The organism is Clostridium sp. MSJ-8 (assembly GCF_018918325.1).
Taxonomy (GTDB): Bacteria; Bacillota; Clostridia; order Clostridiales; family Clostridiaceae; genus Clostridium.
Genome location: NZ_JAHLQH010000040.1, coordinates 1 through 57,671 on the forward strand (window position 1 = coordinate 1; position 57,671 = coordinate 57,671).

Here is a 57,671-nt window from a genome sequence, read left to right on the forward strand (position 1 = left end):
AAATAACTCACAGACTTCTCTTGACTCAAAAGATGATAAAAATAATAAAAAAAATCCTAAAAACTGTGGATAACTTTACCGAAGCTGAACAATCACGTTTAAAATTAATATATAAGATTTAATAAATGTAAAAATGTGGTTACTAAATAAGTGAAATAGCAAGGTGTGCATGTCAACATCAAAATGAAATAAAATTCCAACATGGAAATGAATAAAAATTCTAATATTAATTTCTACTATTTATTGCTATTTTCTTGTTGAATTAATTCATATACATCTTTAGTTCTATATGATGGACCAACAATTTTGATTATATGAGAGTGATGTAATAGTCTGTCTAAAATAGCATTCGCTAACGTCATATCAGAAAATACATCGCCCCATTTACTAAATGGTTGATTAGTAGTAATTATAGTAGAATTATGTTCATATCGTTTAGTTATAAGTTGAAAGAATAGATTAGCACCCAACTTATCTATTGGTAAATATCCAATTTCATCTATGATTAGAAGTTTATATTTATTATAATGTTTTAACCTGGCTTCTAACCTATTTTCATTATAAGCTTTTCTAAGATTCTGTATTAAATCATGACAACTTATAAAATATGTTAAATAGCGTTTGCTAGCTGCTTCAACTCCGATAGCGGTAGCCAAGTGAGTCTTTCCTACACCAGGTGTTCCATAAAATAATATATTCTCTTTATTTTCAATAAATCTTAATGTACAAAGATCTTTAATCTCAGCTTTATTTACTGAAGGTTGAAAATCAAAATTAAAATCTTCTACCTTTTTTACAAAAGGGAATCCAGCTACAGTAATTTGGATTTTTGAAGCCATTTCATTTTTATATTCAATTTCTTTATCTGTTAAATGTATAAGAGCATCTAGAACTGAAATATTATCTTTCACCACAGTATCTAAATAAGCTGGTATGTAAGAATACATTTTTTCTAATTTTAGGGTTTCTAAATTATTTAATAACTTTGCATACATTGTCTAATCACTCTCCTAATAATATATCCATCATTGATATGTTTTCCTCTATAAACAAGTCTATATTCTCATCCGATAGATGGCTACAAGCATCTGATTTAAGGATTTCATGGAAATGACTTTTTTTATAATTATATCTTTTATCGCTAATTGAATGACAAACAATAAAATCTTTATTATAATAAATATTGATATTGCCGTCTGTTGTTTCGGTAATGTTTAACTTATAACCAATATATTTGGTTGGTACAGAGTATTTTTTACCTTTATAATTGACCATAGATTCTTTTGAAACTTTATATTCTTTTTCGCAGGAGATATATGAAAGCAATGAATCCAATGGGGGTATAGGTTTAAAATACTCTCTTTCTTTATCTAGTCTACTAACAGGTGATTCATTTATTGCTTGTGAAATTTCATTATTTATATTATGCATAAAATTATTCACAATAACTTCTAATTCATCATAATTTTCGAATTCGCCGTTATAAACGGCTAAGCGGTTTGTAAGATGTGCTAGAGATTCTACTTTTCCCTTAGTTTGTGGTCTATATGCTCTACATGCTATAGGTTTAAAGCCAGCATCATTAGCAAAATTTCTAAAAGTTTTATTAAATTCAACTTGTGAAAAGGTAGATTTACTTCTATCAATTACTGTTTTCATATTATCAAATAAAATTTCTTTTGGTATTCCGCCGAAGTAATTAAAAGCTGAGATCATACAGTTAAATAAAGTTTTTTGATTTCTATCCATAGTCAACTTTAAGTATTTCATTCTTGAATATCCCATTACCATTAAAAATATATTTACCTTAAATACTTCACCATTCTTACTAATCATAGTTAGATTTTCCTTCCAATCTACTTGAGCTTGTAATCCAGGTGAGGTTTCAAATCTTACTGTAGCTCTTTTAGTTTCTATACTTTTATGTTTATTAACAAATGCAGCTACTGTACTATATTTACCTTTATATCCTTTAGTTTGAATAAATTTATACACTCCCATGGCAGTGGCACCGTAATTATCAACTTTATCTATAATAATAGATTTATAATCATCTATAAGCGAAGTGTATACTCGTGAAGATTTCTTTGGTTTCAGTTCACCAGATTGAATCTTTAAATATCTATCTATTGTTCTTGGATCACAATTAAATCTTCTTGCTAATTCACTTTTATTCAATAGTTTCACATCCTCTCTTGAAAATTCCTTTAATTTATTCTCTATATCGTATCTCATAATTGTACCTATCCTTTCCATAAGATTAGTACAATTATATATTGAAATAATAAAACAAAAAAGTGCATTAATCCCTACATTTTTATGTTGGAACTTTTCTGCACTTTCATAATACCATTTACACAAGGTTGTTAGGTAATGGTATTAGTATAAAGTAGTGGACACATTAAATCAAACTAAGTAAAATATTATTTAGTTAAGAAAGGATGTGTCCATTATGAGAAAGGGCAAAAGATATGATTAAGATTATAAAGATATGATAGTAGATTTATTTAAATCAGGAGTGAGTGTATCTGAAAAATGATTTAAAAGAACTCTGTAAAAAATTCAATATAATACAATCATTTAGTAAAAAAGGTTGCCCATATGATAATGCTTGCATAGAATCTTTCCATTCATCAATAAAGAAAGAAGAAATTTATAGAAATAAATACCGAACCTTTGAAGAAGCTAATGTTGCTATTTTTAAGTATATTGAAGGTTGGTATAACAGGAGAAGACTATACTCTTCTATTAATTACATGACTCCAGAGCAATGTGAATTATTAGCTAGAATTACAGCATAAATAAAGTTTGACTTTTTATGTCCTAAATATTGACATAAGACCAATATAATAGTTATTAAATCTCTTAAAATAGGTGAAATCTCAATGGAAATTTGTGAAAAAGAAGAAAGGAGGTCTAATATAATGGAAATACGTGAAGCAACAAAAAATGATATAGATAGTATTGAAAAAATATATGAAAACATACATGATGAAGAAGAAAAAGGATTGACTACAATTGGTTGGATTCGAAATATATATCCAACCAGAAAAAATGCTGAAGACGGTTTGGAGCGAAAGGATTTATTCGTTATGGAAGATGAAGGAAAAATTGTAGCGACAGCTGTCATTAATCAAATCCAAGTTGATGAATATAAGTATGCATTAGGTTTGAATTATGCCAAGGAAATATTTGGTTCGGATAAGGTTTCGTTAGGTGTTTTTGAGAATAATGAATCAGCTTATTATTGTTATAAAGCAACAGGTTTTGAGGACGTATACCAAGATGTAATAGAAAAGTATACTGTAATGGGAGAAGAATGGAATTGCTTAGAATTGTCAATAAAATTATAAAGTAAGATTTACATCTCAATTATTTTTGTAGAGCACATGATATGTATATTAGGATATTATTTAAGTAGTAGCATTAATGTAAGTTTAACGTAATTACAAATAAAATTATTGCAAAGAAATTAATATTGATGTATATTATAATGATTTGAATATTAATGTTCAAGTGGTAGGCAGGGGAATAATGGAGGTGGATTATGTTAAGATATGTTGAAGACAAAAAGTTTATTGGTAAAATGAGAAGGAGATGCGGCAAGATAATGCAAGAGCTTTGCCATCAGTTGAAAGAAGATTGGGATATTGGATCTAATTTTTATATGGTGGGAAGTGGAGATAGAAATCTAATTATGCAGAATGGAAATCAGTCCATAGATTTAGATTATAATCTTGAAATTATTCGTTGTGGATATTCTAATTGTAGAGATATTAAAGAGAATGTTATGAATACATTAAATAAAATTTTAAGTAAGTATAATATAGCTACATGTAAGGATTCTACATCTGCAATAACTACTGAGAAGGTTCATTTTAAAAAAGGAAATAAGACAGAATTTTCTATAGATATTGCAATAGTACGTAGAGATAAAGATGATAGAATATATAGATTAATTCATAATAAGACTGGATTTGTAGCGTGTGATAAATATTATTGGGAACAGGCACCAAATTCTCATTATCTTAGAGAGAAGGTAAATGAGATTAAGAAATTTGGAATGTGGGAAGAAGTACGACAACAATATTGTGATATAAAAAATAGGTATCTTTGTTTTTATTGTAATAATCATACATCATTTATATGTTATATAGAAGCTGTTAATAACGTGTATAATAAACTACAGAGAAGAAGAATTGGATGTTATTAAGAAATTCTAATAGGTATATTATAAATATAAGATTGTATTATTAGAGCATCATTGCAAAATGGTGCTCTATTTTACTATTTAGGAAATTATATCTGTGGATAAGTATCTTAGATATAGTGTTTAAGTAGTGCTAGAGCATACTACATAAAGAGTAAAGAAAAATAGTGTTATAACCCAGAACCTCTTATAAGATTCTAAAAAATAGATGTATTCATAAGCTGTCTTGGAGATTTTTTTATGCTTAAAAATTTTAATATGAAAAGATAAAATGACATTATTACTAATAAAATAAGAAAGAGGAACAACAACTTGCTATAGAAAATATTGAATTATTAGTTAATTTATGTAAATATATAATAAAGGAAATTAAAATTGTAAGGAGTATTAGAGGTGATTAAAAATGTATTTTGAGAAGTTATGGAATGCATTTGCTGAGTTAGAAGAAGTGGAAGCAATTGCATTAGGAGGATCTAGAGCAGGAAATGATTTTGATGAAAAATCAGATTATGATTTATATATATATTGTACTAAGATTCCAAATGAAGAAAATAGAAAAAAGATTTTAGAGAAGTATTGTGAATATATGGAGATTGGAAATAGTTTCTGGGAACTAGAGGATGATTGCACATTAAAAGATGGAATAGATATTGATATCTTATATAGGAATATAGAAGATTTTTCAAATAAAGTTGCATCTGTAGTAGAAAAACATTATGCACACAATGGTTATACTACTTGTATGTGGCACAATTTGTTACACAGTTGTGTTTTATATGACAAAATAGGAAAATTTGAAATTATGAAAAATAGGTTTAAAGTTCCTTATCCTGAAGAGTTAAAAAGTAATATTATAAATCAGAATATGAGATTATTAACTGGTAATTTGCCTTCGTATGATACTCAGATAAAGAAAGCATTGAAACGTAAAGATTGGACAAGTGTAAACCATAGAACTGCTGCATTTCTAGAATCTTATTTAGATATTATTTTTGCAGTAAATAAATTAACTCATCCTGGAGAAAAACGTATGGTACAATATGCAAAAGAACATGCTAAAATTTTACCTGTTGATTTTGAGAATAATATTGATAAATTATTACAGAGTCTTTTTTCTAATCCTATAGAAGTAGAAAGAGCTTTACAAAATATTGTTGATAGACTTAAGGAGATAATTGCTGTATAATTTTTCTATTAGCTAGGGCTTGAACAATATTATTAATAGATATTTATAAGGGAGGTGTTTAAGTGCCTCAGAATTTAAACATAGATTTTTTTAATGAATATAAACGATTGGACAAGTTATGTTCTGATATATATAGTAAAAATAGTGGTGGAGTGACAAGTTATATCAATGATATGGAGCATATATCTTCATTAGGAAGGGTAAATATTCCAGAGTGGGATGATACATACAGTAAGCTTAAATCAGTGAGATATGTTAGGAATCAAATGGCACATGGGGAAGGTTCTTTTGAAGATTATGAATGTAATTATGAAGATGTAAAATGGCTTAGAGATTTTTATGAAAAGATAATGAATGTTTCAGATCCAATAGCAATATATAGAAAAAATATAAAATTAAAAAAACAAGTACAAAACAAAAATGTAGATTATAAGAATTATGATAAACCTACAAGAAGTATAGAAGCTAATAAATTATATGCTGGTTCAGACAAATCTAGAAGTAGAGTATCTTTGTTAGGTGTAATAATATTTTCTTTTATTGGTATGATTTTGGTGATGATAATGTTTTATATTTTTCTGGAATACTTTTTCAATTAATTGTATTTAGAAAAATAACTGTGTAAACTATATTTTATAAAGGATTAAATATATAAGAAGTAAAAAATCACAAAAGAGGAGAGAGGATAATATGATACTATGGATTTTAATTTTTGTAGCCATAGTTGTAGCATCTGTAGCTGGTTTCTTATATATAGGAAACAGAATAAGAAAATTTAAATTTATAGATAAATTTGCTAAAGGAAATAAAAATAAGGCAACACTTTTTAGTACTTTAATTATTGTAGGTGTTAGTGTAGTAATTTATCTATTATGGGGCATGATGAATGCTGTTGTATGTTTGTTACATTTGATTATCTTTTGGGGAATAATTGATTTTATTTTCTTCTTAATACGCAAATTAGGTAAGAAGACATTTAGAAGATATTATGTTGGGTTAATAGCAATTATTTTTACTATAGGTTATCTTAGTACAGGTTGGGTACTAGCACATCATGTTTGGAAAACTAATTATGTAATTAATACAGATAAACAAGTAGGTAATCTAAAAGTTGCATTAATTTCTGATTCACATGTAGGAGCTACATTTCATAGTGAAGGTTTTAAAAAACATTTAAAGGAAATTCAGAAGCAAAATCCTGATGTAGTACTTATTACAGGAGACTTTGTTGATGATGGAACTACAAAAGAAGATATGATTCAATGCTGTAAGGCACTTGGTAAAATGAAGTCAAAATATGGTGTATATTATGTATTTGGTAATCACGATAAAGGATATTATAGTCCAGAAAAGAGAGGATATAGTGGAGATGATCTGGCAGCAGAATTAAAATCTAATGGTGTTACAGTTCTTCAAGATGAAAATGTTCTTATAGATAACAGATTTTATATTATAGGTAGACAAGATAGATCAGAAGAAACAGACCGTAATGGTAGTAGAGCAAGTATGAAGAAGCTTACTAAAGGATTAGATAGTAGTAAATTCTCAATTGTTATGGATCACCAACCTGGTGATTATGATAATCAAGAAGAAGCTGGAGTAGATTTAGTCCTATCTGGACATACACATGGAGGTCAATTCTTTCCTTTTATGACATTACATAAATTAAATAAATTGGGTGGAAATGATTGTATTTATGGTTATGAAAAAAGAAAAAATACAAACTTTATAGTAACATCTGGAATCTCTGATTGGGAAATTAAATTCAAAACAGGCTGTAAGTCTGAGTACGTAATAATTGATATAAAGGGAGCAAAATAAGAATTATTAAGTAAAGGATATGAATTTTAATGCAGAGAAATTTAACAGAAGGTCCAATAACTAAGAATATTTTATTATTTGCATTACCTCTAATGGTCGGTAACTTATTGCAACAACTGTATAATATTGCCGATACGTGGGTAGTTGGAAGATTCTTAGGCGCTAATGCACTTGCAGCTGTAGGTTCTTCATATACATTTATGACATTTTTAACCTCAATATTTATTGGACTTTGTATGGGAAGTGGATCAGCAATTTCTATGCAATATGGAGAAGGCGATAGTAAAAAGGTTAGGCAAAGTGTCTTTATATCATTTGTTACTGTAGCTATAATCTCTATTATTTTAAATATTGTTGTATATTTATTTATGGATTTTATTTTAAAAACTATGCAAGTTCCAATTGAGATTCGCTCTATAATGAAACAATATCTTGAAGTAATATTTTTAGGGATTATAGCAATATTTCTATATAATTATTTTGCCAATTTACTTCGAGCTATAGGAAATTCTGTTGTACCTTTAGTTTTTTTAGCTATATCCTCAATAATTAATATTTTATTAGATATACTTTGCGTTCTGATTTTAAAATGGGGAGTAAGAGGAGCTGCAATAGCAACAGTATTCTCACAATATTTATCGGCTATAGGAATTATTATTTATACTTTTATAAGAGTTAAAGAAATTATTCCTAGAGGAAATGATATGAAGTGGGATAAACAAAATCTTTTTAGCATTTTAAATTTATCTATAATGACTAGTATTCAACAATCAATTATGAACTTTGGTATTCTTATGGTGCAAGGAATTGTTAATAGTTTTGGAACATCAATTATGGCTGCATTTGCTGCAGCTGTAAAAATAGATTCATTTGGGTATATGCCAGTTCAGGATTTTGGAAATGCCTTTTCAACATATGTTGCTCAGAATTATGGTGCAAAGAATGAAAAGAGAATTACTAAAGGAATAAAAAGTGGGGTAATCACAACATCAATTTTCTGTATAATCATAAGTGCTTTTGTAGTACTTTTGGCTAAACCACTAATGTGTATATTTATAAATTCTAAAGAAACTCAGATAATTTCAGAAGGAGTTAAATATTTGTCTATTGAAGGTTCATGCTATATAGGAATAGGAATATTATTCTTATTATATGGATATTATAGAGCCGTTAATAAACCTGTTATGTCTGTTATACTTACAATAATTTCGTTAGGTACAAGGGTAGCCCTTGCATATACTCTGTCATCTATTTCTACAATTGGTGTTGTAGGAATTTGGATATCAGTACCTATTGGTTGGGCCTTAGCAGATATAGTGGGAATAGCGTATTATTTTAAATCTGTATCACATGGTAGGACTCTTAGGCAAGTAAAGTAAGCACTAGAATAGTATTCTTATAACGCTAAACAAAATCGTCAAGGCAATTATAGAGCCTTGACGATTTTGTTTTTACTTCTTGATATGAATTTCAGGAATTGCAGTATCATAATTTACAGATGGTTTATTATCAGTATCTTTTTTATTTCCTTTTTTATGATTAGTGTGAATTTCAGGAATTGCAAGTTCATCAAATGTCATATCATAATTTTTTTTGTTTTTTGTTTTTGGTTTTTTACCTTTCATAAACAATACCCCCTAGAAGTTCTACAATAAATTAATAAAGAATGTAATTACTAAACTATTAATAAAATCTGCAAACAAACTTCCAATCAATGGAATGATTAAATAAGCCTTTACAGAAGGCACATATTTATCACATAAGGCTTGCATGTTAGCCATAGCGTTAGGAGTAGCACCCATACCAAAACCACAAGTACCTGCTGCTAAGACAGCAGCATCATAATCTCTTCCCATAACATTGAATATAACGAAATAAGTAAAAATAAAAATAAGTAAAACTTGAACAGCTAAAAGTATAATTAAAGGTAAAGCTAATTCAGCTAATTGCCATATCTTAAGAGTTATCATAGCCATTCCTAAGAATAGAGATAAGCATATACCTCCTAGGTCATTAATTTCTCCCATATGAATATCGAATTTGCCAGAATATTCACCAACATTTCTTATAAGCGCAGCTGCAATCATTGCACCTATATATATGGGAAATGTCAAACCTGTTTGTGTTAAGGCTTTAGAAAAAATTGTTCCTAAACCAACAGCAAGGATTAATTGAAATACTGCAGCAGCATACATATTTGTATGACGTTCATGTTTCTCTTCATCTTCTACAAGAATACTATCGTCCTCTGAGACAACAGTATTTAATAATTGTTTTTTCTCTATAAGTCTTCTACCTACAGGTCCACCTATTAAACTTCCAGCAATTAGACCAAAGGTAGCTGCAGCTGTACAAACTGTAGTAGCACCTTTTATATTAAGATCTTCTAATACTGGACCAAAAGCTCCTGCTGTTCCGTGTCCTCCTACCATAGGAATAGATCCTGTACATAAACCAACTAATGGATTAATACCAAGTAGATGCGATACTCCTACAGCAAGAAAGTTTTGTGCAACAATAAGAGTTATAACAAGTCCTAGAAATATAAATAAGGATTTACCACCACTTTTTAATACTTTAAGGTTGGCTTGGAATCCTACAGAAGTAAAGAAGAATACCATACATACTTCTTTAAGAGTATCATCAAAAGAAAATTCTGCAATTCCTGTACTGTAGCAAATACAAGTAAATATAGCAAATATTAAACCACCTATAACAGGCGCTGGAATACAGAATTTTTCCATGAAGTAAATTTTTTGTTTTATAAATTTTCCTAGCATCAATACAATTACTGCAATAGCTAGTGTTTGATACATATCTAATTGAATGTTCATGAATAAATCCTTTCTATGTTTTATTATTATGATGGTACATTAATGCTGTTTTCTTTGTAATATTCAATAGCGCCTGGGTGAAATGGAATATCAACACCTTGAACTGCATAATCTATATCTAATTGAAGATTACCAGAAATAGAATATTGAATATCTTGAGAATGTTTAAACAACATAGATGTTAGGTTATTTACAATATCATTAGGTAAATCATTACTTGCAAGAAGGACAGATTGAACGCTAATGGTTTTTATTGCTTCTGATTGACCAGTATAAGTATTAGCTGGAATAGTATATTCTTTATAGAAGTCATAAGAAGATGTTATTCTGTTTATACATTTTTCATCAATGCTAAGTAGTCGAATATCACATTGACGTGCTAATTCTTCTATAACAGTTGTTTGAACTCCTGCTGTACAGAATAATGCATCTATCTCGCCTGATTTTAATTTTTTGGCAGCATTTGTATAATTAAGATTAACTGTATTAACTATATCAGAAGATAAACCACTCATCTGAAGAATTAAATTAGCATTACGTTCAGTTCCAGATTCCTTTTCACCAATATTTATTGTTTTACCTTGTAAGTCGTCTAGTGAATTGATAGATGAATCTGCGCGAACAACAATCTGACAAGCTTCATTATATAATCCTGCCACTGCTTTATAACCACGATATTTATTATTGGTAAAGTTACCTGAACCATAATAAGCATCATGAATTAAATCTGCTTGTGCAATACACATATCAATATAACCTTCTGATAAAAGACGAATGTTAGCAGTAGAACCTGCTGTGGATTTAACTTCAAAGTTATAATCTTCATTTTCAGTAGATGCTAATTCAGTAAATGCACTAGCAAATGAATAGTACATTCCACCTAGTCCAGCAGCTCCCAATTTAATAGTTTTAGTGCCTATATTACAACCTATTATTATTAATGCTAATAACAAGCTTGTAATTGTATATAATTTTTTTTTCAAATTTAATTACCCCTTATTATTGAAAATTTTATATATCTATATCTGATAACTTAATAAATGATTTAATGGTGTTTATGTCATAATAATATATTCTTATAATGTAAACATAAACTAGATAAAGAAATGTTAGCGTGTTTCGACAAATTAATGTGTTCTTAACATTTATTTTACAACAAATGATTACTAAAGAAAACAAAAAATGAGAAAATACAAATAAATTTAAAAAATAACTTGTAAATAGTTTGCTTTCATATATTTATTTTGAACATAGAATTAATAGTGTGTAAAGGGGGAAGATAAAAGTATGATAAAATATTTTGTATAAAAAATAATAAAATTTACATAGGGGGATATTATATTATGGAAATATTAGATTTGTATACAAGAGATAGGATAAAGACAGGAAAGACAATGGTTAGAGGTGGAAAACAACCCGAAGATACTTATAGGTTAGTTGTGCATATTTGCATTTTTAATAAAGAAGGTAAGATGCTTATTCAACAGAGACAACCATTTAAGAGTGGATGGTCTAATATGTGGGATTTTTCTGCAGGTGGTAGTGCTATTACTGGAGAGAATAGTAGGGAAGCTGCAGAGAGAGAGGTAAAAGAGGAACTTGGAATCGACATATCTCTTGCAGATAACAGACCAGCTATGACTCTTAATTTTAGTTGTGGATTTGATGATATTTATTTATGTGAAAAAGATATAGATATAAATTCATTACAATTACAATATGAAGAAGTGCAAGATGCAAAGTGGGCAAGTATAAACGAAATATTAGAGATGATAGATGAAGAAACTTTTATTCCATATCATAAGAGTCTAGTAGAATTATTATTTGCTTTAAGAGGGAGTAGTACAGGTGCACATTCTAGAAGAGATAATAAATTACGATTAAGTGGTAAGTAAATTAATAAATCTAAAAAAAATAAAAAAAGTTTGTAACGAAATTCAGATTAGTGAGTCTAATAAGTGTAAAAGAAAAGAGGTGATAGGAAGTTTGAATAATAAGTTGGATATCGAGAAGCTCTACAAAACATACTATATGAAGATTTATTCTTATATTATGACAATAATTAAAGATGTAGTTGAAGCAGAAGAATTAACTCAAGAAACTTTTTATAAAGCAATAAAAAGTTCATATAGAGGAGATGCTAGTGAATTTACATGGTTATGTGCTATTGCAAAGAATGTTTGTTATGATTATCTGAAAAAATCTAATAAGCTAGAAAATTTAGATTCAGATATTTCTTCTGAAAATACTATAGAAAGTATGATCGTCAATAAGGAATCAACTTTGAGGATTCATATGGTTTTACACGAACTTTCAGAACCATATAAGGAAGTATTTAATTTGAGAATATTTGGAGAGCTTTCTTTCAAAGAGATAGGTCAGATATTTAATAAGTCAGAAAATTGGGCTAGAGTAACCTATCATCGAGCGAGACTAAAGATACAAGACAAGCTATGAGAAAGGATGTGTTATAAAATGAAATATACTTGTGAAGTTATTCAAGATTTATTACCTCTATATAAAGATGAGGTATGTAGTGATGAAAGTAAAAAAATAGTTGAAGAACATTTAAAAGAATGTAATGAATGTAGTAAGCTTATGAAACAATTAAATAATTATGAGGTGGATAACATACTTGAAAAAGAGAAAGAAAGTGTTTTAAAAACTCATGAGAAAAAAACAGTTAGAAAGACATATATGGTAGGTATGGTTACAGCAGGAATATTAACAATTCCCATAATTGTATGTTTAATATGTAATTTGGCAATAGGACATGCGCTTGATTGGTTTTTTATAGTATTAACAGCTATTTTAGTCACAGCTTCCATTATTGTTGTGCCTTTTATTGTGGATAAAAAGAAGTTACTGTGGACAATTCTTAGTTTTACAACATCATTAGTACTATTACTTTTAACTTGTTGTATTTATACTAAAGGAAAATGGTTCTTTGTAGCAAGTTCAGCTTGTATATTAGGAATATCGATTATTTTTTTACCTTATATTTTTAAGAACATAAATTTACCAAGAAGATTAAGTAATAATATAGGTCTTATTTCATTAGCATGGGATACTTTATGGTTATATTTATTATTAATTATGTGTGGAATTTTTAATAATGTAGGTTTACATTATTGGAGAGATTCAATGAGTATAACTACTTATTTAGTTATGTTAGTATGGATTATATTTTTAATAATAAGATATACTAGGGTTACACCTTTGTTTAAAACAGGTGTTATTATAAGTATAATAGGTATTTGGAGTGGATTATCAAATGATGTTATGAACTTATTACTAAGTACATCTAGTTGTGATGGATTAGGAAATGTAGATTTTTCACAAGGATTTTATTCAAATAATTCAGAGGTATTCAATGCAAATATTCTATGTAGCATTATAGTTATATCTTTAGTTGTTGGAATAATATTTATTATAGCTAGTATTATTTTTAAGAAAAAAAGAAAATAGTTATATGGTCATGAAATACAAGTGCATTCGCTAATATATGATTTTTTTGAAAAATATGGTATAATTGCAACTATAGATAATTCATAAGGAGCGGATAGTTTTGGATAGTATAATTGAACAAAAAAATAATCATAAGAAGTGTACTATTGAATGTACTGATTGGAATGATGGAATATTTGATGGATATATAGTAAATGAAGATAAGGAATTTTTTTATTATGTAATACCTGATAAAAAAGAAACTAAGATTGGAATGTTGGCAAAGAAATATATTACTGAGATTAAAGATAGTGATTCAAAGGATAAGGTTTCAGTAGATCTCCAGAAATATTCTACTTTAAACAAGGATTATTTTGTGGGAAAAAAAATATGTTTGTATTTAAATGAGAGAAGATTTTGGGATGGAATATTTGGAAAGGAAACTGAATATTTAGATGTTATAATAAGTGAATTTAAACATTGTAACATTATTATAAAAGCTTCAGGATTAATATCAGATATCGCTATTAAAATAAGTGATATTGTAAAAATAGAAATGTAATAAGATTTCGCGAATAAAATAAAAATACCTATAAGGCATATACTTTGATTTAATATAGGTATTAGACATTGTAAAAAATCGGCAATATAATGTAGGTATTAAGAAAGATACCTACTTTTTTTGTATAAAAAAATGAAATATTTAAATAATATATTATTATAGAAGGAGACGATTATTATGAAGAAACTTGTAGCTTATTTTTCAGCTAGCGGTGTTACTAAATCATTAGCAGAGAGGATTGCTAGTATTGCAGGAGCAGATATTTTTGAGATAAAACCAGAAGTACCATATACAAAGGCAGATCTTAATTGGATGGATAAAAAAAGCCGTAGCTCAGTAGAAATGAGTGATCCTACATCACGTCCTAAAATAGCAGAGAAATTAAATAATATGGATGAATATGATGTGGTATTTGTTGGTTTCCCTATATGGTGGTATGTAGCACCTACAATTATTAATACTTTTTTAGAGAGTTATGATTTCTCAGGCAAAAAAATTGTTCCATTTGCTACATCAGGTGGTAGCGGATTTGGCAAAACAGTAGATGTATTAAAACCTTTATGTTCAAAAAATACAGAATGGATGCAAGGAAAATTATTAAATAGAGCTTCTGATGAAGAGATAAAGAAGTGGGTAGAAAGTAGTTTATAATAAGTGCGAGACATTAATGTATAGAGGTGAATAATTAAAAATGAATAACTTATATGAAACAGATAAACAATTTATAGAAAGATTAAAGTATTTTGTAGATGAAGTAGAGAATGAAGAAAATCAACAATTAGATGATGAAACTAGATATTTAGCTGTTTTATCAGTGTTGATAGGAAGTCAAGGATTAGATGTATTTAAATATGTTTTAAAAGAAGCTTTAAATAAGAATGCTCTAAGTCCTATTATGGTAAAAGAGACAGTATATCAAGCAACTGCCTATATGGGAATAGGAAGAGCATTTCCATTTATAGAAGCTACTAACGATGTGTTACAAGAAATAGGTATAGAATTACCTCTATCAGAGCAAGGAACAACTACTATAGAAAATCGTAGAGAAAAAGGAACAGAGGCACAAGTAGATATATTTGGTGATAATATGAAAGATTTTTGGCAAAAGGGACATATTAATAGATGGCTTGCAGCTAATTGTTTTGGAGATTATTACACAAGAACAGGTCTTGATTATAAACAAAGAGAGATGATTACATTTTGTTTCCTAGCAGGTCAAGGAGGATGTGAACCTCAACTTGTAAGTCATGCTGCAGGAAATATGAATGTTGGTAATGACAAAGCATTTCTTATTAGAGTAGTAAGTCAATGTGTACCATATATAGGATATCCACGTAGTTTAAATGCTTTAAGTTGTATAGAGAAAGCTTCAGAAGGCAAGTAGATAATATGATATAATATTCTTGAACATAAATTCAATGTCATTAATAAATTGATAAGGAGAGGATGTTATATGTGGTTATTATTTGCAATTTTATCATCAATATTTGCTGCATTAACTTCTATACTTGCAAAGGTAGGAATTAATAATGTAAATTCTAATCTTGCGACTGCAATAAGAACTGTAGTTGTACTTGTTATGTCATGGGGAATGGTATTCCTTACTAATGCACAGACTGGAATAGCTAATATAAGTAAGAAGAGTTGGACTTTTTTAATTTTATCTGGAATTGCAACAGGTGCATCATGGTTGTTTTATTATAAAGCGTTACAGGTTGGAGATGTATCTAAGGTTGTGCCTATAGATAAGTTGAGTGTAGTTATTACTTTGTTATTAGCGTTTATATTCTTGCATGAACAATTTTCAACTAAATCAATTATAGGAGCTATATTTATTACTATTGGAACATTACTTATGATAAAATAAATAACAATATAATTGAAAGTGGGTATTATATGAAGATTGCAATGGCACAAATGTGTATGAGTACTAGTATGGAGGAGAATTATAAGAAGACTTTAGATATAATAGAAGAAGCACGAGATGCAGATATAATTTTTTTCCCTGAGATACAATTAACACCTTTTTTTCCACAGTATTTAGAAGAAGATTTACAAGAAATATTAGGAATAAATAAAGAAGAATTAAGTATTAGTTTACATAATGAAAAGATTAAAGTCTTTAGAGATAAATGCAAAAAATATAATTTGTGGATGTCTCCTAATCTATATATAAAGGATAATGATAAATATTATGATATGTCCCTTATGATAGATTCTAATGGAGGGGTTGTAGGAGTATCTAAGATGGTTCATGTATATCAAGCTAACAAGTTTTATGAACAAGATTATTATACTCCCTCTGAAGATGGATTTAAGGTATATGATACTCCTTTTGGCAAGATAGGAATAGTAATATGCTTTGATAGACATTTACCTGAAAGTATAAGGTCCTGCGCAAAGCAAGGGGCAGAATTAATTATAATTCCTACAGCAAATACTTTAGATGAACCTATGGAGATGTTTGAATGGGAAATAAGAGTGCAAGCATATCAAAATAATGTATTTATTGCTATGTGCAATCGTGTAGGAATTGAAGGTAGTATGAACTTTTCTGGTGAATCGATAGTTGTAGATAGTGAGGGTAATATTATATTTAAAGCAGATGGTAAAGAACAATTAATTATACAAGATATTAATTTATCAGAAGCTAAAGAAAGTAGAAAAAGAAGACCTTATATTAGTCTTATTAGACCAGATAGTTATTAATAAATAGCATAATTTCTAAATATAAAAAAATTAAGTTAGCTAAAGGTTATAATATTTAGCTAACTTTTTTGGTTCTATAGGTAATTATGTTAAATTCAAACCTGATAATTAAATTTATAAATTATGAAGCGAATAAAATATAATAAGATTACAATTGTAACATTTTTTTAAATATAAAAATAGTTTATAAAAAGATGATATAATCTAGGTAGTAAAATAATATACGAAAAAGGAATGGGTAAATAATTTATGAGAAAAAAAGTTACAGTTATATTATTTGTAAGTATGTTTTGTATGTTGATAGGTTTAGGATGTAATGACAATAAAGAGAAGACTAATAGTAATACTGATTATAATGACATAAAGCCAAGTGATAATGAAATAAATATAGAAAATACTGATAATGTTATTGATGAAAATGATGAAAAAAATATAGATTTAAAAGATTATTCGGATATATTAACAGAAGATTTAGGTGGAAATCTAGCTGAAACATTAGCAAAATTGTTATCATCAGAAGCTATTTATAATGAAGATGATATGTTGTTTCATATTGAAGGTGATAAGCTACAAGTTGGAGCATCAACTATTGGTGATGGATATTTTGTATGGCTATACGAACCTATAGAAGGATTTAAGATATATGGAATTGAACCTGGTATATCAATAGATGAAGCAAATAATATATTGAATGCTCAAGGGATTACTAAAGGAGAATATGATAATTATAATATAGATGATAGAAAATATATTACTTTGGATATAGAAGATGATGGAACAATAAAAAAGGTGTCGTTTTGCAATTATCTAGGTAAATAGATTGTATAAAGTAAAAACATAATACAGGATAGGAAGATGAAGTTGAAGAAAAAAGCTATTTTGGTAGTAAGTGTTGGAACTACTTCTGTTGAGGATAATGGTATAAAAATAATAGATAGTATAGAAGAAGATATACAAGTAGCTTATTCTGATTATATAATATATAGGGCTTTTACTAGCAAGTTTATAATTGATAGGTTAAAAAAGAACTATAATTATATAGTTGATACAATAGATGAAGCTATGAATAGGATTATAAGAGATAAGGTAGTTGATTTAATTATTCAACCAACTCATATTATTAATGGTGTTGAAAATGATATTATGATTAATACAGTTAATAAATATAAGGATCATTTTAAAAGTTTATATATAGGAAAGCCATTATTAGATTCCCATGAAGATTATAATGTTTTTATTGATAATATTATTAAGGAATTACCAGATACTTCTGATGGAGAAGCTATATTTTTAATAGCACATGGAACTGATCATGTTGCAGATTCTTGTTATTTAGATATTAATAATATTATTTATAAAAGAGGATATAATATACATATAGGTACTATAAAAGGAAACTTATCAATTAATAATTCATTAGAAATAATTAGAGAATGTAATTACAAGAAAATATATTTAACACCACTTATGATTGTATCAGGCAGACATGCTTATAATGATATATTTAAACATAATAATCATTCGTGGAGAGCTATTTTGGAAGAAAATGGCTATACCGTACAGAATATAGATATAGGTTTAGGGAGTTATTCATTTGTCAGAAGAATGTTTGTAGAGCATATAGATACAGTAATTTCAAGATAGATTAAGGATTAGTTGGTTTAACCATATAGTAACTAATCCTTTTGTGCTATTTGAACTTATACAAAAGGAATAAATAATAAGAAATGTTAATGGATAATCTTTATTAATAAGTAAAAGTATGTTATTATATAAATATAAATTAATAATATGGAAAATTAAGTGGTGTTTAGGAGGATATTAAGAAATATGAAGAATATAACTAACGATATTATCTATGTAGGAGTAAACGATCATAAAGTAGATTTATTTGAAGGTCAATATAAGGTACCTAATGGAATGTGCTATAATTCTTATATAGTTTTAGATGAAAAAATAACTGTTTTTGATACAGTGGATGTTAACTTTAAGGAAGAATGGCTTGAGAATATCAAGGAAGTCCTAGGAGATAAGGTACCAGATTACCTTGTAGTTCAACATATGGAACCTGATCATTCAGCAAATATATTTAATTTTACACAAGTATATCCAGATACTAAGATAGTTGCAAATGTTAAAACATTTGCTATGATGAAACAATTTTTTGGAACAGATTTTTTAGATAAACAAGTAATTGTTAAGGATGGAGAAACTCTATGTACTGGTAGACATACTTTTACATTTGTATTTGCACCAATGGTTCATTGGCCAGAAGTAATGGTAACATATGATAGTTTAGATAAAGTATTATTTTCTGCTGATGGATTTGGTAAGTTTGGCGCATTAGATAGAGAAGAAGAATGGGCAGATGAAGCTAGAAGGTATTATATAGGTATAGTTGGTAAGTATGGTAAACAAGTTCAAGCACTTTTAAAGAAAGCAGCTAATCTAGACATTCAGATTATATGTCCTCTTCATGGACCTGTACTTACTGAGAATTTAGGATATTATATTAACTTATATGATATATGGTCATCATACTCAGTAGAAGAGGAAGGAATAGTTATTGCATATTCTTCAGTTTATGGAAACACTAAAAAAGCAGTAGAGTTATTAGAAGCAGAGTTAGAAAAGCTAGGATGTAAGAATGTTTATGCTTATGACCTTGCTAGATGTGATATGTCTAAGGCAGTTTCTGATGCATTTAAGTATAGTAAGTTAGTGCTTGCATCATTAACTTATAATGGCGATGTATTTCCATTCATGAGAGAATTTATAGATCATCTTACTGAAAGAAGCTATCAGAATCGTACAGTAGGATTAATAGAAAATGGATCATGGGCTCCTACAGCAGCTAGAGTTATGAAAAATAAATTTGAAAAGAGTATAAATATAACCTTTACTGATACAACTGTAACTATTAAGTCTGCAGTTGATGAAACAGCAAAAGATAACATAGTCAAATTAGCCCAAGAGCTTATTTAATAAAAATTCAATGTTATTTGGTTTGATTAATATAATATTATATTTATTAATTAGTAGCAATATTATATGTTCTAAGTAAATAATATAATATCATTAAGTATTTACTAATATAATAAAAAAGAGTAAAGATCCCTAAATACTATAAACTTGCTAAAGTTCAGACAGTATAGTATTTTTAACGGGATCTTTATTTTTTTATTATAAGAAATACTAAATTTTATTATAGATAATTTACTTAAAGCAATAATACAGATACATTAAAAAGCAGCATAACGCTTGAATAATTAATGCAGAAGTGATTTGATGTAACAAAGCATTTTTGCTAAGATAAAAATAATGATGTTGATAATAGATAAAGTGGTATAAAGAGTTTGTTTAAATAAAATTGAGCATACACTTTGAAAAATCAATATCATTTTAATTTATCTTCATAAATTCTTAAGATTATTTTTACGCAGTTCTTAATGTGAGCTTGATAAGCTATATTTAGCATTAAGATAAGAAGGGAGAGGCTTAATGTACAATATATTAGTATGTGACGATGATAGAGAGATTGTGGAAGCTATAGAAATATATTTAGTTTCCGAAGGGTACAATGTACTAAAAGCTTATAATGGGGAAGAAGCTTTAAACATAATAAATAAGAATGAGATACATCTACTTCTTATAGATATTATGATGCCAAAGCTTGATGGAATTCATGCTACTCTAGATATAAGAAAAAATAGTAATATTCCAATAATAATATTATCTGCAAAGTCTGAGGATAATGATAAAGTATTAGGACTTAATGTGGGGGCTGATGATTATATAACTAAACCTTTTAGTTCAGTAGAACTTTTAGCTAGAGTTAAATCACAACTTCGTAGGTATACTAAATTAGGAAATATTGCAAAAAAGGATGATGACTTATTGGTAAATGGAGGTCTAGTAATAGATGATTCTAAAAAACTAGTTCAAGTAGATGGAATAGACATAAAGGTTACCCCAATAGAATATGAAATCCTTTTATTTTTAATTAAAAATAAGGGACTTGTTTTTAGTACAAATCAAATATATGAACGTATATGGAATGAGGAAGCAATTGCTTCAGATAATATAGTTGCAGTCCATATAAGACATATTAGAGAAAAGATAGAAATTAATCCTAAAGAACCTAGATACATAAAAGTAGTATGGGGACAAGGATATAAGATGGAAGATCTAAAGAAATAATTATTAGGAAGTGATTTTATGAAGATAAAGAAGATAATATTAAAAGCAACATTATTTTTGTGCATATGGATATTAGCTATATCATTTTTCATAGGTATTATTCAGAATTATTCTTTTGATGCTGCAGATAAGAATGTTAGCACATATGAAGAATCTAATTATTTTAAAGAAAATTATTTATCAGATAAATTAGATACATTGAATGATTTGTATAGCTACAAAGGAAAATTAGACTCTTATGATAAGAATAAAGTTAAATTTACATTAATTAATTATGCAGATAATAGTAGAGAAGATATATCTTTTAATAAATTGAAAAGTGAATATAAAGATGAATATGATTCAATAGATATATATGATAATTCAATAAGTGGGCAAGAAAAGTTAATGAAATTATTTAGTGATTCAGAAATATTAGCTGTACCTACAAGAGAGTATCTTTCAATATTTTATAAATATGCAGAGAAGAATAAAAAGAAAATAAGTAAAGATAAAGAAGAAGATAAAGGATATAATGAAATTGAGTATTATTACGGAGAAGTAGACGATAATGATACAGAACAACAATATGGAATAATAAATGAAGAGATTTCAGAAGATGCTATGATATTCATGAAAAATGATAAGGTACTTGTATATTCTGATGACGAAGATCTATATTACAATAGTTATGTTGGCTGGCTAGATAGTAGTGATATAGATGATTCTAAGTATATCTATATACCTATGTCATATATAGATAATTCATCAACTGAAGAGAATAAGGAACAATCTATTTTAATAGCACCGTTTTTAACTTCATTAGATAATTTATTTGAATGTGAATTTAAAGAGTATTTTGAGAATAAAGAATATTATGATAATTGTAATAGAATGTTAAATGCTAAAAGTACCAGCTTTAGATATGCTATATATGATGAAAGTGGTAAGTTAGAAATAACTAATGATGAAAATATAGACTTTAATGATTGCATAATAAGTACTGAATATGATACAAGTAGTAAGTCTGATTCTAAGAATTTACTTAATAGTGAATGCAAGAAGAATCTTAAAAATATTGATAAGGGTAAAAAGATTGTTATAGGTGTAATAAAAACTGATGAGAATTTAGATTATGATTACAATATTAATTTACAAAGAAAATTATTTCCGTTATATAAGTATTCATCAACTGCAAGGATAATATTCTTTGTGGATATATTAGTTATTATAGGAATTACGGCATATATCATAAAGAATGAGTTAAAGGTTGATAAGATATACAAGAGAGATAAGCTTCCTATAGAGATAGGATTAGTATTATCAGTAATAAGCATAGTAATATTGGTTGCTCTAGTAGTTAATTCATTAGATTATTATCAGAGGGGACTATCAGAATGTAGCATATTGATGATAGGTACTTCATTATATACAATTCCTTGTTATATTTTTAATATGGAATGTTTGATGAGTTTAATTAGAAGAATTAAGAATCATAAGATTATTGATACTGCAATTATTGTTAAATTATATAGAGTTTTAAAGAGAAGTATTATATATATATGGCAGAATAGAAGCACAAGTAGTAAGAAGATAATAAAACTCATAATTTATAGCATAATTAATATGTTCTGTGTGTTGTTAATTATTATTGGGTTGTCCAATTTAGATACAGATGGCTGGGCGCTATTATTAGTTTTTATAGGATTAATAGCAATAATTGCATTTAATATATATGTGTTTAAAATAATAGTTGATGACACCAAGAATATGGAAAAGATATTAACTGTAGCGAAGGCTATATCAGGTGGAAACTTAGAGGCGAAGGTAAATGTAGATGAGTTATATGATGATAGGAAGGAATTAGGTGAAAGAATTAATTCTATAGGTGATGGATTACAGAAAGCAGTAGAAACAAGTATTAAGGATGAAAGAATGAAATCTGAACTTATTACTAATGTATCTCATGATATTAAGACTCCATTAACATCAATAATTAATTATATAGATCTTATTAAGAGAGAAGATATACAAGATGAAAAACTTCAAGAATATCTAAAGGTATTAGATATGAAATCACAGAGATTAAAACAATTAACAGAAGATCTTGTTGAAGCTTCGAAGGCTAGTACAGGAAATATAGAATTAGAAAAAGTTCCACTTAATATAAAGGAATTAATAACTCAATCAGTAGCAGAGTTTAGTGAAAAGTTTGAGAGTAGGAAGCTTAATTTTATAGCTAATATATCTGAAGATAATCTAGTGATATATGCTGATGGAAGAAGATGCTTTAGAATAATAGAGAATCTATTACAAAATATATATAAATATGCAATGGAGAAATCAAGAGTATATTTAGATGTATATAAGGAAGATGACAATATAGTTATATCTCTTAAAAATATGTCTGAAATGCCTCTCAATATAGATAGTAATGAGCTTACTGAGAGGTTTGTTAGAGGAGATGTTTCTAGAACAACTGAAGGAAGTGGATTAGGATTATCTATAGCGAAGAATTTAGTAAAACTTCAAGGCGGAGAATTCAAAGTTGTTATAGATGGAGACTTATTCAAGGTAATAATTAAATTTAAAGAATATAAACATTAATTACAATATAATTAGTGCTTGTATAAAAAAATAAATCATTATAGAAATGTTTTAAGACCACCACATTTCTTATAATGGTTTATTTTTGTTATAATTATAATAATATAGGGGGGATTGTATGCAGAATAGAGAATATAAAATAATTCAAATAAGAGAAGCTGATTATGGTTGTGAGGAATTAACACCTGGAGAAAAGATAAAGGTAATGGTTACTTTAATGGATTTAGTAACAGGAGAAAAAACAGAAATATTAGCTATAGATGAAGAATTATATAAGAATAATATAGATGAGGGTAGCATTGTTCATTATGATAAAGAAAAAGGAATTTTGGTATTCTAAAATGTTATTAGATAGAAGGATGATTAAAAATGAGAAAAAGAATATTAGAATATAGAAAAAGAATAGATAAACTTCTAGAAGATAATGATAATAAAACAGAGTGGGAAGAGGTACTAGATGAGCATCTTACTCAAGTTAGTTTCTTTCAACATGAGAGATTAATTCATTTAATAGTAACATTAGCTTTTGCAATATTCATGATTGTATCTTTTGCAATGTTTGTTATGGATACTAGTATTACATTAGGAATATTAAGTTTATTATTTTTAATATTATTAATACCATATGTAGCTCATTATTATATACTAGAAAATGAAGTTCAAAAGATGTATTATCAATATGATAGGATAATAAAAAAGATATATGATAAACATAAGAAGGAGAGTGAATAACTTGGAGATAAGAAAATTTGAAGAAAAAGATATAGATTCTATGATAGAGATATGGAATGAAGTTGTTGATGCAGCAGATGCTTTTCCACAGATAGAAGGATTAAACAAGGATAATGCATATGAATTTTTCTCATCACAATCATTCACTGCTGTGGCAGAGATAGAAGGAGAAGTTGTTGGACTATATATACTTCATCCTAATAATATAGGAAGATGTGGACATCTATCTAATGCTAGTTATGCAGTTAAATCATCTAAGAGAGGATTACATATAGGAGAGGCATTAGTTAAAGATTGTTTAGTAAAGGCAAAAGAATTAGGATTTAAAGTTTTACAGTTTAATGCAGTTGTTAAGAGCAATGTTTCTGCTATAAAATTATATAAGAAACTTGGCTTTGTTGAACTTGGAATTGTTCCAGAAGGATATCTTTTAAAAGATGGAAGTTATGAGGATATTGTACTTTTCTATTATAAGTTATAGATGATTTGACAATGAATATATATAGTGGTATATTGAAAAAAATTGAAGAAATTATAGGGAGCTTGAATGGAGCAGGCTGAGAGGAAGTAATCTAACTTCGACCGAATACCTGATTTGGATAATGCCAACGTAGGGAATGATTATATTAGAAATTCTATGAAGGACTCTTATTCAGGTAGAGTTCTTCTTTTAATGTCTAGAAAAATATAAAATTTTTTTATGTGTAAACTTAATTTTATTACTTAATTCTAAGTTGTTAAATACGTAAAAAAATTATAGTGCTGCAAAAGAATCTAAAAACAAGTTTTGGAAACTTTTGTGCTATATTATAGGAGATGAAGTATATGAAGACAAATTTTATTGAAAATATTAAAGAAAAGTGTCCATTAGTTCATTGTATTACAAATTATGTTACAGTAAATGATTGTGCTAATATTTTATTAGCTTGTGGAGGATCACCTACAATGGCTGATGATCCAAGAGAAGTTGAAGAAATAACATCACTTGCAAGTGCACTTGTAATAAATATAGGGACTATGAATGCAGCTATAGAAGCTATGGTTAAGGCAGGAAAAGCTTCTGTGAAGTTTAATCATCCAGTTGTTTTAGATCCAGTTGGAGCAGGGGCTTCTAAACTACGTACAGATACTACTAAGAATATGATAAAAGATATCAAGTTTACAGTAATTCGTGGTAATATATCTGAGATAAAAGCATTAGCACTTGGAACTGCAACTACAAAAGGTGTAGATGCTGGTATAGAAGATGTAGTTACAGAAGATAATTTAGATAAATCAATAGAATTTATAAAAGCATTTGCCAAGGAAACAGGTGCCATTATAGCAGCATCAGGTGCTATAGATATAGTAGCTGATGGAGAAAAAGCATATGTTATATATAATGGTGATAAGATGATGAGTAAGATAACAGGTAGTGGTTGTATGTTAACAGCTATGACAGGAGCTTATGTTGGGGCAAATGAGAATAAGTTAGAAGCTACAGCAGCAGCTTTTTGTGCAATGGGAATTGCAGGAGAACGTGCAATGAAGAAATTACAAGAAACTCATGCTGGTAATTCATCATATAGAAATTATTTAATAGACGAAATATTTAATATGACAGATGACATAGTAAGAGAAGGTGCAAGATATGAGATTAGATAAAAAGTCATTATTATTATATGCTATAACTGATAGAACATGGCTAGGAGAAGAAACTTTATATAGTCAAGTAAAGAAAGCACTAGAAGGTGGTGCAACAATAATACAATTAAGAGAAAAGAATCTAGATTATGACAGTTTCTTGAAAGAGGCAATAGATATAAAAGAATTGTGTTATGAATATGGAGTTAAGTTTATAGTAAATGATAATATAAAAGTAGCTATAGAATGTGATGCAGATGGTGTTCATGTTGGACAAGACGATATGGATGTTACAGAAGTAAGAAAACTTATAGGTAAAGACAAAATAATAGGTTTATCTGCTCAAACTGTTGAACAAGCGAAGCTTGCACAAGAGCAAGGGGCTGATTATCTAGGAGTAGGAGCGGTATTTACAACCTCTACCAAGAAAGATGCGAAAAATGTTACATTTGAAGAACTAAAGGAAATATGTGATTCTGTAGATATTCCTGTAGTTGCAATAGGTGGAATTAGTAAAGATAACGCTATAGAGCTTAAAGGAACAGGAATAGATGGAATATCAGTTATATCTGCAATATTTGCACAAAAAGATATAAAAAAGGCAGCAGAAGAATTAAAGAGAATTTCACAAGAAATAGTAAAATAAGAGAGGTCGTAATATGAAGAAGGTTTTAACTATAGCAGGGTCAGATTGTAGTGGAGGAGCAGGAATTCAAGCAGATATGAAGACTATGGCAGCACATAAGGTATATGGAATGAGTGTAATAACATCTCTTACAGCTCAGAACACTACTGGTGTATATGGTGTGTTGGATATAGAGCCTGAATTTGTAGCTAAGCAGATAGATTGTGTATTCCAAGATATAGTACCAGATGCAGTAAAAATAGGGATGGTATCTAATAGTAAAATAATAGATGTAATAGTAGATAAGCTACAAGAGTATAAGGCTAAGAATATAGTAGTAGATCCTGTTATGGTTTCTACAAGTGGCAGTAAGCTATTGTCTGATGAAGCTATGGAGGTTCTTCAAAACAAACTTATAAAAATAGCAGATATAATAACTCCTAATATTCCAGAAGCAGAAGTTTTAAGTGGCATATCCATAAAATCTCAAGAAGATATGATGGAAGCAGCTAAGAAGATATCTATAATGTTAAATGGAGCTGTCCTTATAAAGGGAGGTCATTTAGTTAGTGATGCTATAGATTTATTGTATAGTAACGGAGAATATAGATGGTTTAAATCAGAGAGAATAAATAATAATAATACTCATGGAACAGGTTGTACATTATCTTCTGCTATAGCGTGCAATTTAGCTATGGGATATACTCTTGAGGATAGTATAGAAAAAGCAAAGAAATATTTAACTGGAGCATTAAAAGATGGACTTAATCTAGGAAGAGGTTCTGGACCCCTTAATCATATGTATATGTGAACTACTCTCCACTTATAGAATATGGGAGAATTTCACACACTAAGGTTAAATAAAAGAATTTAATATATTAATTGTTGACAATGAATATATTAAATTCTATAATAATTGTTAGTTAACTAATTGTTAGCAAACTAACATGTTTTTTAGAGAGAAGGTTATGCAGTGAATGAAAATAGAGAAGTTGGATTAGAGATACGCAGAATGAATAACTTAATACGTAGAGAAGTAGAGAAGTTTGAATGTAAGAGATGTGGAGATAAGGACTTAGGTACTAATGGATGGATACTAGGATATATATATGATCATAGGGATAAAGACGTATTTCAAAAGGATATAGAAGATGAATTCACTATAAGAAGATCAACAGTATCTAATATATTGAAACTGTTAGAACAGAAAGGCATGATAGTTAGGGAGCCAGTTAGTTATGATGCTAGGTTAAAGAGGATAACACTTACTGAAGAAGCTATAGATATTCATATGACTATAAGAAAAGATGTAAGTAAGTTGGAATCTAAATTAACAAAAGGAATATCTAAAGAAGAGATAGATATGTTCTTTAATATTATGAAGAAATTTCAAAAAAATATTCTAGAATAATTTATAAATAGGAGGTTGTATATGATAAAGAAATTATTAAAAAGTGTTAGAGAATACAAGAAATCATCTATACTTTCACCAATAATGGTATCTCTAGAAGTTGTTATGGAAGTAATAATACCAATAATTATGGCAATGCTTATTGATTATGGTATAGAGAAACAAAATGGAAGTTATATATGGAAGGCTGGAATAGTATTAACTATATTCTGTATGATTTCTTTGAGTTTTGGATTCCTTTCAGGAAAATATGCAGCTCATGCGTCTGCAGGTTTTGCCAAGAATTTAAGAAAAGATATGTATTACAATGTTCAGAATTTTTCATTTGAAAATATTGATAAGTTCTCAACATCAAGTATAGTAACTAGATTAACAACAGATGTCACTAATGTTCAAAATGCATATCAGATGATAATTAGAATTGCAGTTAGAGGTCCGGTAATGCTTATATTTGCATTAATTATGGCATTTAGAATTAATGTTAAGTTATCTTTAATATTCTTATGTGCTATTCCTGTTTTAGGAATTGGATTATATGTAATTATTATTAAAGCTCATCCTATATTTGAACGTGTTTTTAAGACATATGATAAATTAAATAATATTGTAGGTGAAAATCTACATGGTATGAGAGTTGTAAAGGCATTTGTAAGAGAAGAAAAAGAAAATAAAAAATTCCAAGATGTATCAGAAGATATATACAAAGATTTTTCTAAGGCTGAAAGAATATTAGCCTTTAATGCACCGCTTATGCAATTTTCTGTATATACATGTTTATTGTTAGTATCATGGTTTGGTGCAAAATTAATAATTGCATCTGGAAATAACCCTGTTAATGGACTATCAACAGGTGAATTTACTAGTTTAATAACTTATTTAATGCAAATATTAATGAGTTTGATGATGTTATCTATGGTATTAGTTATGATAACTATATCTCGTGCATCAGCTGAAAGAATAACAGAATTATTAGATGAAGAAAGTACACTTAAGAATAAGGAAAATCCTATATTAGAAGTTAAAGATGGATCAATAACATTCAAGAATGTTAATTTTAGTTATTCAAATGATCCTAACAAATTATGTTTAAGAGATGTTGATTTAAGTATAAAATCAGGAGAAACAATTGGAATTATAGGTGGAACAGGTTCATCAAAGAGTAGTTTTGTTCAACTTATACCTCGTTTATATGATGCTACTAGTGGTAGTGTATTAGTAGGAGGTATTGATGTAAAAGAATATGATTTAGATACTCTACGTAATGAAGTTGCGATGGTTTTACAGAAGAATGTATTATTCTCTGGAACAATAAAAGAAAATCTTCGTTGGGGTAATGAAAATGCAACTGATGAAGAGTTAATTCATGCATGTAAGCTTGCACAAGCAGATGATTTTATTCAAACATTTCCAAAGAAATATGATACTTATATAGAACAAGGTGGATCAAATGTATCAGGTGGACAAAAGCAAAGAATTTGTATAGCAAGAGCATTGCTTAAGAAACCAAAGATACTTATATTAGATGATTCAACAAGTGCTGTAGATACTAAAACTGATAGTTTAATAAGAAAAGCATTTAGAGAGGAGATACCTAATACTACTAAGCTTATAATAGCTCAACGTATATCTTCTATAGAAGATGCTGATAAGATTATAGTTATGGATGGCGGAAAAGTAAATGCCATTGGAACTCATGAAGAATTACTTAAAACTAATGATATATATAGGGAAGTATATGAATCACAAGTGAAAGGAGGAAGTGATGATGAATAAAAATATGAAAAAACCTGACTCTAGTACTATGAAGAGACTTATATCATATATAACTAGAAAACACAAAGTTAGATTTATAATAGTTTTAATAAGTATAATTATAAGTGCTCTAGCTGGAGTATTAGGATCATTATTCCTTCAAGTTGTAATAGATGATTATGTTACACCACTATTGGCAGAGGCTAATCCAGTATTTAGTGGATTACTTAAAGCAATTATGTTTATGGCACTTATATATGTACTAGGAATAGCATGTACATTAATATATAACAGAGTTATGGTAGGAATAGCTCAAGGAGTATTAAAGGATATAAGAGATGAGATGTTTGAACATATGCAAACATTACCTATAAAATATTTTGATACACATACTCATGGAGATATAATGAGTCATTACACTAATGATACTGATACATTAAGACAGATGATGACTCAAAGTATTCCACAGATGTTTTCATCAATTATAACAATAGTAGCTGTATTTTGTGCAATGTTATATACAAGTGTTTACTTAACAATATTTGTTATAATAAGTATTATAGTTATTTTATTTGTAACAAAGAAAATTGCTGGCAATAGTTCGAAGTATTTTATTCGTCAACAAAAATCAATTGGTACTGTTAATGGATTTATTGAAGAAATGATAAATGGACAAAAGGTAGTAAAAGTATTTTGTCATGAAGAAAATGTAAAAGAAGATTTTGATAAGATAAATGAAGAATTGTTTAATGATGCTTATAAGGCAAATAAATATGCAAATGTTCTTATGCCTGTTATGGCCAACTTAGGGAATTTACAATATGTACTTATAGCTGTATTAGGTGGAGCATTAGCAATAAATAATGTAGGTGGATTAACTATTGGAGGAATAGTTGCTTTCTTACAATTATCTAAGAGTTTTACTCAACCAATAAGTCAAATTTCACAACAATTAAACTTCGTAATTATGGCACTTGCAGGAGCTGAAAGAATATTTGAACTTATGGATGAAGAACCAGAAGTAGATAATGGTTATGTAACATTAGTTAATGCAAGATATGATGATAATGGCGAAATAGTTGAGTCAGATAAGAGAACTGGAATGTGGGCATGGAAACATCCACATCAAGATGGAACAACAACTTATACAAAGCTTACAGGACATGTAGAATTTTTTGATGTTGATTTTGGATATAATGAAGACAAAATAGTTCTTCATGACGTAACATTATTTGCAGAGCCAGGACAGAAGGTGGCATTTGTTGGTGCAACTGGTGCAGGTAAAACTACAATAACTAATCTTATCAATCGTTTTTATGATTTGGCAGATGGTAAGATACGTTATGATGATATAAATATTAACAAAATTAAAAAAGATGATTTACGTCGTTCTCTAGGAATGGTTTTACAAGATACTAATTTGTTTACAGGAACAATTATGGAGAATATTCGTTATGGTAAATTAGATGCAACAGATGATGAATGTATAGCAGCAGCTAAACTTGCAAATGCTGATGATTTCATAAGAAGATTACCAAATGGATATGATACAGTTATTTCAGGTAATGGAGAAAGCTTATCACAAGGACAAAGACAATTATTGTCTATAGCTAGAGCAGCTGTTGCTGATCCACCTGTTATGATATTAGATGAAGCAACATCGTCTATTGATACACGTACAGAAGCAATAGTACAAAAAGGTATGGATTCTCTTATGGAAGGTCGTACAGTATTTGTAATTGCACATAGATTATCAACAGTTAAGAATTCAGATGTAATTATGGTACTTGAACAAGGTAGAATAATTGAAAGAGGTAACCATGAGAAGTTAATTGCTGAAAAAGGTAAGTATTATCAATTATATACAGGAGCATTTGAATTAGAATAATATTTTATAAAAGAAAAATTCAATTGTATTTCTAAATATAAAAAATTAAGGTATTATTATTAGATAATTTTTTAAAAGTAAGAATTACTGAATACTTAAGATACTTGAAATAATACAGATACACTAAAAATCACCATAATGCTTAAATAATTAAAATGTAATAAGATTAGTGGAAGTAACCATTATTGTTAAGGTTAGAATTATAGGTAGATATAGAATAATATAACCATGAAGAATTAAAGATTAGTATAAATAATATGGAACAATCGGTTACTGAAACTAATGCTATTATATTTTAATTATCAATATTTATTCAAAGCAATAATATTGATACAAATAAAGAAAATCATAATATAGAATTATCAAATAACATTGGATTTTTCATTATAATAATATTACTTTGCTTAAAGCAATAATTTGATATTAATTTAAGTAAAATTAAGTAATCAAAAATAAATATATACAATAATTTTGGTTTAGTAATTATTTTAGATAAGTGTAATTTTAAATCAAAAACATGAAAAAAATTGAAGTTGAGTAAAGATTTTTGTGTAGAAAATATACAAAAAAAAATGCAAATGTACAAATAATTCGATAATAATATGATATAATTGTTAGTGGAAAAAAGATTAATGTTTGTGGAGGTAATTATTGTGAAAAATATAACATTAGATTTAAGTAAAACAGCTCCATTTTTAAAAGAGCATGAAGTTGATTATTTAGAAGATATGGTAAAGGTAGCTCATGAAAAGTTACATAATAAGACTGGTGCAGGTAGTGACTTTTTAGGATGGGTAGATCTTCCGGTAAATTATGATAAAGATGAATTCGAAAGAATAAAGAAAGCTGCTGAAAAGATTAAATCTGATTCAGATGTATTAGTAGTTATAGGAATTGGTGGATCATATTTAGGAGCAAGAGCTGCTATAGAAATGCTTTCACATAGCTTCCAAAACTCATTAGATGCTTCAAAGAGAACAGTTCCTCAAATATTCTATTGTGGAAACAACATTAGTTCAACATATTTAGCTGAATTATTAGAAGCAGTTGAAGGAAAAGATATATCAGTTAACGTAATATCTAAATCAGGTACTACTACTGAGCCAGCTATAGCTTTTAGAGTATTTAAGAGCTATTTAGAAAAGAAATATGGAAAAGAAGAAGCAAAGAACAGAATCTATGCTACAACTGATAAAGCTAAGGGAGCATTAAAGACTCTAGCAGATACAGAAGGATATCAAACATTTGTAGTTCCTGATGATGTAGGAGGAAGATTCTCAGTTCTTACTGCAGTTGGTTTATTACCAATAGCAGCAGCAGGAATAGATATAGATGAAATGATGAAAGGTGCAGCAGACGGAAGAGAAGAATATTCTAATCCAAACTTAAAGGAAAATGCAGCATATCAATATGCAGCAGCAAGAAATGCACTTTACAATAAAGGTAAATCAGTAGAAATGTTAGTAAACTACGAACCAGCATTACATTACTTCAATGAATGGTGGAAACAATTATTCGGAGAATCAGAAGGAAAAGATAATAAGGGATTATTCCCAGCAGCTGCTGATTTCTCAACTGATCTTCACTCAATGGGACAATATATCCAAGAAGGACAAAGAAACTTAATAGAAACAGTTATTAATGTTGAATCACCAAAGAAATCATTAATAATTGAAGCAACTGAAGATAATCTAGATGGATTAAACTTCTTAGCAGGAAAAGATATGGATTATGTTAATAAGAGAGCATTCCAAGGTACTTTATTAGCACACAATGATGGTGGAGTTCCTAACATGGTAGTAAACATTCCAGAAATATCAGCTTACTATTTCGGAAAATTAGTTTACTTCTTCGAAAAAGCTTGTGGAATTAGTGGATACTTATTAGCTGTTAACCCATTCGATCAACCAGGAGTTGAAGCTTACAAGAAGAACATGTTTGCTTTACTTGGAAAACCAGGTTACGAAGACATGAAAGCTGAATTAGAAAAAAGACTATAATCTATGAAGATAATAATAGATGGGGATGCTTGTCCAAGCATCCCTTTTATTGAATCTGTAGCTAAAAAATATTCAATTGAAGTAATTATTTTCTGTGATGTAAATCATCTTATAGAGAGTGATTATTCTACAGTAAGAATTGTAGATAAGGGATTTCAGAGCGTAGATATGTATGTTGTAAATAATACAACAGAAGGAGATATTGTTATTACTCAAGATTATGGAGTAGCTGCATTATGCTTAGGAAAAAAAGCTAAAGTTATAGGTACTAATGGAACACTATTTACAGATGATAATATAGATGTTTTCTTGCGGGATAGACATATAGCACAAGCTATAAGAAGTGCTGGTGGCAGAACTAAAGGACATAAGAAGAGAAGCAATAAGGATGAGGAAAAACTAATAGCTACATTAACAAAGATTATTATGAATAATCATATGGAATAAAAGTTGTATTTTCAATTAAATAGATTGTAATAGTATATAAATTAAATAAATCATTATAATATCAAAACTAAATAAAATAGGAAATAAAGATTGATTTCAAATAAGCTAAGAAATTTTGAAATTAATCTTTTTTTACTTTATTAGGAAACTGATAGTGCAAGCTTATGAATAAATATAATAAACATAACGCAAGAATAATTAAAATAGAATAAGATTTCATGAAATTAGGCATTATTGTTATGGTAAAAAATATGGAAGAAATAAACATTACGATCTAGATAAAATAAAGGTTAGTGTACAAAATATAGAAAGAAATAAATACCTAGTCTATTTTAACAATAATAAAAAGTTTAGAAATAGAGTTAAAAAATAGTAAAAATATGGTAAAATAGAAAGGAGTGATAAGGGAGGGGACCGTATGAGTGAGTTAAGGATTTCATTTGATGTAGATAGAATAAGTAAAATAAATGAGGAAAAAGAAATAAAGGTAACTGCAACCGAAGAAAATCTAAATTATAAGTTTATAATTGGAAATGATGGAATCTGGAGTACTATTCAGGACTATTCAAAAGATAATATATGTAGATGGGTACCAAAAGAAGAAGGAAAATATATGATTATGGTGCAAGGGAAAAAGGATGGTTCAATAAAACCTTATGATATTATGATTAAAGAAGAAGTTCTTATTAATAATCAAGATAATAACATAATTAAAAATATAGAAATGTCTAGTACTTCAATCGAGATAGGTAAGAAGAATGTAATAACAGTTGTAAGTGATGAAAATGATATATTATATAGATTCTGGAAGTGTAGTAATAAGGGTTGGCAGCCACTTAGAGATTATTCTGTAGATAATAGATATGTATTTACAGGAATCGAAGCTGGAGTTGTAGAAATTGTTGTAGAATGCAAGAGATTAAACTCAGTAGAGAAGTTTGATGAATTTAAATCAGTAAAATTCCAAGTTAAAATACCAGAAAAAACAGAGATAGTGGATTTTAATTGCTTGAATAGAGAGTTATTAGTTAATCATGAACTTGTATTTAATGTGGAATCAACTTATAGTAATAAAAAAAATTTAATATATAAATTTATTAAATTAAACAAATCCGGAAGGGCAACTATTCTTCAAGATTATTCTTCTCAAAAGACTATTGCATATAAAGAGAAGGTACCAGGAAGCTATAAGATATTATGTTATGTTAAAGACTTATTATCTAAAAATGAGTATGATGATAGAGCAATAATTAATTATGATGTAAATGCATATAGTGATGTAAAGATTGAAAGGGTTATGACAGATATTGTATCACCACAAGTAAGTGGTGTACCTATAACAATAAATGTTAAAGCAAAAGGTGGTAGAGAATTAGTATATAGATATATTATAGAAGGACCTATATCAGAAGATAGTGGTTATATAAGAAATAATCAATTTGTATGGGAGAGCAAGGTTCAAGGAGATTATAAGATAAATGTTTATGTTAAGGATATTTCATGTTTTAGTGAGTATGAAGATAGATATAGTATGGATTATGTAATTGATGAAAAGTCAAATAAACCAATTAGAATAATAGATATTGTATCTAATACCAATAAAAGAGTAATAAAGGGGAATGTAGTGAATTACAAGGTAAAAGTAGAAGGAACCAATAATCCATTATATTCATTTATTGTTTTTAAAGATGGAATAGAAAAAGAGAGGATAGATTATAATATATCTAATTGGGTTAATTTTACTCCTGAAGAAGAGGGAGAGTATGAAGTAGAAATAAGAGTTAAAGATAAATATTCTTTAAAAGAATACGATAGTAATATTGTAACTACTTTAGTAGTTTATGATTATATGCCAGCAGATATTGATTATGTGTTAGTTAATCAAAAAGAAAAATATACTGTAGGTGATGAAATATCTATAAGTTTGATAATGGAACATTATAGTGATGTTCTTATAAGGTATGTTACAAAACTTAACGGCAGAATAATTGAGGACTCAGAATATAGACCGTATGTACCACTTGTAACAAGGGCTAAGTATGTTGGAAAATATTCTTTTGAGATATATTCCAAAAATATATTATGTAAAAAATCATATGATTGTAAAAAAGAAATAAATATTCATGTGTTAGAAGCAATGCCAGTTAATAATACTACATTAACATTAGATAATGATAATCTTAAATTAAATAATGAAGTTACAGTAGTAGCAAGTAATGAAGGTGGAAAACAAGTTGTTTATGAATTTTATGTTAATAAGGAAGGAGAATGGCATAGAGTTCAAGAATATAGTAGAAAGAACTATTTTACATTTGTGCCCTATCAAGAGGGAAAATATAAAATATTAGTTTTAGCTAAAAGCTTTTATAAGAAGAAATCTTATGAAGATTATGATGAAGTGGAATTTGAGGTATTCAAAGGAGGAAAAAAATGAGTGAAGTTAATTCTGTAGATGGAATGCAGAGTGTACAGAAGTATTATGCAATAAATATGGTCAAGAAATGTTTAGAATCAAGTATGGGAGATGGAATGGAATTTGAATTAGTGTATGAAGCATTATTAGATTCCTTAGAAGATGAAAATTCACAAGTATCCCAAACTCTTAATCAAGCATTTGGAATATCAGATTCAGGTGCGACTGAATCTAGTAATAAAATAGGAAATAGCACTATTAAGACAGTAGCAGGAACTGCATTAAAAGATTTGGATTTAGTAACTAATGACGGAATGTCAGGACTTATTTATAATAGTGAACTTAAAAATATAGTTTCAGGTACCTTATCTAGTACTGTTACAAATGCTAGTTCAGCAGATATAGATGCAATAGTTCAAAAATATGCTAATCAATATGGCATAGATCCTAAATTAGTTTCTGCATTAATATATGAAGAGTCAGGATATCAAACAAATGCAACATCTTCAGCAGGAGCTAAGGGATTAATGCAACTTATGCCATCAGTATGTCAGCAGTTTGGAGTATCTAATCCATATGATCCAGAACAAAATATAGAAGGTGGAGTAAAATTATTAAATTATCTAATGAATTATTATAATAATGATTTAGGTATGGCACTTATGGCGTATAGTGCAGGAACAGGAACAGTAGCTTCAAGAGGGGTTACTTCTATAAATGATTTATACAAAATGCCTGCAGAAACAAGAAATTATATTAAAAAGTTGTCTGCATTATATGATTTAAATTTATAAATTTACTTTATCTAAAAACTTCAGTATAATTTAATCAGATTAAGGAGTGATTATCATGGAGAGATTAGATAAGGTTATATCTAACTTAGGATATGGAAGTAGAAAAGAAGTAAAGGCAATGGCACGTAAGGGATTAATACAAGTAGATGGAGAAACTATCAAAGATAGTAGTATGTTAGTTGATCCAGAAGAGGCCAATATAGTTGTAAATGGTGAAGAAATATTTTATAGAGAATATATATATCTTCTTATGAATAAACCTGATGGAGTTATTTCTGCTACATATGATAGTAGAGAGGAAACAGTTATTGACCTTTTAGAAGTAGAACATCAAGTGTTTGAACCATTTCCTGTTGGAAGATTAGATAAAGATACAGTTGGACTATTGTTATTAACTAATGATGGTGAATTAAATCATAGACTAATATCACCTAAATATCATGTCGATAAGGTGTATTATGCAAAAATCGACAAAAAAGTAACAGAAGATGATGTTATAAAATTCAAAAAAGGTATAACAATAGATGATGGATATACATGTAAGGAAGCATTATTAAAGATATTAAGTGCTTCAGATGAAGGATCAGAGATAGAGCTTACTATACAAGAAGGTAAGTTCCATCAGGTTAAAAGAATGTTTGAAGCTGTAGGTAAGAAAGTTACTTATTTAAAGAGAATTTCATTTGGTGGAATCACATTAGATGAAGACTTAGAAGAAGGCGAATATAGAGAATTAACTCAAGAAGAATTAGATTTATTATATAAATATTAATTATTTTCAATGAATTTTTTAAATTTAATACATAAAAAATTCAATAAAAATATTGCAATATTTTAGTTAATAACATATAATATCTGTTGCGAGGATAAATAAAAGGAAAGAAATAGCCCCCTTTTTATTTATTGCTTATTGCTGAATGCGATCTAGCCCCAAGGATCGCATTCTTTTTTGTTTGTAGTAGATTGCAAATTTTTTAGGCCTCAATATATGATATGTAGGAGTTTTTTGAATATAAGTGTGTATAGTATTAACAAACTGTGCATAACTTGTATGAGCTTTGCTTATAGTTGTGGATAAATATTTACACTTCAAAAAGTCATTTACAAAAGTTAAGGGATTAGATATAATAAGGGAAGTATGAATAAATTATAGGCAGTGAAGAAGAAAAGTACATTTATTGAGTATTTCAGAGATTTAAGCATTAGGTGTGAGCTTAATATACAGATATTTGGAACAGAAGCTTTGGAGTCGTATGGGTCTCTCCCTTATAGAGAAGAGTGGAATAAGTTATTATGTACTTATTCAATTTAGGTGGTACCACGGAATATTAGTTTTCGTCCTATTATTAGGATGAGAACTTTTTTTAACGTCTAGGAAAGTATATAATTTTAGAGATTTTTAGATTATGCTTTCTAGCAAGATATGAAAATAATAAAATATAACATGAGGTGATGAAATGAGTTTAGAAAAATTAGCAGACATACTATTTCCAGAAGTAAATAATGAACCAGAATATTATCTAGCAAAATATCCAGAGAGAAATCTAAAGGAAGGTGCAGTAGTAACTAGATATGCACCTAGCCCAACTGGATTTCAACATATAGGTGGAATATTTACTGCATTAATTAATGAGAGATTGGCAAGTCAAACAGATGGTGTATTCTACTTAAGAATAGAAGATACTGATCAAAAGAGAGAGGTTAGTGGAGCAATAGAAGATACTATTCATACAATGAATAATTTCGGTATGAACTTTAGTGAAGGGATGATAGGTGAAGAGGAAGAAAAGGGAGCATATGGTCCTTATAAGCAAAGCTTAAGAAAAGATATATATCAAACATTTGCTAAGGATTTGGTTAAAAAAGGTTTGGCATATCCATGTTTTTGCTCTGCAGAAAAATTAACAGAAGTTAGAGAAAAGCAAATGTCTGAGAAGATTACACCAGGATATTATGGTGAATATGCAACATGTAGAAATATATCAGCAGAAGATGCAATTAAGAGAGTAGAAAATGGTGAAGAATATATTATAAGATTGAAGTCACCTGGTAAGATAGATAATAGAATAGAATTTCATGATTTAATTAAGGGTGATATATCTTTCCCAGAGAATAATCAAGATATAGTTATTATAAAATCAGATGGATTACCAACATATCACTTTGCACATGCAATAGATGATGCATTAATGCATACAACACATGTAATAAGAGGTGAAGAATGGTTATCATCATTACCTATACATCTTCAATTATTTGAGGTACTTGGATTTAAAACACCTGCTTATGCACATATTCCAACTATAATGAAGCAAGATGGTGGATCAAAGAGAAAGTTAAGTAAGAGAAAAGATGCTGAAAGTGCAGTAAGTTATTATAGAGAAGAAGGATATCCAACAGTATCAGTTATAGAATATTTATTAAATATAATTAATTCAACATACGAAGAATGGAGAGCTGAAAATCCTGATGCTGATTACCATGAATTCCATATAGCATTAGATAAGATGAGCAAGAGTGGAGCATTATTTGATATAGTAAAATTAAGTGATGTTAGCAAAAATGTAATATGTAAGATAAAAGCTAATGATGTTTATAATTACTATATAGATTGGGCTAAGGAATTTGATCCTAAAATGTATGAATTAGTTTCTGCTAATGAAGAAATGATGAAGAAAGTATTTAATATAGATAAAGAAGGACCTAAGCCAAGAAAAGACTTTGCTAAGTGGAGTGATGTAAAAGCAAAGATATTCTATTTCTTTGATGAATTATTTGATGCTGATAAAGATATAGAACTTCCAAAGAACTTAGATATGGAAGAGGCTAAGAATATAATAGTAGCTTATAAAGACAAATATAATTTTAACTTAGATAATGATACTTGGTTCAGTGAACTTAAGGAAGTAGCTGTAGAATTAGGTTATGCAACTGATAGAAAGAAATACAAGAAGAATCCAGAAGAATATAAAGGTATGGTATCAGATGTAGCAGGTGCAGTAAGAGCAGCAGTTACACATAGATCAAATACTCCTGATTTATATACAATAATGCAAATATTAGGAGAAGATAAAGTAAGAGAAAGATTTGAAAAGTTTATAAAATAAGATATTTAATATATTAAAAAGCCAGTTCCTAGGTTTTAGGAACTGGCTTTTAAGTTTTATTAACCTAATTTAAATGAACTCTTAAGTGATGCTATTCTGTTGAATACTAGATTATCTTCTGTAGATAATTTTGGATCAACATTGAAATATCCATGTCTAAATAATTGATATTTTTCATTACCTTTTGAACCTTTTACTGATGGTTCAATGAAACCTTTTAAGATTGTTAAGGAATTAGGATTAACTTGTTCTAAGAAATCTTTACCTATGTTTTCTTCAACATTATCTAATATTAAAGGTTCAAATAGTCTAAATTCAGCAGGAATTGCAGTTTGTGCATTTACCCAGTGTAGAGTTCCTTTAACTTTTCTTCCTGTAAATCCTGATCCACTTTTAGTTTCAGGATCATAAGTACAATGAATTTCTGTTACATTGCCTTCTGAATCTTTAATAACATCTGTACATTTAACAAAATATGCACCTTTTAATCTTACTTCATTACCTGGGAATAATCTGAAGTATTTTTTTGGTGGGTTTTCCATAAAATCTTCTCTTTCGATATATAATTCTCTAGAGAATACAACTTTTCTAGTACCAGCACTTTCATCATTTGGATTGTTTTCTATTTCTAATTCTTCAGTTTGACCTTCTGGATAATTAGTTATTATTAACTTAAGTGGATTAAGTATAGCCATTGCTCTTTTTGCTGTTGGGTTTAAATCTTCTCTAAGGAAGTATTCAAGCATTTGTTCATCTACTATAGAAGCAGACTTAGATACACCTATTTCCTTGCAGAAATTTCTTATAGATTCTGGTGTATAGCCTTTTCTACGAAGTCCTGATATAGTAGGCATTCTAGGATCATCCCAACCATCAACAAATCCATTGTCTACTAGAGCTTTAAGTTTTCTTTTGCTCATAACTGTATTAGTTATATTTAATCTTGCAAATTCGTATTGTCTAGGAACTGATTCCATCTCACATTCTGCAACAATCCAATCATATAATGGTCTATGATCTTCAAATTCTAGTGTACAAATAGAATGTGTTACACCTTCTATAGCATCTTCAAGTGGATGAGCAAAGTCATACATAGGATATATACACCATTTATCACCTGTATTGTGATGTGTAGAGTGAGCTATTCTGTATATAATAGGATCTCTCATGTTTATATTTGGTGAAGTCATATCTATTTTAGCACGTAGAACTTTTTCACCATCTTTGAATTCGCCATTTTTCATTCTTTCGAATAAATCTAGATTTTCTTCTACAGTTCTATCTCTATATGGACTATTTTTACCTGGAGTAGTTAATGTACCTCTATATTCCTTCATTTCTTCAGGTGTTAAATCGCATACATAAGCTTTGCCTTTTTTTATAAGAAGTAAAGCTTTTTCATACATAGTATCAAAGTAGTTTGATGCAAAGAATAAATTATCCCATTCAAAACCTAACCACTTAACATCTTCTTTTATAGATTCAACGTATTCAGTATCTTCTTTTACTGGATTAGTATCATCAAATCTAAGGTTAGTTTTTCCGCCAAATTCATCAGCAACTTGGAAATTAAGACATATAGATTTGGCATGACCTATATGTAAGTAGCCATTAGGTTCTGGTGGAAAACGAGTTATTACTTCTTTTACTCTACCGTTTTCTACATCGTCTTTTATGATATTTCTAATAAAATTAGAAGAACTTGATTCGTTTGTCATGATTAAAACCTCTCTTATTTTCTATGTGAATTTTAATTGTAATAATTATAATTTTAATGCAATAGACAACAAAAATAAAGATATTATTAATAAAAAAAGGTAAAATTAATATTTTATTCTTTAGTATAGGGTTATAGAATATATAACTATGGTAAAATATAAGTTATATAATGAAGTTTAATTTATGTTATAATTGTTTGAGTGTTTAGAGAGGATGTGTAGTTTTGGATTTAAAGAAACTTTTAAATAATGAACAATATGAAGGTGCAACAACAATAGATGGACCACTTCTTATATTAGCAGGGGCAGGCTCTGGTAAGACAAGAGTATTAACTCATAGAATAGCTCACATGGTAGAAGATATAGGCATTAAGCCATACAATATTCTAGCAATAACATTTACAAACAAGGCAGCAAGAGAAATGAAGGAGAGAGTAGAAGCACTTATAGGCGAAGAAGCAGAGAATATGTGGATATCTACATTTCATTCAACTTGTGTTAGAATTCTTAGAAGAGAGATAGAGAAGATAGGCTATAGAAGTAATTTTACTATATATGATTCTAGTGATCAAAAGACATTAGTTAAGGAATGCATGAAGGCATTAGATATTAATGATAAGGATATTCAAGAGAGAGAAATATTAGGCAAGATAAGTAGAGCAAAAGATAAACTTCAAGGACCTAATAGTTATAAGGAAGAAAATCAATATAACTTTCGTGAAAATAAAATAGCAGATGTTTATGTCATGTATCAAAAAAAATTAAAAGAGAATAATGCCATGGACTTCGATGATCTAATAGTTCGTACTGTAGATTTATTCAAGAAGAATCCAGATGTACTAGAATTTTATCAGAGAAAATTCAAATACATAATGGTTGATGAATATCAAGACACTAATAAGGCACAATATGAGTTAGTAAGGTTATTAGCACAAGCTAATAAAAATATATGTGTTGTTGGTGATGATGATCAATGTATATATGCATGGAGAGGTGCTGATATATCTAATATATTAGATTTCGAGAAGGATTATCCTAATGCGAAAGTTATAAAACTCGAAGAAAATTATAGATCAAAGGACAATATACTTCAAGCTGCTAATTCAGTAATTTCACATAATTCTAATAGAAAAAGTAAAGCTCTAAGAACAACTCAAGATGCAGGGGAGAAGATTAAGGTTTATAGAGCTTATGATGATAAAGCAGAATGTGACTTCGTAGCAAAAACTATAGCAGATATTAAAGCTAAAGAAGGAAAAAAGAATGAAGATTTTGCTATTCTATATAGAACTAATGCACAATCACGTTTGTTTGAAGAAGCATTTAGAAGAAGAGGAATTGCATATAAAATAGTAGGTGGTACTAGATTTTACGATAGAAAAGAAATAAAAGATATTTTATCATATCTAAAAGCTATTGTGAATCCACAAGATGATATAAGTATGAGAAGAATAATAAATGTTCCAAAGAGAAGCATTGGAGATGCGACAGTAGCCAAGGTTCAAGAATTTGCGGATAATTATGATATCAATTTATATGATGCATTATTAGAAGTTAGAGCAATTCCTACATTAAGCCCTAGAAATTGTACTTCTATAGAGAAATTTGTTAATATGATGGAGGAATTTGCAACAAAGAAATTAGAATTATCAGTATCACAACTTATAGAATTTGTCTTAGAAGATAGCGGATATATGGCGTCTCTAGAGAAATCTGGAGAGATAGAAGATAAGAGTAGGATAGATAACCTTAAGGAACTTGTATCTGATGCAGTTGAATTTGAAAAAAGTGAAACAGAGGATAAGAGTTTAGAGGCGTATTTAGAAAAAGTATCTCTAGTTCAAGACACTGACCAATTAGAAGAAGAAGATGGAGATGGTTCAGTAGTACTTATGACTGTTCATAGTGCGAAGGGATTAGAATTTCCTATAGTATTTATGGTTGGAATGGAGAATGGATTATTTCCTAGCCAAGGAGACATAGAGAAAGAAAGCCAGATGGAAGAAGCAAGAAGATTATGCTATGTTGCTATAACTAGAGCAAAGGAACAATTATATATAACTTCTGCAGAGATGAGGAGAGTATACGGAAGAATGGCTAGCTATAGCCAATCTGATTTCGTTCAAGAAATAAAAGCTAGTCAAAAGGAATATCTTAATGATAGAGTTACTAAGAACATTGGAAATAATGATGTTTTGGCGAAGAAGATGGCATACAATAATCCTTTTAGCTTGAGGTCTTCTATTTCATCAAATAAAAAGACAGTAGCTTCATCAGGACTAAATAATTCTAGAAGTTTTATTAGTAGTGATGAATATACTATGGGAAGAAAAGTTAAGCATTCAAAATTTGGAGTAGGTACTATAGTAACAGTACAAGATGTTAATGGGGATAAGAAATTAACTATTGCTTTTGATAAACAAGGAGTAAAGGTGCTAATGGCTTCTTTAGCAAATTTAGAATTGTTATAATAAAAGGAGAATGTAAGATTTTATGGACAATAAAAAAAGAATTGAAGAATTAGTTGAAGAATTAAATAGATATTCTTATGAATATTATACTCTTGATAATCCGACTGTAACCGATAAAGAGTATGACAAAAAATATGATGAATTAAAGAAATTAGAAGCACAAGAAAATTATGTGTTGCCATATTCTCCAACCCTTAGAGTAGGTGATGTTGTATTAGAAGGATTTAATAAGTATACTCACATGGGAAGATTATGGAGTTTAGATAAAGCTCAATCAGTATCTGAATTAGAAGAATGGCATAATAGAAATGTTAAGTTTGTACAAGAAATGAGAGCAAGAGGAGAGAATCTTCCTGATTTAAAATATATATTAACTAAAAAATTTGATGGATTGACTATTAATTTAACATATAATAATGAAGGAATCCTTCAAGTAGCAGCTACAAGAGGTACTGGTGAGATAGGAGAAGAAGTAACAGCACAAGTAAAGACTATAAAGTCTATTCCACTAAAGCTAAATACAACAGATGTATTTGAAGTTCATGGTGAAGCTGTTATGACTACTGAAGCATTTGAAGAGTACAATAGAACTGCCAAGGTTCCTCTTAAGAATTTAAGAAATGGTGCTGCAGGTGCCCTTAGAAATTTAAACGCGAAGGAAACAGCAAGAAGGAATTTGTCTGCATTTTTCTATGATATAGGTTATAAGGAAGGGGAGCAATTCACATCTTATAAGCAGATGATGAACTATATAAAGGAATTAGGACTTCCTGTAGATGAATATCTAAAGGAATGTTATACAATGGAAGATATAGAGAGAGAAATAGAATATATAAGGGATATTAGATTTGATCTTAATTATGATATAGATGGAATAGTTATAGCTATAGATGATATGAGAACTAGAGAGCTATTAGGCTATACCATTAAGTTTCCTAAATGGGCTATAGCCTATAAGTTTGAAGCTCAAGAGGCAACAACTAAATTATTAGATGTGGAATGGAATATAGGTAGAAGTGGAAGAGTAGCCCCTACAGCTATATTAGAACCAGTAGAACTTGCAGGAGTTACTGTTCAGAGAGCTACACTTAATAATATGGATGATATAGAGAGAAAAGGTGTTAAGATAGGAGCAGAGGTATTTGTTAGAAGATCTAATGATGTTATTCCTGAGATAATGGGGGTAGTAGAAGAATCATTAGAAGGAGCAAAAGATATTATTCCGCCTACTATATGTCCAGCTTGTGGTAGCCATTTAGTTCTTAATGGTGCTCATTATTTCTGCGAAAACACATTATCATGTAAACCTCAAATGGTTAAGAGTATAGTTCATTATGGTAGTAGAGAAGCTATGAATATAGAGGGATTTTCAGAGAAAACTGCAGAAGCGTTGTTTGAAAAATTAAATATAAAATCGATATCAGAATTATACACTTTAACTAAAGAACAATTACTTACATTAGATAAATTTGGGGATAAAAAAGCACAAAACTTATTAGATTCTATAGAGAAGAGTAAGAATTGTAAGTTGTATGCATTTATATATGCACTAGGTATTCCTAATGTAGGAGTTAAAACAGCAAAAGACATAGTGAATGAATTTAAGTCGTTAGATAATTTGAAGAATGCAACATTTGAGCAATTAGTTAATGTTCCTGATGTAGGTGATACTGTTGCAAATTGCATTATAGATTTCTTTAAAGAAGAGAAAGTGCTTAAGACTATAAATGAATTATTAGATCTAGGAGTTAATCCAATATATGAAGAAAGTGAAATTGTTGAGAGTATGTTCCAAGGTAAAACTGTAGTAGTAACAGGAACTCTTAATAATTATTCTAGAAGCTCAATAAAAGAAAAATTAGAAACTCTAGGGGCAAAGGTATCTGGTAGTGTAAGTAAAAAAACAGATTATGTACTTGCAGGGGCAGAAGCAGGTAGTAAATTAACTAAGGCAATAGATTTGGGTGTAAGTGTTATTTCAGAGGAAGAATTTGAAAATATGATAGGTGATTAAATATGAAAAAAATAATAAATGTAATAACAATAATATCAGCTATTATAACTAGTTTGGTTGTAATATGTACTTTTTTAACATCTTATCAATTTGTATATATAGATTTGATATTTAATTCTTATAAACCTATACAGATAAGCTTGGCTATAACTATGCTATTATTAGCAACAAATATGATTGTAGATGAACGAAAAGATAAAAAGCATTTTTCTGTATTATTCTGCATAGTAACTTCTATAGTACTTATTGTATCTATAGGTATAGTGAAATAAATATTATTAATGTCTATTAAAAATTGGCTGACAGTATGTTTATAATAAAATGTATTGTTAGCCAATTTTTGTATAAATTCCTTCTTATATAGAGTAAAAAAATATTATTAAAATAAATAAGATATATATCCTATCTATATTAATAATATTTATTAAAAACATCTATTTTTGTTTTTTATCAAAAGCTTTTACATTTTCATAATTAGGTGGTTCTTCATCAATAAAATCTAATTCAGATAGGTCAAAGTCTTCTGAACAATCATCATTAAATCCCATAGAAGATAATGAATCTAATTTCTTATATATCTTGTGTAAAATATAATTTCGGTATTTTAATTGACGGAAAGCTTGAAGTGCTACTACGAAAAGCCATATACCTATAAAAGTAAATGTAAGCATAAAGATTATTCCTATTACACAGGTCATTCCATATAATATATTCATAATAAGGTCCTCCTACATTAATTTAATATAATTATAGCATAAAAAAATAATCGCCTAAAGATTAAAAATAATATTGTAATATTGAATAATATAGATTAAATATGGAAATAATTAAAATATTGATAAATAAGGAGATAATGTCATGAAGAAGATAATTTTTTCTGTATTAGGATTTATTTTTATAATGTTATTTTTGCTTGGAATAATTACAGAGAATAAGGGAGAGATAGGAGTATCGGCAGGAGAAGGAATAGTTTATTCATTAGATGAGATTCCATCTGATTATCAGAAAGTATCTCAATTATCTATAAGACAGAAAGATATTATATGTGCTATATCCAAGGGGTTAGTGAGTATGGATTTAGATGAGAATATTTATTGTGAACTAGCAGAAGATTATTCTATAAGTGATGATGGAATAGAATATACATTTGATATAAGAGAGGATATATATTGGAGTGATGGAAGTAAGATAACATGTGAAGATATTATTGATTTTTTTAAGGAAGTTATAAAGCTAGAAGATGAAGAGGATATAACAGCACTTTTAGATGTATATGGAGCTAGAAATTACAGAAATGGATATACGTCTTTTAAGGATGGTGTAGCGATGCAGTGCTTTGGTAACACTATTAAGATAAGACTTAATAAGAAAAATGATAATTTTATATATGAACTTGCAAAACCTCAATATAGATTAAAGAAATCTCTTTTATTATGGAACGATTTAAAGAAATATTATTCAGATATAAAATATAGTGGAGATTATACTATTAAGTATATGTCGGATTCTAGTGTTCAATTGAATGGAAACCAAACAATAACATTTACAAAGGATGAAAATAGTGAGGTGGCTATTGCAGCATTTGAATTAGGTAAAAGGGATATAGTTCCTAATGTTGGAGAGTCTGCTATAAATAAATTAAGCAAACACAATAAATTGTTAACAATAAGATCTGATACTGGATTATATATGTATATGAACAAAGATCTATCATTAGACAAAAAGAAAAATATGTTTAAAAAGGTTTATGATGTATTTAAGACATATTTTGAAGAACATAATAATGAATTTTCTTTATTAGAAGGACGTTATATGTATGTACCTCAAGAGAATATAGAGGTACTTCAAGATAGAAAGGTAATTATAAATTCAACAGATATTTATGATAATAATATAGAAATATACACTGATAATTCATCTATCCAAAAGTATTTAAAAGATAGTAATGAAATAAAATTAAAGACTATGGATACAGAAAAGCTACTTCATAATATATCATCAGATAATTATGAAGTAGCCATAATAGAACTTAAAAATAATTCTATAAGTAATAATAAATTTTTTGAAGATGCATTATCTATATATCCATATATAGATAGTGTAGGAGATTATACTATAGTTGAAGATGAACTATTTAATAACTATTATATAATGCCTTTAATTATATATAATTGTAATGTTGCAATTTCAAATGAAGCAATAATAAAAGAAATAGATTACTATGGAAATATATATTTTAATTAATTTGTATTATCGTTGATAGTTTCACAAATGCTAGAGGAGGAATTATTTGATTCATTATCAGGAAGTTCAATATTATCTTCAGTAGTAGAAGTATCTATAGAGTTAACAATATTAGCATTATTTTCAATAGAAATATCAGTAGTTGTGGAATTTTCTGTAGGGGAGTCTAAGAATCCCATTTGAGTAGAATAATAATCTCTAAAGTAATGAATAATATAGAAAAATATTAACATGTTTTTTTCGCTATCGAAGGATTGCTTAGGCGAAGTAAATGATTTTTTCTTTCTAGAGTAAGTAATGTATTTATTAAATACATTAGCAACTTTAGAGTTAGTATCTACTATAGTATCTGATCTGAAGAAAGATTCTTCTATCATATCAGAAGAGTGCATTGATAACTTTCTGTATCGTTCAGCTTCATCTAGAGTAGGGGCTTTAGGCCAACTTAATATAATACCAGAATTAACAATTAGATTTTTATATATAGAAGTAATCATATTTTTATGAGTAATATTTGAAGTATTTGGATTATACCTTAATAGTGCTAAAAAATAAAAGCATATTTCATCTGCAGAGTATTTAATTTCCTTTTTATTAGAAGTTTTAGTAAATATACAATTTGAAGAATCATATATGCCTTCTAAAGAATTAACTATTTCTTCGCCTTTATCCTTAAAATATATAATGTCAGTATGTTTATATGATTCAAGAAGATTTAGAGCAAGAAGTGAAGTGTTTGTTATATCTGATGATAGATAATCTTTACTTTCATATTTGCTTATCATAAAATCACTTAAATCTATTATTAAATCTTTGCATGCATCTTCCTGCCTATAATCACATAGGATATTAAAACACAATAATAACAAACAACCATCTTCAAAAGAGACATTATACAGTTCTTCTTTTGAATTAATAAACATGTCAAGTATCTGTGAAGCAAAATCTTCATATTCATTACTTATAGAGTCATCTCTATAATACATAGAAAATAAAAAATAAGCGTTCATCATAAAAGCTTGATTAGGAAATTTGAATCCTTTTTCGGTATCAATTATTTTACATTCTTTTACAGAGTTATCACCTATATTTTTTCGTTCTATAAATACTCCTTCATAATTTCTAAGATTATTACTATAGAATTCTAGTTGCTTTTTGGACAATAAGTAATAAGGCTTATCCATACTAGGCATGTTTTTACATAGTCTTGGATAGTTGGAATAATAATCTGACAATTCTAGTATTGATAACGTAAAAAGCGCATTAGTAAAAGGAACTATTGTTTTTTTAAATGTATTTTCATCGAATCCTAAGTTTTCTTTACTACGAATAAAAGAAGGTGATGATTTTTTGTATACACATAATAGTGGAGAAAAATTACTTAGTGTGCTAATATCTTTTGTAGGATGATTTTTTTTTGAAGATCTAAAGGAGGATGTTATACCACATCTAGATGATAAAGCAATTGTTTTTATAGCTTCTTTAGATAGATGAAATAGCTGACCGTAGATGTTTTCTTGGGATAAGCTATTCATTCTAAAAAAGGGTCCGATATATTTCAATATAATTCACCTCGTATTATTTTATTATATTAATAATATGAGTAAAATAAAAAAATAGTGCACAAAATCAAATTTAGGGGAGTTTTTTTATGATCGAAGGAAAATTAGATTTTGAAGATTTACGTGAGATAATTTTAAATAGTAGAAAAGTAAAAAGAGAAGAAGTTAAGGTAAGAAATGATGTGGGAGAAGATTGCAGCATAATTAATTTTGGAAATTGTGATGCGGTTTTTTCTACTGATCCCATAACAGGTTCTTGTAATAATATAGGAAAATTAGCAGTACAGATAAATTGTAATGATATTGCATCAGCTGGAGCAGAAGCAGTAGCACTTTTAGTTACTATACTTGCACCTCCTTCTAGTTCTTTAGAAGATATTAAAAGTGTAATGGAGGAGCTTAGTAGTGAAGCTAAGAAGATGAATGTAGAAGTTATAGGTGGACATACAGAGGTAACATCTGCTGTTAATAGACTTATAGTTTCAATAACTGTAATAGGTAAATGTGCAGAAGGAAAATCAGTAAATACATCTGGAGCACAAGTTGGAGATGATATAATAGTAACTAAGAATATAGGCTTGGAAGGCACATGTATAATAATTAATGATAATGAAGAGAGAGTACATAATATACTATCTTCAGAGGAAATCTCACAAGGAAAATCATTAATAGAAGATATATCTGTTATGGAAGAATCAAAAATTGCAACTACAGTAGGTGTTAATTCTATGCATGATATTACAGAAGGAGGATTGCTTGGAGCTTTATTTGAGGTGGCATTAGCATCTAATACAGGATTTATAGTAGATGAAGATAAGATACCTATGTTAGATATAACAAAAAAAATATCAAATGAATTTAAAATTAATCCTTTAAGATTAATATCATCAGGTAGCATGCTTATAACAACTCCTGTAGGAGAAGAGTTAGCTAAAAAACTTGAAGAGGTAGGTATAAAAGCTACTTTAATAGGTAAAATAACAAAATCAAGAGGAATATTAATCAGAGAAGGAAAAGAAGTAGAGGTAGAAGCACCAAAGACTGATGAATTGTTTAATTTAAAATAAATGAAAGGTGATAAAAAAATGAGAGTTGATGGTAGAAAAAATGACCAAATAAGAAGTGCAAAAATTACTAGGAATTTTACAAAATATGCAGAGGGATCAGTATTTATAGAAGTAGGAGATACAAAGGTATTATGTAATGTTTCAGTTGAAGAAAAGGTACCTCCTTTTCTAAAAGGATCAGGAGAAGGATGGATAACAGCTGAATATAATATGTTACCTAGATCAACAGAAACTAGAAAGGTTAGAGATATAGCAAGATTAAAGATAGATGGAAGATCTATGGAGATACAGAGACTTATAGGCAGAGCTTTAAGATCTGTAGTTGACCTAAAGGCCTTAGGAGAAAGAACATTATGGATAGATTGTGATGTTATACAAGCAGATGGAGGAACTAGAACTACAGCTATATCAGGAGCTTTTATTGCATTAGTAGATGCAGTAAACAAATTACACAAAAATAAACCTTTTAAAGTATATCCAATTAGAAATTTTCTTGCAGCCACTAGTGTAGGAATTGTTCATGATGAAAAATTATTAGATTTATGCTATATAGAGGATTCTAATGCAAAAGTTGATATGAATGTTGTTATGACAGATGAAGGAAAGTTTGTAGAGGTTCAAGGAACAGGTGAAGAAAGCCCATTTAGTAGAGATGATTTAAATGAATTATATGATTTGGCTGAAAAGGGCATAAAACAAATGATTCATATTCAAAAAGAAGCGTTGAAAATGGATGCGTTATGGATAGGAACTGGAGGAAATTAATGAAAAAGGTAATATTAGCAAGCAACAATCAAAAAAAAGTATCAGAGATAAAAGAAATACTAAAAGGAATAGAGGTAAAATCTCTTAAGGATGAAAATATATTTATTGATGTAGTAGAAGATGGTAATACATTTGAAGAAAATTCAAAGAAAAAGGCAACAGAAATAGCTAAATATCTAAAAGAAAAAGGAGAGAAGGAATTTGTTGTCATGGCAGATGATTCAGGATTATCTGTTGATTATTTAAATGGTGCACCAGGAATATATTCTGCTAGATATGCAGGAGAGCATGGGAATGACTCTTTAAATAATAAAAAGCTACTAGAAGAATTAAAAGGTGTTCCGTTAGAAAAAAGAGAGGCATCTTTTATTTGTTTTATATCTATAGTGAATGATAAGGGAGAATATATAGGTATAAAAGGAGAAGTTAGAGGAACAATATTAGAAGAGCTAGAGGGAGAAGAAGGTTTTGGATATGATCCTTTATTCTATTATGCACCATATAAGAAGACATTTGCACAAATGAGCAGTGAAGAGAAAAATAGAATAAGCCATAGAGGAAGAGCTCTTGATGAACTAAAAAGGAGAATAGAAGAAGTACTATAAAATAAAAGAATGGAGAAGAATGTTATGAGAATAGCAGTTATTAGCGATACTCACAGGGATCCTAAGACTCTGGAGATATGTAAGGAATATATTAAAGACTTTGATTGTGTTATACATTTAGGCGATAATACTGACGACGGTGAGTATATTACTGAAGATTTTTCAGGAAGTGTATATATAGTTAAAGGAAACTGCGATTATGGGAAGAAGTGGCCTAAGGATCAAGTGATAGATATAGAAGAAATACGTATATTAGCAACTCATGGGGATATGTATAATGTTAAAATGGGAATGAATAATCTATATTATAGGGCAAGAGAGGTAGAAGCTAATCTTGTTTTGTTTGGGCATACTCATGTGAGTTCATTAGAAGAGTATAATGGAATTACATTTATGAATCCTGGAAGTATCTCTATGCCTAGAAGCAGTAGAGGAGGATTTATAGGAGTAATAGAGTTAGATAATGGCAAGTTATCAGATATATACCTAGAGAAAATCACTTAAAAATAAAAAAAATAAAAAAAATTTAAAAAAGGTATTGACGAATCTTTGGTCGTAATGTAGAATAGTCATTGTCGTTGCGAGGTAATTAAACAACCTCGGGGTGTGGCGCAGATGGGAGCGCGCGTGGTTTGGGACCATGAGGTCGCAGGTTCGATCCCTGTCACCCCGACCAACATGCGGGTGTAGCTCAATGGTAGAGCCCTAGCCTTCCAAGCTAGTTACGTGGGTTCGATTCCCATCACCCGCTCCACATAAAAAGAAGTAAAAATTCTTCTTGACAAATGTGGCGAGATAGAATAAAATAATATTCGTTCTCTGATAATAATTGTTTGAGTAACACAAGCGTCTTTAGCTCAGCTGGATAGAGCAACGCCCTTCTAAGGCGTGGGCCAGGAGTTCGAATCTCTTAAGACGCACCATTTATCGGGGTGTGGCGCAGATGGGAGCGCGCGTGGTTTGGGACCATGAGGTCGCAGGTTCGATCCCTGTCACCCCGACCATATAAAATTAAATATTTTATAAAACATATTATGCGGGAGTGACTCAATGGTAGAGTGTCACCTTGCCAAGGTGAAAGTTGCGGGTTCGAGTCCCGTCTCTCGCTCCATGATATGCGGGTGTAGCTCAATGGTAGAGCCCTAGCCTTCCAAGCTAGTTACGTGGGTTCGATTCCCATCACCCGCTCCACATAAAAGCTAAATGCTTTTATAATGCGTCTTTAGCTCAGCTGGATAGAGCAACGCCCTTCTAAGGCGTGGGCCAGGAGTTCGAATCTCTTAAGACGCACCAGTTATGGTGAATGTAGTTCAGTTGGTAGAGCGCCAGTTTGTGGCACTGGTTGTCGTGGGTTCGAGTCCCATCGTTCACCCCATATACAGGGATATCGCCAAGCGGTAAGGCACCAGATTTTGATTCTGGCATTCGTAGGTTCGAATCCTGCTATCCCTGCCATTTAAGGTTCACTAGCTCAGTCGGTAGAGCACTTGACTTTTAATCAAGGTGTCTGGGGTTCGATTCCCCAGTGAGCCACCATTTAAAAATATGCAGATGTGGCGGAATTGGCAGACGCACTAGACTTAGGATCTAGCGCCTTTGGCGTGGGGGTTCGACTCCCTTCATCTGCACCATTTTTAAGTGATAAAAACATAATAAGTATATTATGCGGGAGTGACTCAATGGTAGAGTGTCACCTTGCCAAGGTGAAAGTTGCGGGTTCGAGTCCCGTCTCTCGCTCCATAATATGCGGGTGTAGCTCAATGGTAGAGCCCTAGCCTTCCAAGCTAGTTACGTGGGTTCGATTCCCATCACCCGCTCCATATAAAAGTAATATATCTTTTATAATGCGTCTTTAGCTCAGCTGGATAGAGCAACGCCCTTCTAAGGCGTGGGCCAGGAGTTCGAATCTCTTAAGACGCACCATTATGCGCCATTAGCTCAGTTGGTAGAGCACCTGACTCTTAATCAGGGTGTCCCCGGTTCGAACCCGTGATGGCGCACCATTTTTTTTGGTGAATGTAGTTCAGTTGGTAGAGCGCCAGTTTGTGGCACTGGTTGTCGTGGGTTCAAGTCCCATCGTTCACCCCATCGTAGGGATATCGCCAAGCGGTAAGGCACCAGATTTTGATTCTGGCATTCGTAGGTTCGAATCCTGCTATCCCTGCCATTAAGGTTCACTAGCTCAGTCGGTAGAGCACTTGACTTTTAATCAAGGTGTCTGGGGTTCGATTCCCCAGTGAGCCACCATTTAAAAATATGCAGATGTGGCGGAATTGGCAGACGCACTAGACTTAGGATCTAGCGCCTTTGGCGTGGGGGTTCGACTCCCTTCATCTGCACCATTTTTAAATAACAAAATATAATATATGATATGCGGGTGTAGCTCAATGGTAGAGCCCTAGCCTTCCAAGCTAGTTACGTGGGTTCGATTCCCATCACCCGCTCCATAAGAAAGACTTGCAAATAAATGCAAGTCTTTTTACATTATATGAAATTATATAAAGATAATTATATTAAATAAAAGCGTTAAGTGAAATAAGAAACGGGACAATTTATAAAAAAAGATTAATTACAAAAATTCATAAAAAGTATTTGTAATTAATCTTTTTTAGATAATATTAGTTTATTGCTTTTCCGTTTACATATAAAGTATATCCATTGAAATCAATATTACTATTGCTGGAATCAGAATTATTTAAAGTAGTGATATAGCTATCGCCTGTTAATTTGATTTTAGAAGTTTTGTCGAGTGTTAAAGTAATTGACTTAGCAGTGTTATCACCATTTATAGTTCCTTCATAATAAGAATTAGTTTTCATAGTCATATCTAAAGTTGATATTGAATCAATTACTATATTGCCTGTTGCAGTTTGATTAGTCATGTTTAATGAAACAATACCACCATTAGAACCACTATTTCCCCAAGAATCCTTTTGTGCTCTTAAGAAATTTTCATCAGAATCATTATTAACTATAGAGTTGTTTGTTAGATTTATAGTAGCTGTTGTATTAGTAATATAGAATGAGTCCCCGTTATTAGTAGTGATTTTACTGTCTTTTGCAGTAAATTCTGAAACCCCATCTGCTGCATCTCCACTCATTGATTGATATAAGAATATATTTTTATATGTTGTAGATTGACCATTTAATTTATTGTTTGTATCTGTTAAGTTGACATTATCTAAAGAAACAGAATTTTTACCTTCAATGACAATACCTTCAGAGGCTTTAGCTACTAATGTTGCATTACTGACGTTTATATTAGCTGTTGAATATACTGTTGGTGAACCTTGACCTGTAGTAGTATATGTTCCACCATCAACTGTAACTGTTCCACCTCCACGGTCTGTTCTTATTGCAGCTGAAGATGTTCCAGAAGTGTTTATAGTTAAGTTATAAGCATTCATAATTCCACCACCAGTAGTCATAATTCCACCTGAATTATCTTTTGAAGTAGTTATTTTTGAATCACTTATAGTTACTGTTGTTTCATCACTTGAAGAATTATTTGTAGTAGCTGATCCACCATAACAGAATACACCATTTGCACCTGTTGCATCAGTTGTTACAGTGATATTTTTTAAAGTTAAATTAGCACCATCTTTTGCAAGTATTGCTGAGTTTATTCCGTAGAAACTTGTATTATCACCACCATCAGAATCACCTGTTTTATTTACAGTTATATTTGACATGTTTACAGTATTATCACTATCTATTAATAATGCATTTTCATCAGCAGTTGTAGATTCGTATGAGCCACTTGTTATTGTATCATCACTTTTTATTTCATTGCTTGAAGAATAAGTAATGGGTGAACTGTCATTACCTCCAAAGTTATCTGGTTTTCCTTGTGTAACGGTATCAGAGCTTAAAAAGAATTTAGTTGCAATTATACTATCTGTGTAAGTTAAACCTGAAGTTAGTATAATGATAATTAATATAGAAGCAATTATTTTTTTGCTAGATTTAAATGTTTCTTTGAATGTCTTTTTGTTAAATGAAGACATTACAAGATATACTAATAAAATAGATGAAATAAAAGCTTCAGTTCCAAATGCTATATAGTAACCATAAGATAGAGAAGAGTTATTGTTATCGTTTGGCATTCCACCAGAAGGGGCATTATTATCTTCACCATCTGTTTTTTCTGGTGGTTCTCCCATATTGTCATTAGTTGGTTTGTTAGTGTCAGTACTATTTGAATTGTTATTTGCATTAGTTGTTTCATCAGAAGTATTTTGTGAATTTTCATTAGGCATATCTGGTGGAGCACCATTTTCTCCTTGCATTTGAGGAGCACCGCTATTCATAGAAGTAGCAATATGATTTTTGGCATAATTCATAGTGAAAAACATAGAAGTGCACATTATACATATAAAAACAATCATTATAATATTTTTAATTTTTCTTTTCAATTTAAACATCTCCTTAATAATTGAGTAAAGTTATGTTTTGTTATATTTAATAACTCTTTTCTCTATAGCTATATATTAATATTTATTTATTAAATGAAACTTAAAAAAAGTAAAAACAAGTTTCACAATACATTGTGAGTTGTAGTCAAGTAAAATATCGTATATAATTGTTATAACTGATATATATTCCTATAACTCAGCTGGATAGAGTGCAGGACTTCGAATCCTGAAGTCGTGGGTTCGAATCCCACTAGGAATGTCCTAAACCAAGTAATAGTACCATTTCTATAATGTTAGAAGGGTGCTATTTTTTATAGAATAATATAATTAGGATGAATTAGAAGTTAGCATAAATAAGGTTAAACCAAAGCTTTTTGAAAACAATATTAATTTCTGTTTTTATTTTTACTTTGCGAAAACATAGCCTGGAGTGTCAATATAATAAAAAAAGGCGAAAAATAAA

51 protein-coding genes, 21 tRNA genes, 1 pseudogene, 1 riboswitch and 1 other annotated feature are annotated in these 57,671 nt (G+C 29.1%); of the genes and pseudogenes, 64 read left to right on the forward strand and 9 right to left on the reverse strand.

The annotated features are described in order from the left end of the window. Positions 1–236: 236 nt before the first annotated feature. A complete protein-coding gene (gene istB / locus KQI77_RS08270) occupies positions 237–995 on the reverse strand; it encodes an IS21-like element helper ATPase IstB (RefSeq protein ID WP_216389976.1) in 759 nt (252 codons plus the stop codon). A 7-nt stretch (positions 996–1,002) separates the two neighbouring features. Beyond that, entirely contained in the window at positions 1,003–2,235 is a 1,233-nt protein-coding gene (gene istA, locus KQI77_RS08275; protein ID WP_216389977.1) for an IS21 family transposase, read from the reverse strand. Positions 2,236–2,576: 341 nt separating this feature from the next. Here istA and KQI77_RS08280 point away from each other — a divergent pair. The 7 genes and pseudogenes from KQI77_RS08280 to KQI77_RS08310 all read left to right on the forward strand — a co-directional run. Then, a pseudogene (locus KQI77_RS08280) lies at positions 2,577–2,801 on the forward strand (integrase core domain-containing protein); the annotation flags it as partial. A 123-nt stretch (positions 2,802–2,924) separates the two neighbouring features. Beyond that, complete coding sequence (locus tag KQI77_RS13005) at positions 2,925–3,353, forward strand: GNAT family N-acetyltransferase (protein WP_253289399.1); 429 nt, start codon at positions 2,925–2,927, stop codon at positions 3,351–3,353. Between the two features lie 194 nt (positions 3,354–3,547). Next, the gene (locus KQI77_RS08290) at positions 3,548–4,213 is read left to right on the forward strand and encodes a hypothetical protein (protein WP_216389978.1); all 666 of its coding nucleotides are present in this window, start codon (positions 3,548–3,550) and stop codon (positions 4,211–4,213) included. Positions 4,214–4,613: 400 nt separating this feature from the next. Further along, entirely contained in the window at positions 4,614–5,396 is a 783-nt protein-coding gene (locus KQI77_RS08295) for a DUF4037 domain-containing protein (RefSeq protein WP_216389979.1), read from the forward strand. Positions 5,397–5,458: 62 nt separating this feature from the next. Further along, a complete protein-coding gene (locus KQI77_RS08300) occupies positions 5,459–5,995 on the forward strand; it encodes a DUF6548 family protein (RefSeq protein WP_216389980.1) in 537 nt (178 codons plus the stop codon). Positions 5,996–6,086: 91 nt separating this feature from the next. Beyond that, positions 6,087–7,217 carry a metallophosphoesterase gene (locus KQI77_RS08305; protein WP_216389981.1) on the forward strand — a complete coding sequence of 377 codons (1,131 nt, stop codon included), beginning with the start codon at positions 6,087–6,089 and terminating at the stop codon, positions 7,215–7,217. Between the two features lie 29 nt (positions 7,218–7,246). After that, positions 7,247–8,596 (forward strand): MATE family efflux transporter, encoded by a 1,350-nt coding sequence (locus KQI77_RS08310; RefSeq protein WP_216389982.1) that lies wholly within the window; start codon positions 7,247–7,249, stop codon positions 8,594–8,596. 72 nt (positions 8,597–8,668) lie between these two features. Here the strand turns inward: KQI77_RS08310 and KQI77_RS08315 are convergent, their stop codons facing one another. Genes KQI77_RS08315 through KQI77_RS08325 form a run of 3 tightly spaced genes read right to left on the reverse strand, consistent with a single transcriptional unit; the run spans position 8,669 to position 11,034 of the window. Continuing rightward, entirely contained in the window at positions 8,669–8,842 is a 174-nt protein-coding gene (locus KQI77_RS08315) for a hypothetical protein (RefSeq protein WP_216389983.1), read from the reverse strand. A 21-nt stretch (positions 8,843–8,863) separates the two neighbouring features. After that, a complete protein-coding gene (gene gltS, locus KQI77_RS08320; protein ID WP_216389984.1) occupies positions 8,864–10,051 on the reverse strand; it encodes a sodium/glutamate symporter in 1,188 nt (395 codons plus the stop codon). Positions 10,052–10,077: 26 nt separating this feature from the next. Next, positions 10,078–11,034 (reverse strand): TAXI family TRAP transporter solute-binding subunit, encoded by a 957-nt coding sequence (locus KQI77_RS08325; RefSeq protein WP_216389985.1) that lies wholly within the window; start codon positions 11,032–11,034, stop codon positions 10,078–10,080. Positions 11,035–11,394: 360 nt separating this feature from the next. Between KQI77_RS08325 and KQI77_RS08330 the strand changes: the two genes are divergently transcribed. From KQI77_RS08330 to gltX, 28 genes are all read left to right on the forward strand, one after another. Continuing rightward, on the forward strand, positions 11,395–11,946 hold the full coding sequence (locus KQI77_RS08330) for an NUDIX domain-containing protein (protein ID WP_216389986.1): 552 nt from the start codon (positions 11,395–11,397) through the stop codon (positions 11,944–11,946). A 91-nt stretch (positions 11,947–12,037) separates the two neighbouring features. Further along, entirely contained in the window at positions 12,038–12,508 is a 471-nt protein-coding gene (locus KQI77_RS08335) for an RNA polymerase sigma factor (RefSeq protein ID WP_301281682.1), read from the forward strand. A gap of 18 nt (positions 12,509–12,526) precedes the next feature. Beyond that, positions 12,527–13,519 carry a zf-HC2 domain-containing protein gene (locus KQI77_RS08340; RefSeq protein ID WP_216389987.1) on the forward strand — a complete coding sequence of 331 codons (993 nt, stop codon included), beginning with the start codon at positions 12,527–12,529 and terminating at the stop codon, positions 13,517–13,519. 100 nt (positions 13,520–13,619) lie between these two features. Next, on the forward strand, positions 13,620–14,060 hold the full coding sequence (locus KQI77_RS08345) for a hypothetical protein (RefSeq protein WP_216389988.1): 441 nt from the start codon (positions 13,620–13,622) through the stop codon (positions 14,058–14,060). Between the two features lie 174 nt (positions 14,061–14,234). Then, positions 14,235–14,711, forward strand: coding sequence for a flavodoxin (locus KQI77_RS08350; protein WP_367397292.1), 477 nt, complete (start codon positions 14,235–14,237; stop codon positions 14,709–14,711). 40 nt (positions 14,712–14,751) lie between these two features. Beyond that, positions 14,752–15,444, forward strand: a complete 693-nt coding sequence (locus KQI77_RS08355; RefSeq protein ID WP_216389990.1) for a carboxymuconolactone decarboxylase family protein — start codon at positions 14,752–14,754, stop codon at positions 15,442–15,444. A 69-nt stretch (positions 15,445–15,513) separates the two neighbouring features. Continuing rightward, positions 15,514–15,927: an EamA family transporter gene (locus tag KQI77_RS08360; RefSeq protein ID WP_216389991.1), complete on the forward strand. Its 414-nt coding sequence runs from the start codon at positions 15,514–15,516 to the stop codon at positions 15,925–15,927. Positions 15,928–15,956: 29 nt separating this feature from the next. Beyond that, positions 15,957–16,769, forward strand: a complete 813-nt coding sequence (locus KQI77_RS08365; protein ID WP_216389992.1) for a carbon-nitrogen hydrolase family protein — start codon at positions 15,957–15,959, stop codon at positions 16,767–16,769. 249 nt (positions 16,770–17,018) lie between these two features. Beyond that, on the forward strand, positions 17,019–17,588 hold the full coding sequence (locus KQI77_RS08370) for a hypothetical protein (RefSeq protein WP_216389993.1): 570 nt from the start codon (positions 17,019–17,021) through the stop codon (positions 17,586–17,588). A 42-nt stretch (positions 17,589–17,630) separates the two neighbouring features. Next, a complete protein-coding gene (locus tag KQI77_RS08375) occupies positions 17,631–18,413 on the forward strand; it encodes a sirohydrochlorin cobaltochelatase (protein WP_216389994.1) in 783 nt (260 codons plus the stop codon). A gap of 186 nt (positions 18,414–18,599) precedes the next feature. Then, the gene (locus KQI77_RS08380) at positions 18,600–19,754 is read left to right on the forward strand and encodes an FprA family A-type flavoprotein (protein WP_216389995.1); all 1,155 of its coding nucleotides are present in this window, start codon (positions 18,600–18,602) and stop codon (positions 19,752–19,754) included. A gap of 516 nt (positions 19,755–20,270) precedes the next feature. Continuing rightward, positions 20,271–20,969, forward strand: coding sequence for a response regulator transcription factor (locus KQI77_RS08385; RefSeq protein WP_216389996.1), 699 nt, complete (start codon positions 20,271–20,273; stop codon positions 20,967–20,969). A gap of 18 nt (positions 20,970–20,987) precedes the next feature. Continuing rightward, a complete protein-coding gene (locus KQI77_RS08390) occupies positions 20,988–23,555 on the forward strand; it encodes a sensor histidine kinase KdpD (protein WP_253289400.1) in 2,568 nt (855 codons plus the stop codon). Positions 23,556–23,673: 118 nt separating this feature from the next. Then, positions 23,674–23,895 (forward strand): hypothetical protein, encoded by a 222-nt coding sequence (locus KQI77_RS08395; RefSeq protein WP_216389997.1) that lies wholly within the window; start codon positions 23,674–23,676, stop codon positions 23,893–23,895. 29 nt (positions 23,896–23,924) lie between these two features. Beyond that, complete coding sequence (locus KQI77_RS08400; RefSeq protein WP_216389998.1) at positions 23,925–24,287, forward strand: hypothetical protein; 363 nt, start codon at positions 23,925–23,927, stop codon at positions 24,285–24,287. Next, positions 24,259–24,768 carry a GNAT family N-acetyltransferase gene (locus tag KQI77_RS08405; RefSeq protein WP_216389999.1) on the forward strand — a complete coding sequence of 170 codons (510 nt, stop codon included), beginning with the start codon at positions 24,259–24,261 and terminating at the stop codon, positions 24,766–24,768. Before KQI77_RS08400 ends, KQI77_RS08405 begins: the two co-directional genes overlap by 29 nt. Before the next feature lie 44 nt (positions 24,769–24,812). Next, a riboswitch (TPP riboswitch) is annotated at positions 24,813–24,922 on the forward strand. 190 nt (positions 24,923–25,112) lie between these two features. Then, a complete protein-coding gene (thiM, locus tag KQI77_RS08410) occupies positions 25,113–25,931 on the forward strand; it encodes a hydroxyethylthiazole kinase (protein ID WP_216390000.1) in 819 nt (272 codons plus the stop codon). Next, positions 25,918–26,556 (forward strand): thiamine phosphate synthase, encoded by a 639-nt coding sequence (gene thiE / locus KQI77_RS08415; protein WP_216390001.1) that lies wholly within the window; start codon positions 25,918–25,920, stop codon positions 26,554–26,556. The genes thiM and thiE overlap by 14 nt, the downstream gene beginning before the upstream one ends. Positions 26,557–26,569: 13 nt before the next feature. Then, positions 26,570–27,346 carry a bifunctional hydroxymethylpyrimidine kinase/phosphomethylpyrimidine kinase gene (thiD, locus tag KQI77_RS08420; protein WP_216390002.1) on the forward strand — a complete coding sequence of 259 codons (777 nt, stop codon included), beginning with the start codon at positions 26,570–26,572 and terminating at the stop codon, positions 27,344–27,346. A gap of 162 nt (positions 27,347–27,508) precedes the next feature. Next, positions 27,509–27,946: a MarR family transcriptional regulator gene (locus KQI77_RS08425; RefSeq protein ID WP_216390003.1), complete on the forward strand. Its 438-nt coding sequence runs from the start codon at positions 27,509–27,511 to the stop codon at positions 27,944–27,946. 21 nt (positions 27,947–27,967) lie between these two features. Then, entirely contained in the window at positions 27,968–29,719 is a 1,752-nt protein-coding gene (locus tag KQI77_RS08430; protein WP_216390004.1) for an ABC transporter ATP-binding protein, read from the forward strand. After that, positions 29,712–31,586 carry an ABC transporter ATP-binding protein gene (locus KQI77_RS08435; RefSeq protein ID WP_216390023.1) on the forward strand — a complete coding sequence of 625 codons (1,875 nt, stop codon included), beginning with the start codon at positions 29,712–29,714 and terminating at the stop codon, positions 31,584–31,586. The genes KQI77_RS08430 and KQI77_RS08435 overlap by 8 nt, the downstream gene beginning before the upstream one ends. 650 nt (positions 31,587–32,236) lie before the next feature. Further along, positions 32,237–33,586 carry a glucose-6-phosphate isomerase gene (locus tag KQI77_RS08440; RefSeq protein WP_216390024.1) on the forward strand — a complete coding sequence of 450 codons (1,350 nt, stop codon included), beginning with the start codon at positions 32,237–32,239 and terminating at the stop codon, positions 33,584–33,586. A gap of 3 nt (positions 33,587–33,589) precedes the next feature. Then, on the forward strand, positions 33,590–34,033 hold the full coding sequence (locus KQI77_RS08445) for a YaiI/YqxD family protein (protein ID WP_216390005.1): 444 nt from the start codon (positions 33,590–33,592) through the stop codon (positions 34,031–34,033). A 418-nt stretch (positions 34,034–34,451) separates the two neighbouring features. Next, positions 34,452–36,467 carry a triple tyrosine motif-containing protein gene (locus tag KQI77_RS08450; RefSeq protein ID WP_216390006.1) on the forward strand — a complete coding sequence of 672 codons (2,016 nt, stop codon included), beginning with the start codon at positions 34,452–34,454 and terminating at the stop codon, positions 36,465–36,467. Continuing rightward, complete coding sequence (locus KQI77_RS08455; RefSeq protein WP_216390007.1) at positions 36,464–37,240, forward strand: lytic transglycosylase domain-containing protein; 777 nt, start codon at positions 36,464–36,466, stop codon at positions 37,238–37,240. The genes KQI77_RS08450 and KQI77_RS08455 overlap by 4 nt, the downstream gene beginning before the upstream one ends. A gap of 55 nt (positions 37,241–37,295) precedes the next feature. Beyond that, entirely contained in the window at positions 37,296–38,012 is a 717-nt protein-coding gene (locus KQI77_RS08460; protein WP_216390008.1) for a pseudouridine synthase, read from the forward strand. A 375-nt stretch (positions 38,013–38,387) separates the two neighbouring features. Continuing rightward, positions 38,388–38,586 (forward strand) — a binding site (T-box leader). Positions 38,587–38,697: 111 nt separating this feature from the next. Beyond that, entirely contained in the window at positions 38,698–40,347 is a 1,650-nt protein-coding gene (gene gltX / locus KQI77_RS08465) for a glutamate--tRNA ligase (protein WP_216390009.1), read from the forward strand. A 59-nt stretch (positions 40,348–40,406) separates the two neighbouring features. Here gltX and KQI77_RS08470 read toward each other — a convergent pair whose 3' ends face one another. Beyond that, positions 40,407–42,065 carry a glutamine--tRNA ligase/YqeY domain fusion protein gene (locus KQI77_RS08470; RefSeq protein ID WP_216390010.1) on the reverse strand — a complete coding sequence of 553 codons (1,659 nt, stop codon included), beginning with the start codon at positions 42,063–42,065 and terminating at the stop codon, positions 40,407–40,409. A gap of 224 nt (positions 42,066–42,289) precedes the next feature. Between KQI77_RS08470 and pcrA the strand changes: the two genes are divergently transcribed. From pcrA to KQI77_RS08485, 3 genes are read left to right on the forward strand one after another with little or no spacing between them, the layout of a single operon-like run. After that, positions 42,290–44,536 carry a DNA helicase PcrA gene (gene pcrA, locus KQI77_RS08475; protein WP_216390011.1) on the forward strand — a complete coding sequence of 749 codons (2,247 nt, stop codon included), beginning with the start codon at positions 42,290–42,292 and terminating at the stop codon, positions 44,534–44,536. Positions 44,537–44,558: 22 nt separating this feature from the next. Further along, the gene (gene ligA, locus KQI77_RS08480; RefSeq protein ID WP_216390012.1) at positions 44,559–46,550 is read left to right on the forward strand and encodes an NAD-dependent DNA ligase LigA; all 1,992 of its coding nucleotides are present in this window, start codon (positions 44,559–44,561) and stop codon (positions 46,548–46,550) included. A 2-nt stretch (positions 46,551–46,552) separates the two neighbouring features. Beyond that, positions 46,553–46,822, forward strand: a complete 270-nt coding sequence (locus KQI77_RS08485) for a hypothetical protein (protein WP_216390013.1) — start codon at positions 46,553–46,555, stop codon at positions 46,820–46,822. Positions 46,823–46,984: 162 nt separating this feature from the next. Here the strand turns inward: KQI77_RS08485 and KQI77_RS08490 are convergent, their stop codons facing one another. Beyond that, positions 46,985–47,266 carry a hypothetical protein gene (locus KQI77_RS08490; RefSeq protein ID WP_216390014.1) on the reverse strand — a complete coding sequence of 94 codons (282 nt, stop codon included), beginning with the start codon at positions 47,264–47,266 and terminating at the stop codon, positions 46,985–46,987. 142 nt (positions 47,267–47,408) lie between these two features. Here KQI77_RS08490 and KQI77_RS08495 point away from each other — a divergent pair, with 142 nt between their 5' ends. Next, a complete protein-coding gene (locus tag KQI77_RS08495; RefSeq protein ID WP_216390015.1) occupies positions 47,409–48,794 on the forward strand; it encodes an ABC transporter substrate-binding protein in 1,386 nt (461 codons plus the stop codon). Here the strand turns inward: KQI77_RS08495 and KQI77_RS08500 are convergent. Beyond that, entirely contained in the window at positions 48,791–50,356 is a 1,566-nt protein-coding gene (locus tag KQI77_RS08500) for a hypothetical protein (RefSeq protein WP_216390016.1), read from the reverse strand. The genes KQI77_RS08495 and KQI77_RS08500 overlap by 4 nt on opposite strands. An 89-nt stretch (positions 50,357–50,445) precedes the next feature. On the opposite strand from KQI77_RS08500, the gene KQI77_RS08505 reads away from it, so the two are divergent. The 24 genes from KQI77_RS08505 (at position 50,446) to KQI77_RS08620 (ending at position 55,240) form a co-directional block, all read left to right on the forward strand. Next, entirely contained in the window at positions 50,446–51,423 is a 978-nt protein-coding gene (locus KQI77_RS08505) for an AIR synthase family protein (RefSeq protein ID WP_216390017.1), read from the forward strand. Between the two features lie 18 nt (positions 51,424–51,441). Beyond that, the gene (gene rph / locus KQI77_RS08510) at positions 51,442–52,188 is read left to right on the forward strand and encodes a ribonuclease PH (protein WP_216390018.1); all 747 of its coding nucleotides are present in this window, start codon (positions 51,442–51,444) and stop codon (positions 52,186–52,188) included. After that, entirely contained in the window at positions 52,188–52,793 is a 606-nt protein-coding gene (locus KQI77_RS08515) for an XTP/dITP diphosphatase (RefSeq protein ID WP_216390019.1), read from the forward strand. Before rph ends, KQI77_RS08515 begins: the two co-directional genes overlap by 1 nt. 24 nt (positions 52,794–52,817) lie before the next feature. Next, the gene (locus KQI77_RS08520; RefSeq protein ID WP_216390020.1) at positions 52,818–53,297 is read left to right on the forward strand and encodes a YfcE family phosphodiesterase; all 480 of its coding nucleotides are present in this window, start codon (positions 52,818–52,820) and stop codon (positions 53,295–53,297) included. Positions 53,298–53,393: 96 nt separating this feature from the next. Further along, positions 53,394–53,469 (forward strand) — tRNA-Pro (locus KQI77_RS08525). Positions 53,470–53,473: 4 nt separating this feature from the next. After that, positions 53,474–53,547: transfer RNA gene (locus KQI77_RS08530), tRNA-Gly, on the forward strand. Positions 53,548–53,639: 92 nt separating this feature from the next. Further along, a tRNA-Arg gene (locus KQI77_RS08535) sits at positions 53,640–53,716 on the forward strand. A 5-nt stretch (positions 53,717–53,721) separates the two neighbouring features. After that, positions 53,722–53,797, forward strand: a tRNA-Pro gene (locus KQI77_RS08540). 32 nt (positions 53,798–53,829) lie between these two features. Continuing rightward, positions 53,830–53,904: transfer RNA gene (locus tag KQI77_RS08545), tRNA-Gly, on the forward strand. 6 nt (positions 53,905–53,910) lie between these two features. Beyond that, positions 53,911–53,984 (forward strand) — tRNA-Gly (locus tag KQI77_RS08550). A gap of 25 nt (positions 53,985–54,009) precedes the next feature. After that, positions 54,010–54,086 (forward strand) — tRNA-Arg (locus KQI77_RS08555). A gap of 6 nt (positions 54,087–54,092) precedes the next feature. After that, a tRNA-His gene (locus KQI77_RS08560) sits at positions 54,093–54,168 on the forward strand. Between the two features lie 5 nt (positions 54,169–54,173). Next, a tRNA-Gln gene (locus tag KQI77_RS08565) sits at positions 54,174–54,248 on the forward strand. Positions 54,249–54,253: 5 nt separating this feature from the next. Continuing rightward, positions 54,254–54,329 (forward strand) — tRNA-Lys (locus tag KQI77_RS08570). A gap of 11 nt (positions 54,330–54,340) precedes the next feature. Continuing rightward, positions 54,341–54,424: transfer RNA gene (locus KQI77_RS08575), tRNA-Leu, on the forward strand. A 34-nt stretch (positions 54,425–54,458) separates the two neighbouring features. Further along, positions 54,459–54,533, forward strand: a tRNA-Gly gene (locus KQI77_RS08580). A 6-nt stretch (positions 54,534–54,539) separates the two neighbouring features. Beyond that, a tRNA-Gly gene (locus KQI77_RS08585) sits at positions 54,540–54,613 on the forward strand. A 26-nt stretch (positions 54,614–54,639) separates the two neighbouring features. Next, positions 54,640–54,716: transfer RNA gene (locus tag KQI77_RS08590), tRNA-Arg, on the forward strand. 4 nt (positions 54,717–54,720) lie between these two features. Beyond that, positions 54,721–54,796 (forward strand) — tRNA-Lys (locus KQI77_RS08595). Between the two features lie 9 nt (positions 54,797–54,805). Beyond that, positions 54,806–54,881: transfer RNA gene (locus KQI77_RS08600), tRNA-His, on the forward strand. A 4-nt stretch (positions 54,882–54,885) separates the two neighbouring features. Then, a tRNA-Gln gene (locus KQI77_RS08605) sits at positions 54,886–54,960 on the forward strand. A 4-nt stretch (positions 54,961–54,964) separates the two neighbouring features. Further along, positions 54,965–55,040, forward strand: a tRNA-Lys gene (locus KQI77_RS08610). An 11-nt stretch (positions 55,041–55,051) separates the two neighbouring features. Next, positions 55,052–55,135, forward strand: a tRNA-Leu gene (locus tag KQI77_RS08615). 31 nt (positions 55,136–55,166) lie between these two features. Next, positions 55,167–55,240 (forward strand) — tRNA-Gly (locus KQI77_RS08620). 171 nt (positions 55,241–55,411) lie between these two features. Here KQI77_RS08620 and KQI77_RS13010 read toward each other — a convergent pair. Further along, positions 55,412–57,208: a hypothetical protein gene (locus KQI77_RS13010; RefSeq protein ID WP_253289401.1), complete on the reverse strand. Its 1,797-nt coding sequence runs from the start codon at positions 57,206–57,208 to the stop codon at positions 55,412–55,414. 185 nt (positions 57,209–57,393) lie between these two features. Here KQI77_RS13010 and KQI77_RS08630 point away from each other — a divergent pair. Continuing rightward, positions 57,394–57,467 (forward strand) — tRNA-Arg (locus KQI77_RS08630). Positions 57,468–57,671: the final 204 nt, after the last annotated feature.

Coding starts and splice junctions, on each gene's coding strand:
- KQI77_RS08310 (WP_216389982.1), top strand. CDS start 7,247: ATGCAGAGAAATTTAACAGAAGGTCCAATAACTAAGAATATTTTATTA.
- KQI77_RS08305 (WP_216389981.1), top strand. CDS start 6,087: ATGATACTATGGATTTTAATTTTTGTAGCCATAGTTGTAGCATCTGTA.
- KQI77_RS08370 (WP_216389993.1), top strand. CDS start 17,019: ATGAGAAAAAAAGTTACAGTTATATTATTTGTAAGTATGTTTTGTATG.
- KQI77_RS08395 (WP_216389997.1), top strand. CDS start 23,674: ATGCAGAATAGAGAATATAAAATAATTCAAATAAGAGAAGCTGATTAT.
- KQI77_RS08490 (WP_216390014.1), bottom strand. CDS start 47,266: ATGAATATATTATATGGAATGACCTGTGTAATAGGAATAATCTTTATG.
- istA (WP_216389977.1), bottom strand. CDS start 2,235: ATGAGATACGATATAGAGAATAAATTAAAGGAATTTTCAAGAGAGGAT.
- KQI77_RS08470 (WP_216390010.1), bottom strand. CDS start 42,065: ATGACAAACGAATCAAGTTCTTCTAATTTTATTAGAAATATCATAAAA.
- KQI77_RS13005 (WP_253289399.1), top strand. CDS start 2,925: ATGGAAATACGTGAAGCAACAAAAAATGATATAGATAGTATTGAAAAA.
- KQI77_RS08390 (WP_253289400.1), top strand. CDS start 20,988: ATGAAGATAAAGAAGATAATATTAAAAGCAACATTATTTTTGTGCATA.
- KQI77_RS08445 (WP_216390005.1), top strand. CDS start 33,590: ATGAAGATAATAATAGATGGGGATGCTTGTCCAAGCATCCCTTTTATT.
- KQI77_RS08455 (WP_216390007.1), top strand. CDS start 36,464: ATGAGTGAAGTTAATTCTGTAGATGGAATGCAGAGTGTACAGAAGTAT.
- gltX (WP_216390009.1), top strand. CDS start 38,698: ATGAGTTTAGAAAAATTAGCAGACATACTATTTCCAGAAGTAAATAAT.
- KQI77_RS08405 (WP_216389999.1), top strand. CDS start 24,259: ATGATAAACATAAGAAGGAGAGTGAATAACTTGGAGATAAGAAAATTT.
- KQI77_RS08360 (WP_216389991.1), top strand. CDS start 15,514: ATGTGGTTATTATTTGCAATTTTATCATCAATATTTGCTGCATTAACT.
- rph (WP_216390018.1), top strand. CDS start 51,442: ATGAGAGTTGATGGTAGAAAAAATGACCAAATAAGAAGTGCAAAAATT.
- thiD (WP_216390002.1), top strand. CDS start 26,570: ATGAAGAAGGTTTTAACTATAGCAGGGTCAGATTGTAGTGGAGGAGCA.
- KQI77_RS08460 (WP_216390008.1), top strand. CDS start 37,296: ATGGAGAGATTAGATAAGGTTATATCTAACTTAGGATATGGAAGTAGA.
- thiM (WP_216390000.1), top strand. CDS start 25,113: ATGAAGACAAATTTTATTGAAAATATTAAAGAAAAGTGTCCATTAGTT.
- KQI77_RS08430 (WP_216390004.1), top strand. CDS start 27,968: ATGATAAAGAAATTATTAAAAAGTGTTAGAGAATACAAGAAATCATCT.
- KQI77_RS08340 (WP_216389987.1), top strand. CDS start 12,527: ATGAAATATACTTGTGAAGTTATTCAAGATTTATTACCTCTATATAAA.
- KQI77_RS08290 (WP_216389978.1), top strand. CDS start 3,548: ATGTTAAGATATGTTGAAGACAAAAAGTTTATTGGTAAAATGAGAAGG.
- KQI77_RS08515 (WP_216390019.1), top strand. CDS start 52,188: ATGAAAAAGGTAATATTAGCAAGCAACAATCAAAAAAAAGTATCAGAG.
- KQI77_RS08520 (WP_216390020.1), top strand. CDS start 52,818: ATGAGAATAGCAGTTATTAGCGATACTCACAGGGATCCTAAGACTCTG.
- KQI77_RS08295 (WP_216389979.1), top strand. CDS start 4,614: ATGTATTTTGAGAAGTTATGGAATGCATTTGCTGAGTTAGAAGAAGTG.
- KQI77_RS08435 (WP_216390023.1), top strand. CDS start 29,712: ATGAATAAAAATATGAAAAAACCTGACTCTAGTACTATGAAGAGACTT.
- KQI77_RS08485 (WP_216390013.1), top strand. CDS start 46,553: ATGAAAAAAATAATAAATGTAATAACAATAATATCAGCTATTATAACT.
- KQI77_RS08400 (WP_216389998.1), top strand. CDS start 23,925: ATGAGAAAAAGAATATTAGAATATAGAAAAAGAATAGATAAACTTCTA.
- KQI77_RS08355 (WP_216389990.1), top strand. CDS start 14,752: ATGAATAACTTATATGAAACAGATAAACAATTTATAGAAAGATTAAAG.
- ligA (WP_216390012.1), top strand. CDS start 44,559: ATGGACAATAAAAAAAGAATTGAAGAATTAGTTGAAGAATTAAATAGA.
- KQI77_RS08505 (WP_216390017.1), top strand. CDS start 50,446: ATGATCGAAGGAAAATTAGATTTTGAAGATTTACGTGAGATAATTTTA.
- KQI77_RS08385 (WP_216389996.1), top strand. CDS start 20,271: ATGTACAATATATTAGTATGTGACGATGATAGAGAGATTGTGGAAGCT.
- thiE (WP_216390001.1), top strand. CDS start 25,918: ATGAGATTAGATAAAAAGTCATTATTATTATATGCTATAACTGATAGA.
- istB (WP_216389976.1), bottom strand. CDS start 995: ATGTATGCAAAGTTATTAAATAATTTAGAAACCCTAAAATTAGAAAAA.
- KQI77_RS08450 (WP_216390006.1), top strand. CDS start 34,452: ATGAGTGAGTTAAGGATTTCATTTGATGTAGATAGAATAAGTAAAATA.
- KQI77_RS08495 (WP_216390015.1), top strand. CDS start 47,409: ATGAAGAAGATAATTTTTTCTGTATTAGGATTTATTTTTATAATGTTA.
- KQI77_RS08365 (WP_216389992.1), top strand. CDS start 15,957: ATGAAGATTGCAATGGCACAAATGTGTATGAGTACTAGTATGGAGGAG.
- KQI77_RS08315 (WP_216389983.1), bottom strand. CDS start 8,842: ATGAAAGGTAAAAAACCAAAAACAAAAAACAAAAAAAATTATGATATG.
- KQI77_RS08380 (WP_216389995.1), top strand. CDS start 18,600: ATGAAGAATATAACTAACGATATTATCTATGTAGGAGTAAACGATCAT.
- KQI77_RS08330 (WP_216389986.1), top strand. CDS start 11,395: ATGGAAATATTAGATTTGTATACAAGAGATAGGATAAAGACAGGAAAG.
- gltS (WP_216389984.1), bottom strand. CDS start 10,051: ATGAACATTCAATTAGATATGTATCAAACACTAGCTATTGCAGTAATT.